This is a genomic window from Dyadobacter flavalbus, assembly GCF_006149045.1.
Lineage (GTDB): Bacteria > Bacteroidota > Bacteroidia > Cytophagales > Spirosomataceae > Dyadobacter > Dyadobacter flavalbus.
Window position 1 is genome coordinate 230,686 of record NZ_VBSN01000027.1, and the last position, 57,671, is coordinate 288,356.

55 protein-coding genes and 1 pseudogene (2 of these 56 only partly in view) are annotated in these 57,671 nt (G+C 43.9%); 29 read left to right on the forward strand and 27 right to left on the reverse strand.

The window, feature by feature from the left end; all coding sequences use genetic code 11:
• From FEM33_RS06260 to FEM33_RS06295, 8 genes are all read left to right on the forward strand, one after another.
• A protein-coding gene (locus tag FEM33_RS06260; RefSeq protein ID WP_139011228.1) for a bi-domain-containing oxidoreductase crosses the window boundary here: on the forward strand, window positions 1-1,713 show its 3' portion. Its footprint begins 393 nt before the window's first position; only the last 1,713 of its 2,106 coding nucleotides appear in the window; the start codon falls outside the window, past its left edge; its stop codon occupies window positions 1,711-1,713.
• Window positions 1,710-3,593 (forward strand): heparinase II/III family protein, encoded by a 1,884-nt coding sequence (locus FEM33_RS06265; RefSeq protein ID WP_139011229.1) that lies wholly within the window; start codon window positions 1,710-1,712, stop codon window positions 3,591-3,593. The genes FEM33_RS06260 and FEM33_RS06265 overlap by 4 nt, the downstream gene beginning before the upstream one ends.
• A gap of 9 nt (window positions 3,594-3,602) precedes the next feature.
• Complete coding sequence (locus FEM33_RS06270; protein ID WP_139011230.1) at window positions 3,603-4,841, forward strand: glycosyltransferase family 4 protein; 1,239 nt, start codon at window positions 3,603-3,605, stop codon at window positions 4,839-4,841.
• Window positions 4,842-4,943: 102 nt separating this feature from the next.
• A complete protein-coding gene (locus FEM33_RS06275; RefSeq protein ID WP_139011231.1) occupies window positions 4,944-5,570 on the forward strand; it encodes a thioredoxin family protein in 627 nt (208 codons plus the stop codon).
• A gap of 69 nt (window positions 5,571-5,639) precedes the next feature.
• Entirely contained in the window at window positions 5,640-7,181 is a 1,542-nt protein-coding gene (locus FEM33_RS06280) for a 4Fe-4S dicluster domain-containing protein (protein ID WP_229214114.1), read from the forward strand.
• Window positions 7,182-7,227: 46 nt separating this feature from the next.
• Window positions 7,228-7,749, forward strand: a complete 522-nt coding sequence (locus tag FEM33_RS06285; protein ID WP_139011232.1) for an NADH-quinone oxidoreductase subunit J family protein — start codon at window positions 7,228-7,230, stop codon at window positions 7,747-7,749.
• The gene (nuoK, locus tag FEM33_RS06290; RefSeq protein WP_139011233.1) at window positions 7,746-8,057 is read left to right on the forward strand and encodes an NADH-quinone oxidoreductase subunit NuoK; all 312 of its coding nucleotides are present in this window, start codon (window positions 7,746-7,748) and stop codon (window positions 8,055-8,057) included. The genes FEM33_RS06285 and nuoK overlap by 4 nt, the downstream gene beginning before the upstream one ends.
• Window positions 8,058-8,081: 24 nt before the next feature.
• A complete protein-coding gene (locus FEM33_RS06295) occupies window positions 8,082-8,528 on the forward strand; it encodes a DMT family transporter (protein WP_139011234.1) in 447 nt (148 codons plus the stop codon).
• Window positions 8,529-8,595: 67 nt separating this feature from the next.
• Here the strand turns inward: FEM33_RS06295 and FEM33_RS06300 are convergent, their stop codons facing one another.
• Entirely contained in the window at window positions 8,596-9,111 is a 516-nt protein-coding gene (locus FEM33_RS06300; protein WP_139011235.1) for a DUF6265 family protein, read from the reverse strand.
• A 195-nt stretch (window positions 9,112-9,306) separates the two neighbouring features.
• On the reverse strand, window positions 9,307-11,199 hold the full coding sequence (locus FEM33_RS06305) for an amidophosphoribosyltransferase (protein WP_139011236.1): 1,893 nt from the start codon (window positions 11,197-11,199) through the stop codon (window positions 9,307-9,309).
• 324 nt (window positions 11,200-11,523) lie between these two features.
• On the opposite strand from FEM33_RS06305, the gene recO reads away from it, so the two are divergent.
• Together recO and FEM33_RS06315 are read left to right on the forward strand one after the other, a co-directional pair.
• Entirely contained in the window at window positions 11,524-12,219 is a 696-nt protein-coding gene (recO, locus tag FEM33_RS06310; protein WP_139011237.1) for a DNA repair protein RecO, read from the forward strand.
• A 56-nt stretch (window positions 12,220-12,275) separates the two neighbouring features.
• Window positions 12,276-12,977, forward strand: a complete 702-nt coding sequence (locus tag FEM33_RS06315) for a DUF4488 domain-containing protein (protein WP_139011238.1) — start codon at window positions 12,276-12,278, stop codon at window positions 12,975-12,977.
• 334 nt (window positions 12,978-13,311) lie between these two features.
• Here FEM33_RS06315 and lptB read toward each other — a convergent pair whose 3' ends face one another.
• Both lptB and recJ read right to left on the reverse strand, forming a co-directional pair.
• The gene (lptB, locus tag FEM33_RS06320) at window positions 13,312-14,043 is read right to left on the reverse strand and encodes an LPS export ABC transporter ATP-binding protein (RefSeq protein WP_138283653.1); all 732 of its coding nucleotides are present in this window, start codon (window positions 14,041-14,043) and stop codon (window positions 13,312-13,314) included.
• 31 nt (window positions 14,044-14,074) lie between these two features.
• A complete protein-coding gene (recJ, locus tag FEM33_RS06325; protein ID WP_139011239.1) occupies window positions 14,075-15,787 on the reverse strand; it encodes a single-stranded-DNA-specific exonuclease RecJ in 1,713 nt (570 codons plus the stop codon).
• 118 nt (window positions 15,788-15,905) lie between these two features.
• On the opposite strand from recJ, the gene ruvX reads away from it, so the two are divergent.
• From ruvX to FEM33_RS06340, 3 genes are read left to right on the forward strand one after another with little or no spacing between them, the layout of a single operon-like run.
• Window positions 15,906-16,322, forward strand: a complete 417-nt coding sequence (ruvX, locus tag FEM33_RS06330; RefSeq protein WP_139011240.1) for a Holliday junction resolvase RuvX — start codon at window positions 15,906-15,908, stop codon at window positions 16,320-16,322.
• Between the two features lie 49 nt (window positions 16,323-16,371).
• Window positions 16,372-16,959 (forward strand): peptide deformylase, encoded by a 588-nt coding sequence (def, locus tag FEM33_RS06335; protein WP_139011241.1) that lies wholly within the window; start codon window positions 16,372-16,374, stop codon window positions 16,957-16,959.
• A gap of 42 nt (window positions 16,960-17,001) precedes the next feature.
• Window positions 17,002-17,802, forward strand: coding sequence for an amidohydrolase (locus tag FEM33_RS06340; protein ID WP_139011242.1), 801 nt, complete (start codon window positions 17,002-17,004; stop codon window positions 17,800-17,802).
• A 20-nt stretch (window positions 17,803-17,822) separates the two neighbouring features.
• Here the strand turns inward: FEM33_RS06340 and gatC are convergent, their stop codons facing one another.
• Window positions 17,823-18,110 (reverse strand): Asp-tRNA(Asn)/Glu-tRNA(Gln) amidotransferase subunit GatC, encoded by a 288-nt coding sequence (gene gatC / locus FEM33_RS06345; protein WP_139011243.1) that lies wholly within the window; start codon window positions 18,108-18,110, stop codon window positions 17,823-17,825.
• Window positions 18,111-18,730: 620 nt separating this feature from the next.
• Here gatC and FEM33_RS06350 point away from each other — a divergent pair.
• From FEM33_RS06350 to FEM33_RS06380, 6 genes are all read left to right on the forward strand, one after another.
• Window positions 18,731-19,570 carry a MotA/TolQ/ExbB proton channel family protein gene (locus FEM33_RS06350; protein ID WP_138283647.1) on the forward strand — a complete coding sequence of 280 codons (840 nt, stop codon included), beginning with the start codon at window positions 18,731-18,733 and terminating at the stop codon, window positions 19,568-19,570.
• A 62-nt stretch (window positions 19,571-19,632) separates the two neighbouring features.
• The gene (locus FEM33_RS06355) at window positions 19,633-20,247 is read left to right on the forward strand and encodes an ExbD/TolR family protein (protein ID WP_138283646.1); all 615 of its coding nucleotides are present in this window, start codon (window positions 19,633-19,635) and stop codon (window positions 20,245-20,247) included.
• 34 nt (window positions 20,248-20,281) lie between these two features.
• On the forward strand, window positions 20,282-20,857 hold the full coding sequence (locus FEM33_RS06360) for an ExbD/TolR family protein (protein ID WP_138283645.1): 576 nt from the start codon (window positions 20,282-20,284) through the stop codon (window positions 20,855-20,857).
• A gap of 27 nt (window positions 20,858-20,884) precedes the next feature.
• Entirely contained in the window at window positions 20,885-21,709 is an 825-nt protein-coding gene (locus FEM33_RS06365) for an energy transducer TonB (RefSeq protein ID WP_139011244.1), read from the forward strand.
• A gap of 221 nt (window positions 21,710-21,930) precedes the next feature.
• Entirely contained in the window at window positions 21,931-22,884 is a 954-nt protein-coding gene (locus FEM33_RS06375) for a substrate-binding domain-containing protein (protein ID WP_139011245.1), read from the forward strand.
• A 97-nt stretch (window positions 22,885-22,981) separates the two neighbouring features.
• The gene (locus tag FEM33_RS06380) at window positions 22,982-24,718 is read left to right on the forward strand and encodes a tetratricopeptide repeat protein (protein ID WP_229214115.1); all 1,737 of its coding nucleotides are present in this window, start codon (window positions 22,982-22,984) and stop codon (window positions 24,716-24,718) included.
• A gap of 68 nt (window positions 24,719-24,786) precedes the next feature.
• Here FEM33_RS06380 and FEM33_RS26665 read toward each other — a convergent pair whose 3' ends face one another.
• Window positions 24,787-24,993 carry a hypothetical protein gene (locus tag FEM33_RS26665; protein ID WP_138283640.1) on the reverse strand — a complete coding sequence of 69 codons (207 nt, stop codon included), beginning with the start codon at window positions 24,991-24,993 and terminating at the stop codon, window positions 24,787-24,789.
• A gap of 92 nt (window positions 24,994-25,085) precedes the next feature.
• Here FEM33_RS26665 and FEM33_RS06390 point away from each other — a divergent pair, with 92 nt between their 5' ends.
• Together FEM33_RS06390 and aroC are read left to right on the forward strand one after the other, a co-directional pair.
• A complete protein-coding gene (locus FEM33_RS06390; RefSeq protein ID WP_139011247.1) occupies window positions 25,086-26,489 on the forward strand; it encodes a BatD family protein in 1,404 nt (467 codons plus the stop codon).
• 6 nt (window positions 26,490-26,495) lie between these two features.
• Window positions 26,496-27,575 (forward strand): chorismate synthase, encoded by a 1,080-nt coding sequence (gene aroC, locus FEM33_RS06395; RefSeq protein ID WP_139011248.1) that lies wholly within the window; start codon window positions 26,496-26,498, stop codon window positions 27,573-27,575.
• A gap of 36 nt (window positions 27,576-27,611) precedes the next feature.
• On the opposite strand, the gene FEM33_RS26670 is transcribed toward aroC, so the two are convergent.
• From FEM33_RS26670 to FEM33_RS06410, 3 genes are all read right to left on the reverse strand, one after another.
• On the reverse strand, window positions 27,612-27,806 hold the full coding sequence (locus FEM33_RS26670; protein WP_139011249.1) for a hypothetical protein: 195 nt from the start codon (window positions 27,804-27,806) through the stop codon (window positions 27,612-27,614).
• Window positions 27,807-27,951: 145 nt separating this feature from the next.
• A complete protein-coding gene (locus tag FEM33_RS06405) occupies window positions 27,952-29,295 on the reverse strand; it encodes a Gfo/Idh/MocA family protein (RefSeq protein ID WP_139011250.1) in 1,344 nt (447 codons plus the stop codon).
• A gap of 27 nt (window positions 29,296-29,322) precedes the next feature.
• The gene (locus tag FEM33_RS06410; RefSeq protein WP_139011251.1) at window positions 29,323-30,309 is read right to left on the reverse strand and encodes a formylglycine-generating enzyme family protein; all 987 of its coding nucleotides are present in this window, start codon (window positions 30,307-30,309) and stop codon (window positions 29,323-29,325) included.
• A 139-nt stretch (window positions 30,310-30,448) separates the two neighbouring features.
• Here FEM33_RS06410 and FEM33_RS27125 point away from each other — a divergent pair.
• The 3 genes and pseudogenes from FEM33_RS27125 to FEM33_RS06420 all read left to right on the forward strand — a co-directional run.
• Window positions 30,449-31,315: pseudogene (locus FEM33_RS27125) on the forward strand (ABC-F family ATP-binding cassette domain-containing protein); the annotation flags it as partial.
• A 24-nt stretch (window positions 31,316-31,339) separates the two neighbouring features.
• A complete protein-coding gene (locus FEM33_RS27150) occupies window positions 31,340-32,332 on the forward strand; it encodes an ABC-F family ATP-binding cassette domain-containing protein (protein WP_510185953.1) in 993 nt (330 codons plus the stop codon).
• A gap of 177 nt (window positions 32,333-32,509) precedes the next feature.
• The gene (locus tag FEM33_RS06420) at window positions 32,510-33,139 is read left to right on the forward strand and encodes a DedA family protein (protein WP_139011253.1); all 630 of its coding nucleotides are present in this window, start codon (window positions 32,510-32,512) and stop codon (window positions 33,137-33,139) included.
• Between the two features lie 120 nt (window positions 33,140-33,259).
• Here the strand turns inward: FEM33_RS06420 and FEM33_RS06425 are convergent, their stop codons facing one another.
• The gene (locus FEM33_RS06425) at window positions 33,260-33,781 is read right to left on the reverse strand and encodes a gamma carbonic anhydrase family protein (protein WP_139011254.1); all 522 of its coding nucleotides are present in this window, start codon (window positions 33,779-33,781) and stop codon (window positions 33,260-33,262) included.
• Window positions 33,782-33,943: 162 nt separating this feature from the next.
• On the opposite strand from FEM33_RS06425, the gene FEM33_RS06430 reads away from it, so the two are divergent.
• Entirely contained in the window at window positions 33,944-34,492 is a 549-nt protein-coding gene (locus FEM33_RS06430) for a YqgE/AlgH family protein (protein ID WP_139011255.1), read from the forward strand.
• A 13-nt stretch (window positions 34,493-34,505) separates the two neighbouring features.
• Here the strand turns inward: FEM33_RS06430 and FEM33_RS06435 are convergent, their stop codons facing one another.
• Complete coding sequence (locus FEM33_RS06435; RefSeq protein WP_201747704.1) at window positions 34,506-34,727, reverse strand: hypothetical protein; 222 nt, start codon at window positions 34,725-34,727, stop codon at window positions 34,506-34,508.
• Between the two features lie 167 nt (window positions 34,728-34,894).
• Between FEM33_RS06435 and FEM33_RS06440 the strand changes: the two genes are divergently transcribed.
• The 3 genes from FEM33_RS06440 (at window position 34,895) to gcvP (ending at window position 39,465) form a co-directional block, all read left to right on the forward strand.
• Window positions 34,895-36,151, forward strand: coding sequence for a metallophosphoesterase (locus tag FEM33_RS06440; RefSeq protein ID WP_139011256.1), 1,257 nt, complete (start codon window positions 34,895-34,897; stop codon window positions 36,149-36,151).
• A gap of 84 nt (window positions 36,152-36,235) precedes the next feature.
• Window positions 36,236-36,439 carry a hypothetical protein gene (locus tag FEM33_RS06445; protein WP_229214116.1) on the forward strand — a complete coding sequence of 68 codons (204 nt, stop codon included), beginning with the start codon at window positions 36,236-36,238 and terminating at the stop codon, window positions 36,437-36,439.
• A gap of 131 nt (window positions 36,440-36,570) precedes the next feature.
• The gene (gcvP, locus tag FEM33_RS06450) at window positions 36,571-39,465 is read left to right on the forward strand and encodes an aminomethyl-transferring glycine dehydrogenase (RefSeq protein WP_139011258.1); all 2,895 of its coding nucleotides are present in this window, start codon (window positions 36,571-36,573) and stop codon (window positions 39,463-39,465) included.
• An 86-nt stretch (window positions 39,466-39,551) separates the two neighbouring features.
• Here the strand turns inward: gcvP and FEM33_RS06455 are convergent, their stop codons facing one another.
• The 16 genes from FEM33_RS06455 to FEM33_RS06530 form a co-directional block, all read right to left on the reverse strand.
• A complete protein-coding gene (locus tag FEM33_RS06455) occupies window positions 39,552-40,070 on the reverse strand; it encodes an NADH-quinone oxidoreductase subunit J family protein (protein WP_139011259.1) in 519 nt (172 codons plus the stop codon).
• 33 nt (window positions 40,071-40,103) lie between these two features.
• The gene (locus tag FEM33_RS06460; RefSeq protein ID WP_139011260.1) at window positions 40,104-40,697 is read right to left on the reverse strand and encodes a NuoI/complex I 23 kDa subunit family protein; all 594 of its coding nucleotides are present in this window, start codon (window positions 40,695-40,697) and stop codon (window positions 40,104-40,106) included.
• An 18-nt stretch (window positions 40,698-40,715) separates the two neighbouring features.
• Entirely contained in the window at window positions 40,716-41,795 is a 1,080-nt protein-coding gene (gene nuoH / locus FEM33_RS06465) for an NADH-quinone oxidoreductase subunit NuoH (RefSeq protein ID WP_139011261.1), read from the reverse strand.
• Window positions 41,796-41,834: 39 nt separating this feature from the next.
• On the reverse strand, window positions 41,835-42,947 hold the full coding sequence (locus FEM33_RS06470) for an NADH-quinone oxidoreductase subunit G (protein WP_139011262.1): 1,113 nt from the start codon (window positions 42,945-42,947) through the stop codon (window positions 41,835-41,837).
• A gap of 21 nt (window positions 42,948-42,968) precedes the next feature.
• The gene (locus FEM33_RS06475) at window positions 42,969-44,498 is read right to left on the reverse strand and encodes an ArnT family glycosyltransferase (protein WP_139011263.1); all 1,530 of its coding nucleotides are present in this window, start codon (window positions 44,496-44,498) and stop codon (window positions 42,969-42,971) included.
• Complete coding sequence (gene nuoF / locus FEM33_RS06480; RefSeq protein WP_139011264.1) at window positions 44,498-45,838, reverse strand: NADH-quinone oxidoreductase subunit NuoF; 1,341 nt, start codon at window positions 45,836-45,838, stop codon at window positions 44,498-44,500. The genes FEM33_RS06475 and nuoF overlap by 1 nt, the downstream gene beginning before the upstream one ends.
• Window positions 45,839-45,862: 24 nt before the next feature.
• The gene (locus FEM33_RS06485) at window positions 45,863-46,360 is read right to left on the reverse strand and encodes an NADH-quinone oxidoreductase subunit NuoE family protein (RefSeq protein WP_139011265.1); all 498 of its coding nucleotides are present in this window, start codon (window positions 46,358-46,360) and stop codon (window positions 45,863-45,865) included.
• A gap of 72 nt (window positions 46,361-46,432) precedes the next feature.
• Window positions 46,433-47,662 (reverse strand): NADH dehydrogenase (quinone) subunit D, encoded by a 1,230-nt coding sequence (gene nuoD / locus FEM33_RS06490; RefSeq protein WP_139011266.1) that lies wholly within the window; start codon window positions 47,660-47,662, stop codon window positions 46,433-46,435.
• A 17-nt stretch (window positions 47,663-47,679) separates the two neighbouring features.
• On the reverse strand, window positions 47,680-48,180 hold the full coding sequence (locus tag FEM33_RS06495; RefSeq protein ID WP_138283620.1) for an NADH-quinone oxidoreductase subunit C: 501 nt from the start codon (window positions 48,178-48,180) through the stop codon (window positions 47,680-47,682).
• A gap of 6 nt (window positions 48,181-48,186) precedes the next feature.
• Window positions 48,187-48,729 (reverse strand): NADH-quinone oxidoreductase subunit B, encoded by a 543-nt coding sequence (locus FEM33_RS06500; RefSeq protein WP_138283619.1) that lies wholly within the window; start codon window positions 48,727-48,729, stop codon window positions 48,187-48,189.
• 27 nt (window positions 48,730-48,756) lie between these two features.
• Window positions 48,757-49,131, reverse strand: a complete 375-nt coding sequence (locus FEM33_RS06505; RefSeq protein WP_139011267.1) for an NADH-quinone oxidoreductase subunit A — start codon at window positions 49,129-49,131, stop codon at window positions 48,757-48,759.
• A gap of 207 nt (window positions 49,132-49,338) precedes the next feature.
• Window positions 49,339-51,408 carry a T9SS type A sorting domain-containing protein gene (locus tag FEM33_RS06510; protein ID WP_229214117.1) on the reverse strand — a complete coding sequence of 690 codons (2,070 nt, stop codon included), beginning with the start codon at window positions 51,406-51,408 and terminating at the stop codon, window positions 49,339-49,341.
• A gap of 213 nt (window positions 51,409-51,621) precedes the next feature.
• Window positions 51,622-54,792 (reverse strand): T9SS type A sorting domain-containing protein, encoded by a 3,171-nt coding sequence (locus tag FEM33_RS06515; RefSeq protein WP_139011269.1) that lies wholly within the window; start codon window positions 54,790-54,792, stop codon window positions 51,622-51,624.
• A gap of 83 nt (window positions 54,793-54,875) precedes the next feature.
• Window positions 54,876-55,883: a GTPase ObgE gene (obgE, locus tag FEM33_RS06520; protein WP_139011270.1), complete on the reverse strand. Its 1,008-nt coding sequence runs from the start codon at window positions 55,881-55,883 to the stop codon at window positions 54,876-54,878.
• Between the two features lie 21 nt (window positions 55,884-55,904).
• Window positions 55,905-56,486 (reverse strand): adenylate kinase, encoded by a 582-nt coding sequence (locus FEM33_RS06525; protein ID WP_139011271.1) that lies wholly within the window; start codon window positions 56,484-56,486, stop codon window positions 55,905-55,907.
• Window positions 56,487-56,641: 155 nt separating this feature from the next.
• Window positions 56,642-57,439, reverse strand: a complete 798-nt coding sequence (locus FEM33_RS06530; protein ID WP_139011272.1) for a T9SS type A sorting domain-containing protein — start codon at window positions 57,437-57,439, stop codon at window positions 56,642-56,644.
• A gap of 168 nt (window positions 57,440-57,607) precedes the next feature.
• On the opposite strand from FEM33_RS06530, the gene FEM33_RS06535 reads away from it, so the two are divergent.
• On the forward strand, window positions 57,608-57,671 hold the 5' end (the start) of the coding sequence (locus tag FEM33_RS06535) for a sensor histidine kinase (protein WP_139011273.1). Its footprint extends 1,754 nt past the window's final position; only the first 64 of its 1,818 coding nucleotides appear in the window; it begins with the start codon at window positions 57,608-57,610; its stop codon lies beyond the right edge, outside the window.

Consider the following 57,671-nt stretch of genomic DNA (forward strand, 5'->3'; position numbering starts at 1 on the left):
AACCTTGTTGCCAAAGTCCCGGATCATGTTCCCGACGAAGATGCTGTGTTTACCGTCATTGCTTCCGTTGCTCTGCAGGGAATCAGGCTGCTTTCACCTGCAATAGGCGAAACGGTCGTTGTCACCGGTTTGGGGCTGACCGGCTTGCTGACGGCTGAAATTCTGCGGCTCAATGGCTGCCGCGTCATCGGGATTGACCCGGACGAACAAAAACGGGCAATTGCCTCCAAAGATATAATTACTCTTAATCCGGACATGACGGATGCTGAAAAGTTTGTCGCTGAACTGACAAACGGCATGGGCGCTGACGGCGTCATTATTACAGCGTCTTCCCGTTCAGACAGCATTATTTCACAAGCTGCGCATATTTCAAGAAAAAGAGGCAAAATCGTATTGATCGGCGTGACAGGACTTCACCTTAACCGGGCAGATTTTTATGAAAAAGAGCTGACTTTTCAGGTTTCCTGCTCTTACGGACCGGGACGTAATGACCATAATTATGAACAGAAAGGAATTGATTATCCGCTGCCGTTTGCAAGGTGGACAGAAAACCGGAATTTTCAGGCCATTCTGGAACTGCTTTCATCCGGCTCTCTGAATGTCAGACCGCTGATTTCCGAGATCATTCCGTTGGCAGATTTCAAAAGGGCTTATAAAAATATCAGCTCCTCAAAGTCTGTTGCCATCATTCTGGATTACCCGAAAGTTGTGAGTAATCGCTCGGTAACCCGGTTTTCGGATAAAATATTGGCCGGCAGAAAAGGCGTAACCGGAATAATAGGAGCCGGGAATTTTACCCGGACGACAATGCTTCCTTTGCTGAAAGGAACCGAGCTAAAATACATCGCCAGCACAGACGGTTTTTCAGCAGCAGAACTCGCCCGGAGATACAACATTCCTTTTGCGACCAGTGATTTTCAGGAAATATTGAATGACAAGGAAATTGATCTGGTGATGATTACAACGCAGCATCAGCAGCATGCAGCTATGGTTCTGGAATCGTTGCTGGCCGGAAAACATGTATTTGTTGAAAAACCGCTTGCTATTTTTCAGGCTGAACTGGATGAAATTACCAATGTCTGGCAAAAACTGGAACCCGGCCCGGTTTCCTTAACGGTTGGATACAACCGGCGTTTTTCTCCGCATGCTCGGAAAATGAAACTGCTCTTGAAAGACAGTCTTATGAACGTGGTTATTACGGTAAATGCAGGTTTTATTCCGGCAGAATCGTGGGTTCATGACCGTGCGAGAGGCGGCGGGCGCATCATCGGCGAAGCTTGTCATTTTGTTGATTTTTTCATTTTCATTACCGGCAGCAGAATAGAAGCCGTTTGTATGAATTCGGCCGGTAATGCCTGCGAAACTGCCGATAATGCAAGTATGCTGCTGAAATGTGAAAATGGCTCAACGGGTGTTATCAACTATTTTTCAAATGGAAACAATGCCTATGCAAAGGAACGGATTGAAGTTTATTCGCTGGGCCGCACGCTGATCCTGGATAATTTCAGGACTTTGACAGGCTACGGGTTCAGTCCTTTTACAAAACTGAAAACGCAGCAGGATAAAGGCCACAAACAGCAGTTCGGCCGGTTGCTGGAAATGGTCAAAAATGGCGGAGCGCCGCTGATCCCTTTTGAAGAAATTATCCATACTTCACGGGTAACTTTTGCGGCACTGGAAAGTCTGAAAACGTTCAGCTGGGTAAAAATATGATCCGGTTCATTCAAAATATGGGTTTCCGGTATGTATGCTTTCGTATAGGATATGAAATCCGGTTAAAATCGGGATTGCTGAAACTTCGTTTTCCGGTTCATGCCAAGGAAAAATCTTTTTCGCTGGAAAACTGGCGGTTGCAACCTGTTCAGTTTTTCTTTGATTCCGCAAAAATCAATCTGGAAAGAAATACTTCCTTGCATCAGTTAAAGGAACATGCAGAGAAAATTTCTCAGAACCGGTTTTTATATTTTTCCTCCGAATGGCATCATGCGAATGACTGGCATACCCATCCGAAAACGGGATTTACATTCGACTCCAAAAAGCACTGGACGGAAATTCCGGATTTTTCCAGGCAGGCCGGCGATATCAAGTACGTCTGGGAAAAGTCGAGGTTTACATTTTTATATGATCTGATCCGTTATGACTTTCATTTTCAGCGAGATCAGTCCAAGCTTGTTTTCGCATTCATTACCGACTGGATTGATCAAAATCCAGTCAATTGCGGACCGAACTGGCGGTGTGGTCAGGAAATAACGCTGCGGGTTATCAACTGGACATTTGCGGTTCATTATTACAAGTTTTCCGAAACACTTACGCCTCCGATTTTTGAGAAGGTTGTGAACAGCATTCGTCATCAAATGCGCCGTGTGGAAGGAAACAGCAGCTTTACGCGCATTGCCGTCCGGAATAATCATGCATTAACGGAAACTTTCGGGCTCTATTTCATTGGTTTGCTCTACCCTCTTTTTCCGGAAAGCGGTAAATGGAAACAGAAAGGAAAGCGCTGGTTTGAACAGGAAATTGCTTTTCAGATTGATGATGACGGCACATTTTTGCAGTACTCCATGAATTATCACCGCATTGCAGTTCAGCTACTGACAATGGCTATTTGCATAGCGGAAAAAAATCAGGAAAAATGGCCGGCACATGTATATACGCTTGCAGAAAAATCACTGCATTTTTTACAGGCATGTCAGGATGGAATGACAGGCTGGCTTCCGAATTACGGCAACAATGACGGCGCTTTGTTCTTTCCGTTAACCGATTGTCACTTTCGTGATTTTCGCCCTCAGCTTGCAGCGCTGGCAAATGCTTTAAAACGGGATCATGCGTATGGAATTGGAAAGTGGAATGAGGAAACAAGCTGGTTCTCAGGAGAAAATCAGAAATTCGCAAGTCCGAAGCAAACATCGAAATACGGAAATTTTGAATTTAAAAGCGGCGGCTATTATATTCTGAAAGACCGGTTTTCACTTACTTTTCTGCGCTGCGGAAGCTATGAAAAAAGGCCGTTTCAGGCGGATAATCTGCATGTTGACATTTGGGCAAATGGCATAAATATACTGCGCGACGGAGGAACATTTCAGTATAATACCGATGAAAACCTGATCCGGTATTTTGCCGGTACGGCGTCGCACAATACGGTTATGATCGGCGATTTTGATCAAATGCTGAAAGGCCCGCGCTTCATCTGGTTTGGCTGGATCAGAAAAGCTTGGGGGAAAATCCGGTTCTTAAATTCTGATCTGATTGTAATAGAAGCTGAATTTGAAGGTTTTTACCGCGTTGCGAAAGGAATCAGACATAAAAGGAAAGTTTTTAAAGAAGCCGGCAAACTGCACTGGATTATTGAAGACAGTCTTGAAAATGTTCCGGCAAATCTGCCCATGAAGCAAATCTGGCATCCGTGTGAAAGTTTTTTTGATCATTATGAAATACATGCGCAGGATGAAAAGGGAAACCGCATGGAATATGTAAAAAGAAAAGGATGGAATTCTGAAAGTTACGGGCAGAAAACGGATTGTCCTGCGCTTGTCTTTTCAACTTTTGGAAGATTTATACAAACGACAATCAAAGCCCGCAACAAGGACGGCTAAACACACACGATGCATATACTTTTAATTCACCAGTTTTTTCTGGAAGATTCGGACGGAGGCGGCTCGCGCTGGAATGAAATGAGCAGAATCTGGGTTCAGGAAGGCCATAAAGTAACGGTTATTGCAGGCACGGCGCATTATATGGATTCAGGCCATGGCGGCAATGGAAAGAAATATATTACGCAAAAATTCAATTGCAATCAGGTTGAAGTGATTCGCTGCCGCGTTTCCGGGAACTATAATTCGGGTTTTGCGGGCAGGCTTCTGGGCTATTTTTCCTTTACTTTTTCCGGTGTCTGGGCCGGGATTTTTCAGGCGAGAGATAAGTATGATCTCATTCTTGTTACTTCTCCGCCGTTGTTTGTCGGGATTACGGCCGTTGTGCTTTCGCGGCTGAAACGGATTCCTTTTGTATTTGAAATCAGAGATTTATGGCCTGAGTCCGCTGTTGATACCGGCGTTTTAACCAATAAGTTCCTGATTTGGCTCGCTTTCCGGTTTGAAAAATATTTATTAAAAAAAGCAACGGCAATAAGCGTCCTGACGCCCGCTTTCCGCAATGCTTTGATTCATTTAAAAAATGTAGATCCTGAAAAGATCATTTGTATCCCAAATGCTGCCGATTTCAGCATTTCTGCCGAGGTTGCAGGCGATTTTGATCGTGACGCTTTCCGGCGGGAGCAAGGTTTTGAAAACAAGTTTGTGATTGTCTACGTCGGGGCGCATGGCGTTGCAAATCATCTTGAACAAATTATTGAAACAGCTGAAATCCTGAAAGATACAAATGCATATTTCCTGCTGATCGGTGACGGAATGCAAAAGAAAGCGTTGATGCATGAAGCGCAGAAACGTTGTCTGGAAAATGTCCGATTTATGGATACGGTTCCCAAAATAGAAGTGTTCCGGTATATTCTTGCATCCGAAATAGGCATGTCTGTTCTGAAAAAGGCGGATACTTTCAAAACCGTTTACAGCAATAAAACTTTTGATTACTTCTCATGCCGGAAACCGGTCTTGATGGCCATTGACGGAATTTCACGTGAACTTGTTGAAAAGGCAAATGCAGGCGTATTCGTGGAGCCGGAGAATGCAGAGGATTTTGCAGAAAAGATAAGAAAATATATGAACAACCCGGAACTGATCCGTGAACAGGGCAATTACGGATACAATTTTGCCAAAAAGCATTTTGACAGGCATGTTCTGGCGCTGAAATATTTGAAATACCTTGAAGATACAGTTTGTAGATAACTTCATTTTCAATCTGCCTTTCAGGAAATCGGAGCGTGTTTTACATTGAAAAACATGAACTGAAACAGTATACAATGGGTTTCTTATTTAAAAGAACACCGAATGAAAAACGCAGCACATTTGTTTCCGTATGCCGTTACCGAAAAAGCTTATTCCTATTCGGATTACATGGAGTTGATGGAAAAAGTGGTTTTGGAAAACACAACAACAGGCTTAAAACAATCTGAGGATTTAAAACATTATACAAGGCTTAATTTGTCCAGAATGCAGCGCCTGAATAAAAAGGTTACGGTTAATGAAGATTTGAAAAAGACCATCAGCCAGTTTCAGTTTCCTCAAACCTGGTTTATTCTGACAGAAGCGTGGTGCGGTGATGCAGCACAGAATATTCCTTCCATTGTGGCATTGGCTTTATTCAATTCTCAGATTACGGTGAAATTGCTGCTGCGGGACGAAAATCCGGAAATAATGGATGCCTACCTTACAAATGGCGGCCGTTCCATTCCGAAACTGATTGCCCTGGATGAAAACTTCAATGAGCTTTTTACCTGGGGGCCGCGTCCGGCCGGTGCGCAGGAAATGCTGAAAGCATATCAGGCAAATCCGGTAAAACCTTACATGGAATTTGCAGAGGACATTCAGCGCTGGTATATTTCTGATAAAACGGAATCTATTCAGAAAGAGCTGAAAGAACTTCTGGAAGGTGTTCTGATCGAAAATAAGTTTTAATATAGTTTGCTCTATATTTGTCAGAGACATTGTCCTGCAAAATGGAGCAGCAAACATTTAAATATAATCTTGTCGACCTACTTTAAAAATATATCAGAAGGGATCAGCACAACACTGACGGGCATGCGACTGACATTGCGCCATTTGTGGAGTGCACGCAACCGCCGGAAACCCGGCGATATCCGTTCAGACAATTTCTACGATCTGCAGGAGGGAATGGTGACGATTCAGTATCCGCTGGAAACGATCCCGATTCCGGATAACGGCCGTTACCGCCTGCATAACGAGATTGATGATTGCATTGTCTGTGATAAATGTGTGAAAGTGTGCCCGGTGGATTGCATTGACATTGAGCCGATCCGGGCCATTGAAGAAGTCGGACGTGCATCGGACGGTTCGCCGATCCGCTTGTACGCTGCGAAATTCGATATTGATATGGCCAAATGCTGCTATTGCGGCCTTTGTACAACGGTTTGCCCGACGGAATGCCTCACAATGACCAAAACTTTTGATTACAGCGAGTTTGATGTACGGGATATGGTTTATAATTATGCCAATCTTACTGCGGAAGAAGCGGATGAAAAACGTATGCTGCTCGATCAGTTTCAAAAGGAAAAAGAGGCGTTGAAGGCGGTGAAGAAGGCGGGTGTGAGTTTGGAGGAAAGGGAAGAAGGGAAGAAGGAGGAAGGACAGGCAGTTGCTGCCAGGCCGGCTTTTCAGCCTAGGAAACCTTTGATTGCGAAAATGGAGGAAAAGGAGGAAGGGAAGAAGGAGGAAAAGGTAGCTGCTCCATTCAGGCCATCGATGAAGCCGAAAGTGGTTTCGGATGAAAATGCGGAAAAATCCGTTTCGGAAACTTCTGCGGAAGCTGCGCCTGCGAAGCCTGCGTTTCGTCCTACGATGAAGCCGAAAGGGATTTCGGATGAAAATGCGGAAAAGCCTGTTTCGGAAACTCCTTCGGAAGCTGCGCCTGCAAAGCCTGTGTTTCGTCCTACGATGAAGCCGAAAGGGATTTCGGATGAAAATGCGGAAAAGCCTGTTTCGGAAGTTCCTTCGGAATCTGCGCCTGCGAAGCCTGCATTTCGTCCTACGATGAAGCCGAAAGTGGTTTCAGATGAAAATGCGGAAAAGCCTGTTTCGGAAACTCCTTCGGAAGCTGCGCCTGCGAAGCCTGCGTTTCGTCCTACGATGAAGCCGAAGACGGTTTCGGATGAAAATGCGGAAAAGCCTGTTTCAGAAGTTCCTTCGGAAGCTGCGCCTGCGAAGTCTGCGTTTCGTCCTACGATGAAGCCGAAAGGGATTTCGGATGAAAATGCGGAAAAGCCTGTTTCGGAAGTTCCTTCGGAATCTGCGCCTGCGAAGCCTGCATTTCGTCCTACGATGAAGCCGAAAGGGATTTCGGATGAAAATGCGGAAAAGCCTGTTTCGGAAGTTCCTTCAGAAGCTGCGCCTGCGAAGCCTGCGTTTCGTCCTACGATGAAGCCGAAAGTGGAGGTCAAAGCAGAGGCGGAAGCGGATAAAGAAATTAAGACAGAAGTAAAAGAAGGTGAGAAAGTCAAGCCAAAAGTGGTTTTCCGTCCGACAATGAAGCCCAAGCCTTCAAAAGAATAACGTTATATTTACAGCCGGAATTTTCTTCATTGATTAATTGATAAAAATGGAAGCAGCAGCATTTTATGGATTTTCAGTATTGTCAATTGCTGCTGCTTTTTTCATTTTGTTTTCCAGAAACCTGATTTATGCTGCTTTTGCATTGTTTCTGACTTTTCTGGGAGTTGCTGCATTGTACGTTCTTGCCGGCGCCGATTTTCTCGGCGTAGCACAAATCATGATTTACGTCGGAGGAATTCTGGTTCTGCTCATTTTTGGTATTATGCTTACGCATAAACCGGACAAGCGGGACAATGCTACCGCGCATAACAAGATTGAAATACCAACCAAAAGAGAAATATGGGGCTTTTTGCTTGGTGCCGGATTCTTTGTTTTTCTGGGCCGGATTATTTTTTTATCCGATTTCAAAATGGCCGGAAATTCCATCAACAGCAAATCAACCATAAAAACAATCGGCGTCGAATTGATGACAAGTCATTTGCTCCCTTTTGAAATAGCCGGCATATTGTTGCTGGTTGCGCTTGTTGGCGCAGCATATCTTGCACTAAACCGCAATCCTGCGTCATGAATATGATTCCGATACAACATTACCTTCTGGTCGGCGCAGCGCTGTTCAGCATTGGACTGGCTATTGCAGTAACCAAGCGGCATTTTATAGGAATTCTGCTGGGAATAGAGCTGATGCTGAATGCAGTGAATATCAATCTTGTCGCTTTCAGCCGGCATGATCCTGAAAAACTGAGCGGACAACTTTTTTCTCTTTTTGTGATTGTGGTTGCAGCAGCCGAAGTTACCGTTGCACTCGGCATTATTTTAAGGGTTTACGGCCGTTTCAGAACAGTGGATCCGGATGAAGTAAGTGAGTTGAAAAAGTAAATGGCAGCTCACGTCTGAAATTTTATGAACTGGTTTTTTTTACTTCTGGCTTTTCTGATCGGTATCAGCAATGCGGTTCAATCCGGTGTAAATGCGCAACTGCGTGAATCGCTCAACAATCCGATCCTTGCGGCAGTTACTTCTTTTCTGGTCGGGCTTGCTGTTCTGCTGATTGCTTTTGCATGTTTTAATCAAAGTCCGGTTCCGGGATTCAGCCAGATCCGGCAAATTCCCTGGATTCGATTTACAGGCGGTATTTTCGGTGCATTTTACATCATTACAGTAATATTCATTATCCGGGAAATAGGGCCTGCCAATATGATTTGTCTGGTTATAGCCGGACAAATGGTTGCAGCAATCACCATTGATCATTACGGTCTGCAGGGATTTGCCGTACATCAAATTACATTGCCAAGAATACTCGGAGTAATACTGCTGGTTATCGGCGTTTATCTGATCCTTAAAAACTAGCTTTAAAGCAAAAAAGCAGCCATTTATAAAAATGCTGCTTTTTTGTTACTCAACAAACTGATATGAATTAAGGAATACGGTTAAATACGAACAAATCGACGAAAACCCATTTATTGTTTTCCATCTTGCCTCTTTGAATTACCAGCTGGTTCTGCGAACGTCTTTCATAAATGATCCTTACAGAAACATCGTCTTTTTCAAATAAAGCCTGGTTTTTCTTGGCTTCAATAAAATTGTAACGGTCCGAAACTTCTTTTTCTTCAAGTGCTATCAAGCCCGGCTTGAAATGTTTTACCATGGCAACTGGCCCTTTTTCAGTTTGTTCAAAGGCAAAAACCTCGTAAAGCGCAGGTTTGTCATCTTTGATCATGCGAATGTAACCCATGATATTATTTCCTGCCGGAGCTGTCCATGATGCTTCAATCGGACCGCCGTTGTAATTTCCCAGCCAGTGACCTTCAAGAAAGCTGATGTCATTGAGCGTTCCGGTTTTTGTTTGAGCCTGTGCAAAAGCGGCAAATAAAAAGAAAGTAAAGATTAAGCTGTAAGTTTTAATGGACTGTGGTTTCCTGAACTGGATCATCTGGATTTAGGTTTTTATTTAAAGAAGCAAGATACAGGAAATACAACTTTCCGTACAAGCATTTTTTTAAATAGACTTACTTGCGGGATCAAATTTTGGTAAAACGGTATGCTGCAAAATCAGGATTCCGGGTTTACAGATACAAAAAAAGCCGTTCTGAATATCAGAACGGCTTTTAACAAACCTTAATTTATATTAATAAGCTCTTTCCAGTTTGCCTTCGTAAGAATTGGAAAATGCTTTGTTGACTACTTTATTTCCTCCCAAAGTCGGGTAATTACCTGTAAAATACCAGTCGCCAAGATGATCCGGGCAGGCTTTATGAAGGTTTTCAACCGTTTGGAAAACTACTGAAATCTCTGCGTTCAAGTCTTTCGGACGAATGATTTCGGCGATTTTATCCGAAATTTCCTTGTCAGTAAAAGGCTCGTAAAGTGCTTTTACGTAATTGGTATGATACGGATTTTTGGTAGCAAGGGAAGTAACGCTTTGTGTATACACATCTTCCAGCAAGTATTCCAGATCACGTTCTTCCAATAGTTTCAGAACCGCGCGGTAAGCAACAAAATCTTTCATTTTCGACATGTCAATACCGTAGCAGTCTGGGAAACGGATTTGCGGGGCAGAAGAAGCGACTACAATTTTCTTCGGGCTCAGACGATCAAGCATCGTCAGAATGCTTTTTTCAAGCGTCGTTCCGCGTACGATGGAATCATCAATAATAACGACCGTATCCACATTTTTACGCACAACCTCGAAAGTTGTATCGTAAACGCTTGAAACCATATCGTCGCGCAAGGCATCGGCCGTGATAAAAGTCCTGGATTTTACATCTTTCGTTACCAGTTTTTCAATTCTCGGCCTGAAAGAAAGCACTTTATCCAGATCGGCTTCAAAAAGAATTCCTTCCATAATCGCCTGTTTGCGCTTTTTGGCGAGATATTCTTCCAACCCTTCGATCATTCCCAGAAACGCCGTTTCGGCCGTGTTCGGAATGTATGAGAAAATGGTGTTTTCAAGATCGTAATTGATCTCCTTCAGAATCTGCGGAATCAGCAGTTTTCCAAGCTGCTTGCGTTCGTAATAAATATCCGGATCGGTTCCTCTTGAAAAATAAATCCTTTCAAAGCTGCACGAGCGTTTTTCAAGTTTCGGCAGAATCGGGAATTCATTGTACTCCCCGTTTTTGTCAATAATCAGGGCTGAACCCGGCGTAATTTCCTGGATCTGGCCGTAGTCCACGTTAAAAGCAGCTTTTATAGCCTGTTTTTCAGAAGCGACAACCACAACTTCATCGTCAGCATAATAAAATGCCGGACGGATTCCCGCCGGGTCACGGATGACGAAAGAAGCGCCGTAGCCGGTAAGACCGCACATGGCATAACCGCCGTCAAAGTCGCGGCACGATCTGTAAAGCAGTCGCTGAAGATCAATATTTTCTTCTATAACATCGGAAAGTGTCGGATTTTCATAAATTCCCTTGAATCGTTCGAAAACCCTCTGATTTTCTTCATCCAGGAAATGTCCAATTTTTTCCATTACCGTTACGGTATCCACTTTTTCTTTCGGGTGTTGTCCCAGAGAAACCAGTTTACCGAAAAGTTCATCCACGTTGGTCATGTTGAAATTTCCCGCCATGACCAGGTTCCGGCTTCTCCAGTTGCTCTGGCGGAGCATCGGGTGGCAGTTTTCAACTTCATTGGAGCCATGCGTTCCATAACGCAAATGTCCGAGCCAGACCTCGCCGGTAAAAGCAAGGTTTTCCTGCAGCCACTTTGCGTCATTGGCGCGGTCCTTGTTGTTTTTTAAACCTTTTCTGAATTTCTTGTGGATTTTGGAAAAGATGTCCGTAAGAGGCTGAGGTTCAACGGACCTGTATCTGCTAATGTATCGTTTCCCTGGCGGGACATCTATTTTGATATTGGCAACTCCGGCTCCATCCTGTCCCCGGTTTACCTGTTTTTCCATCATTACCGACAGTTTGTGCACGGCATATAGCGGCGTTTCATACTTATCGATGTAATATTGATATGGTTTCCTAAGACGGATCAGTGCTATACCGCACTCGTGCTTAATGGCGTCGCTCATAAGAAGAGATATGCGTTAGAAACATTTTTGTTTGCTGGTCTGCAAAGCGTATTCGCTGAATAATAACGGAACGAATTTGCATTCCTGTTTAGTTCGCTAATAGTACAAAGGTACAAATCCTTTAGCTTAAAAAACTCCAAAACCATTCTGATTTTTAAATCTTTAATCGTAAAAAAACAATACCGGATAATAAAAACATTGCTGGGATTCTGCACGCGTCTAATCTGGAAATTGTCAGGCACTTTAAAATGCTGTTAATTACAGGATCAGGTTTCAAGTATTGGAAAGATAACTAAATTTGATCAAATGGCTTAATTTAAAATTATGTTATACAAAACCAAAGGCGTGGCATTAAGTTACATCCGTTACCGGGAATCTTCCATTATTGCAAAAATCTATACCGAAACCTTTGGAATACAGAGTTATATCGTAAATGGAATAAGAAGCAGCAAGTCCAAATCGAACCGGATTGCGCTTTTTCAGCCGCTTACTTTGCTGGATTTGGTCGTTTATCACAGGGAAAAAGAAGATACCGTTCACAGGATTTCGGAAATCAAATGCTATGCGCCTTTTCTGACGGTCCCTTATGACGTGATTAAGTCCAGTCTTGCGCTTTTTATGACCGAAATCCTTGCCAAGACGTTAAAGGAAGAAGAAAGCAATCCGTATCTTTTTCAGTTTATTGAAAACTCGGTTTTGTACCTCGACGCAGCCGAAAACAAGTTTGAAAACTTTCATATTCAGTTCCTTATACAGCTTGCATCATTTCTGGGCTTCGGGATAGAAACGATTCAGGATCTGGAAAATGAACTGAAAAGCAATCATTATCCGGACGCGCTGGATGCTTCGGAATTCGATGCGACCGAGCAGCTGATCCGGCACGGATACGGGCTGAGCGTTCCGATGAACAGAAGCCAGCGGATCAGGATTCTGGAAAAGCTGCTTTTCTTTTACAAAATTCACATGGACGCGCTTGGCGAGATCAAATCCATGGAAGTGTTGCGTGAAGTGTTGAAATAAAAGGAAATTTGTGGCATAATTTTGATGACGTATACCGCATAATTAAACATGAAGCCATGAAACATTTTCTTTTAGCCATCCATTTACTTGTTTCCGCTTATGCTTTCGGGCAAGTTCCCAAAGGAGCGTGGAAATCGCAGGAGCCGACCGGCAGCACTTCCACACTGATTGTAGCGGACAATTATCTTTCCATTGCATCATATAGTGTAGGAAATAAATATTTCGAGCGTGCAGAAGGCGGGCCTTTTACAATGAATGGCAACAAAATGACTTATACGCCTGAATTCAATTCGGCGGATACTGCAAAAGTCGGCATTCCGGTGGAATTTACAGTAACCATAAAAAGTGGAATTTTAACACTCCGGTATGAGGAAGCCATGGTCTGGATGCGGGTTGACGATGCTGCATCTGCTCCGATGGCCGGCGCGTGGCACATCACAGAACGTGCCGCAGAAGGCGGCGAGTTGGTCAAAATTCATCAGGAAGGAACCAGGAAAACACTGAAACTGCTTTCCGCAACCCGGTTTCAATGGTTTGCGATTGATCCGGCAGTGAAAGGATTTTATGCAACCGGCGGCGGAACTTATAAGGTTCAGGACGGAAAATACACAGAGAACATTCAGTTTTTCTCAAAGGATAACAACCGCGTGGGCTCTTCCCTGAAATTTGATCACAAACTGGAAAACGGACGGTGGGATCACAGCGGTAAAAGCAGTGACGGCAAACCGGTGCATGAAATCTGGGAAAAGATCCAATAAGCGTGCATTATTTAGATTTATTCAAAAGTAATTTGCTTATTTTTTTGAATGATTCTAAATAGCTTTTACATTTGTCTGGGTTTAACAGCAAATGGAATGAGCACTTTTAGTTTGAATGAAGCGGTTGTAATTTCTGATGAAAATGATTTCTGTATTAAATCATTGAATGACAGTTTGGAATGTGTCTTTAAAAAGTGCTGTGAAAAGTATAAGAAAAAAGGAAAGCATTGTAAAAAGTGCCCTAAAAAATAAGTTCTAAGGCATCAGGCTGCTATACATATCCGAATTTACTGAATGGAATGCAGGGCTGTATTCCATTTTTTATGTTCGGAATCTATACTTTTCTTTTCAGTTCGAAATGCTGGCCTAAATAAACCCTGCGCACTACTTCGTCTTCGGCCAGTTCTTCGGCTGTTCCCTGTTTCAGTATTTTTCCTTCAAACAGAAGATAAGCCCGGTCTGTAATGGACAAGGTTTCATTTACATTGTGATCGGTGATCAGGATGCCGATATTTTTATGTTTCAGCCTGGCAACGATGCTTTGAATGTCCTCCACGGCAATCGGGTCCACGCCGGCAAAAGGTTCGTCAAGCAAAATGAACTTCGGATCAACAGCCAGTGACCTTGCAATTTCCGTACGGCGGCGTTCGCCTCCCGAAAGCACCATTCCTTTGCTTTTACGGACATGCCCGAGGTGAAATTCCTCGAGCAGTTCTTCCATTTTCAGTTTCTGGTCATTTCTGGAAAGGTCTGTCATTTCCAGCACCGCCAGAATATTTTCCTCAACGGTAAGCGTACGGAAAACGGACGCTTCCTGCGCAAGATAACCAAGCCCAAGCCTTGCGCGCTTGTACATCGGCAGGCTTGTAATATCCTTGTCGTCAAGATATACTTTTCCGCTGTTCGGCTTGACCAATCCGACGGCCATGTAAAAAGAAGTGGTTTTTCCAGCGCCGTTGGGCCCGAGCAAGCCTACAATTTCACCTTGTTCAACCTGATAACTTACATTATTATTTACAAGACGAACCCCGTATTTCTTTACAAGGTTTTCGGTTCTTAGAATCATTGTGCGTTTGTTGTGAGTTTCTGAAATTGCTTCAATGAATTTTGATGTCTTTCAGAGACAATTGTAACGTTTTTTTATCCCGGAAGTTATTTTCTTCCAGGCAATAGCAAATTGAAAAAGGCTTTCCGCTTATCAAATCAGGATAAAAGCGTGACATACCAAAGCCGACTGCGGTGAACACATCCGAATCATTCTGCTTTACTTCAAATTTGATGTGTTTCTCTTTCATCAGCGTCGGCCTTCCGGCCAGTGTAACATTGCGCGATTCAAATACGGGCGTCATATTGCCCGGCCCGAACGGGCCCATCTGCCGGAGAATATTATAGAATTTGGGATTAATGGCTTCCAGTTCCAGCGGCATGTCAATATTGATCATCGGCACAAGCTGATCCGGAAGAATGCGGCTGCTGACAATATCATTGAAACGCGTCCTGAAAGCTTCAACATTTTGCAAAGGCAATGTAAGTCCGGCTGCGAACGTATGCCCGCCGTATTGTTCCAGCAGATCGGCGCATTCTTCAATGGCTTCATACACGTCAAAACCCGGGACCGAACGCGCAGAACCGGCAGCTTTGCCGTGCGATTGTGTAAGTATAATCGTAGGACGGTGATATTTTTCAATGCAGCGGCTTGCCACAATTCCGATAACCCCTTTATGCCAGTCTTCTTTATACAGAACGGTACTTTTTGCATCTGAGAAGAAATCATCGTTTTCAATCATCAGCAGAGCCTGTTCGGTAATGCTCGTGTCAAAATTACGGCGTTCGCTGTTATGCCGGTTTATTTCCTGGGCAAATTCCTGCGCTTCTTCATCCAGTTCCGAAAGCAACAATCTTACCGCTTCCTTTGCATGCTTGATTCTTCCCGCAGCATTGATTCTAGGCCCCAATCCAAAAACGACATTGGTTATATCCAGCGTACCGTTCAGTCCTGCAATCTGGATCAATGCCTTGATTCCCGTTCTGGGCGCTGCATTGAGCCTTTGCAAACCGTAATATGCCAGAACCCTGTTTTCACCCGTAATCGGGACAATGTCAGAAGCAATGCTTACAACCAGCAAGTCGAGGTAATCGTAAAGCAACTTCGGATCCATGTCATGCTGCAAGCAAAATGCCTGCAGTAACTTGAAACCGACGCCGCATCCTGTTAATTCCTTGTAAGGATATTCACAATCCGTGCGTTTTGGATCGAGTACGGCTACGGCGGGCGGAAGTTCAGTGCCCGGGCGGTGATGATCGCAAATGATAAAGTCAATTCCTCTTTCAGCGGCAACAGTAACTTTGTCAATGGACTTTATGCCGCAATCCAGCGTAACGATTAATGTAAAACCGTTTTCCTTGGCCCATTCAATACTTTGCCATGAAACGCCGTAACCTTCTTCGTAGCGGTCGGGAATGTAATAATCGAGATGGGCGTAAATTCTTTTCAGGAATCCGTAGAACAATGCGACCGAAGTTGTGCCGTCCACATCGTAATCGCCATAAATCAGTATTTTTTCTCCGTTTGCAATGGCCGAAGTAATTCTTTCAACGGCAAGGCTCATATCCTTCATCAGAAAAGGATCGTGAAGGTGAGCAAGATCCGGCCTGAAAAAAAGCCGTGACTGTTCGAAATCGTGAATGCCGCGTTGTACCAGCAGGCGGGCCAAGGGCAAACTTACTTTTAAAGATTCTGCCAGTTCCTGAGCAACCTGTTGTTGTTCAGTAGTGAATTCAGTGTTGTGTATCCAGCGTTTTTCAATCATAACACAAAGATAATCGGATTCTCGCAAGCGTGTATCAAAATCTAATATCACTCCAAACAACAGGAAAAGCTGGTTGAAAGCGCTTATCTTTGTGAATTATTAACATACTTTAAGATAAATGCCCCGTCTTCTGGCAATTGATTATGGTTCCAAACGCTGCGGAATAGCTGTAACAGATCCTCTGCAGATTATTGCAACGGCTCTTGAAACGGTTCGGACACATGATCTTCCGGATTTTTTAAAGAAATATACGGTGCAGGAAAATGTCGAGGCGTTTATTATCGGGATGCCGAAAAAGCTTGATAATACAGACAGCGAAAATGCAGCAAGGGTTAGCGCATTTATAAAAACCCTTAAAAAATCTTTTCCGGATATTCCCGTTCATACACAGGACGAAAGGTTTACTTCTTCCATGGCGCTTCATTCCATGATAGCTGCCGGTTCCAAAAAGAGCGACCGACGGGAAAAAGGGAACATAGACAAGATTAGCGCAACGATTATTCTTCAGTCTTATATGGAAAGCAGAAGACAATGAAGCAAGGTTCAAGAAAGTAACTAAAACGAGTACATAATAACCATTACAAATGATTTATCCTATTGTAGCATACGGCGACCCGATACTCAGAAAGCCTACGCAGTTCATAGAAAAAGATGCACTGGATCTCAAAAAGCTGTCGGAAGATATGTTTGAGACTATGCACGCGGCAAATGGTGTCGGGCTGGCCGCACCGCAGATCGGAATGAACATACGGGTTTTTGTTGTGGACGGAACGCCGTTCAGTGAAAAAGATGATGAGGACGAAGACGATGAGCCGGACCTTTCACTGACTGATTTCAAAAAGACCTTCATTAATCCCGAAGTGCTGGAAGAATATGGCGAGGAATGGGCGTTTGAAGAAGGCTGCCTCAGCATTCCCGGCATCCGAGGAGATGTGTACAGACCGGAAAGTCTGAAAATCCGTTACCGCGATACGGACTGGAATGAACATACCGAAGAATATTCAGGAATGGCCGCCAGAATCATTCAGCACGAATATGACCATTTGCTTGGAAAGCTGTTTGTGGATTATCTGCCGACTTTGAAAAAACAGTTCATCAAGAGAAAGCTGACAGATATTTCGAAAGGCAATGTAGATGCAGATTACAGAATGCGGTTTTCCAGCCGTAAATAAAGTTTTAATGGTTAGTAGAAATATAAACATATCTTCTTGCCAATGACTTCAGAACAGGAGCATAAAACTTTGTCTGCTGCTTTGGTCCAGACGGACATTTTCTGGGAGGATGTAACTGCCAACCTTGCTGCGCTTGAAGAAAAGATTGCGGCACTTGCTGAACCTGTTGACATCATTGTCCTTCCTGAAATGTTCAATTCCGGTTTTACCATGAATACGGCAGTAGCCGAGCCGATGGGGCTGACTACGACGCGCTGGATGAAGCAGATTGCCATGAAAACAAATTCGCTAATTATCGGCAGTTTTGCCGTAAAGGAAAACGGAAAATTTTACAACAGACTGCTTTGCGTTTATCCGGACGGCACGTATCTGTACAATGACAAAAGGCACCTTTTCAGCATTGGCAAAGAGCATGAAACTTATACATCGGGAAATTTGAAACTGATTCTGGAATGGAAAGGCTGGAAAATTTGCCCGCTTGTTTGTTATGACCTCCGGTTTCCGGTATGGAGCAGAAACAGAATGTCGGATTATTACGATCTGCTTATCTATGTAGCCAACTGGCCTGCAAAGCGCAGTCATGCCTGGAACACTTTGTTACAGGCCCGGGCAATCGAAAACCAGAGCTATGTAATTGGTGTAAACCGAACAGGAACGGATGGAAACGGACTGGAATACAAAGGTGACTCTGCTGCACTTGATTACCTGGGCGAGCCGGTCTGCATGTTGTCTTCGGCCGAAACGGAAAAAGTAGCTTATTTTTCCAAAGCAGATCTGCAAAACTACCGGAAAGCTTTTCCTGCGCTGGAAGATGCAGACGATTTCAGCCTTAGTGTTGAATGATTGGACAAAGTGCCGTATTCTTACTCAATCACTTTGGGAACCATAATGTACGTGCTGTTTTTTGACGGTGCGTTGGATAAAGCTTCTTCACGAGACAAAATATTTACACTTTCATCTTCCCGCCAGTTGTTCACCTCGTCCATAATGTGCGTTAACGGTTCCACGCCCTCAGTATTCACCTGGTTCAGCTGTTCCATCCAGGTCAGTACCGAATCCATACTGCCAAGTATGGCGCTCTCTTCTTCAGGTTTGATCTCAAGCCGGGCCAGATTAGCAATTTTCTTCAGAGATTCCTGATCAATTTTCATTTTTCTGTTGGATAGTTGTTATGAAGAAGTCAGATCTTCAGTTCAAAATTAGAGGATTTCTGCAATAACGTTTTCAGTGAATGGCGCAAATTTTTTCTGAACGTGTTCGTTTCAGATGAATGACACGGCCTGATTCGGGGATTATGGCAGATATTTCAGGTGAGCTGAAAAATTTGATTTAACAGAAATTTAAAAAATCTTGTTCAGGTACATAGTAGGAGAAAATAATATTTGCTTTTCTAAGTTAATGTTGAAATATTATTAAAATACATTGGATGGTTTGAAAAACATGTTGGCAGCTATTATCCTGAAGAGTACAATTATGTATAATTTCGAATAAAACTTATACCACGTTCTTAATCAGCATCAAAACCATATGAAGGGGTTTAAGTTTAATGCCTTCAAATCTTTAGATAGTGCAATTTGAAAGAGAGCGTGTGAAAATTATGCGAAAAAAACTGAGGAAATGCTTGCTTTTTTTTAAAAGGAAAACTCATACTTTTGTAAGAGTCGATTATTGAAAACACATTCAAAATTTTATTTTACCAAATCCAGTTTTAACCAAAAGTTTTATTTAATTCACAACCAAAATCTCAATTTAACCTTTAAAAGTAAGTCTGATGGAAAAGAAAGCTACAAGTCCGGCACCAGCTCCAAAACCTGCTGCGGCAGCAACAAAAGGAAAAGGCGGTTTGAACCCGGCATTGGTAATCCCTCTACTATTTGCAATTGCATTGTGCGTTTATCTTTTTGTGTTGGGTGCGCCTGAGCACTTTAAAGATGGCGATCACGCAAAAGGCCCAATCGATGGCGATTATTACGGAATTGTTTACAAAGGAGGCCCTATCGTACCAATTTTGATGACTTGTTTCCTGATCGTATTGACATTCACAATCGAGCGTCTGATCACTTTGAGCAAAGCAAGCGGAACAGGAAGCATTGATTCATTTGTTCGTAAAGTAAGAAGCCTGCTTGACAAAAACCAAATTGAAGAAGCAATCAAAGAATGTGACAAGCAAAAAGGATCTGTTGGTAACGTTATCAAAGCAGGGCTTTTGAAATACAAGCAGTTAACAACTGAAACTGCGCTTGATAAAGAACAGAAACTGGCTGCTCTTCAGAAAGAAATCGAAGAAGCAACTACGCTGGAACTTCCAATGCTTCAGAAAAACCTTACAATTATCGCGACACTTGCGGGAGCTTCAACACTTTTGGCTCTTCTTGGAACGGTAATCGGTATGATCAAAGCGTTTGCAGCTCTTGGTACATCAGGTTCTCCTGACTCCGCTGCACTTGCAACAGGTATTTCTGAGGCCCTTATCAATACGGCACTTGGTATCGGTACATCTGCAATCGCTACGATTTCATATGCTTACCTGAACAGCCGTGTTGACGATTTGACTTACAGCATTGATGAAATAGGCATGAGCCTTCAATCAAACTTTGCTGCACATTATTAATAGTTCAATGAACTAAAGAATAGTGTAGTTACGTTAATATAAAAAAAACTTATATATTTGTTATGGCAAAAGTAAGACCTAAGAAGCATGCTCCGCATACGGATATGACGGCGATGACAGACGTGGCGTTCTTACTACTGACATTCTTTATTATGACGGCAACTTTTAAATCGAACGATGCGGAGATAACCACTCCCTCTTCGATTTCTCAGATCAAAGTTCCGGATGATGACATTATGATCATTAGTATTGACAAACAGGGCAAGGTGTTCTTTGGAGTTGATGCAAAGCCGGTTCGCGCGGCAATGCTTGAAAACATTGGTCAGTCAAAAGGCATTACATTTACTGAAACAGAAAAAGCGAAATTTGCTCTTCAGACAAGTTTCGGATTTCCGCTGAATCAGTTGAAGCCTTGGCTGAATATGCCGAAAGAACAAATGCCTAACGTAAAACAGCCTGGTATTCCTGTGGATTCAACGGGTGCCAGCGAATTGGCAGACTGGGTGTATGCTGCACGTAAAGCAAACAGTCAGCTGAGAATAGCTCTAAAAGGAGACAATGTTGCAAAGTTCCCTGTGTTTAAGGACGTACTTTCTAATCTGCAATCGCAGAATATAAACAAGTTCAACCTTATAACAGGTAGCGAACAAGCTCCTGCCGGCTTCACAAACGATTAATAAACAAAAAGTAGAATTTTAATCAGAAGAAAAAATGGCAGCAATTGAAGAATCTGGTGGTGGTGGTAAAGGCGACGGTAAGGTTCGGGGTAAGAAAATGTCAACCCGTGTGGATATGACACCTATGGTTGACTTGGGATTTTTGCTCATTACCTTCTTTATGCTTGCAACCACCATGTCAAAGCCAACATCCATGTCTTTGGCTGTACCTGATAAAACCGAAGATCAGGAAAAAGATACCGAGCCTTTAAAGGCATCCAAGGTATTGACACTGTTCATGGGTGAAAATGATGATGTTTATTATCTTGACGGCGTTGCGGCGGATGATGACAAAGCAGAAGCATCTCTGAAAACAACCCGCTACGGATATGACCTGAGAAGTGTAATTTTTGCATCTCAGAAGCGTATCAATGCTGCAAACCCGAAGGATGACAAAGGTAATGAGGCATTTGTAGTTGTAATCAAGCCTACTCCTGTATCTACATACAAAAATATGGTGGATGTTCTGGATGAAATGGCCATTACAAAATCAAAACGTTATGCGCTCGTAGACAATCTGACTGATTCAGAGAAAAAATTGTTGGGAGACAGAATTAAGCCTAAAAACTAGTTTTAAATTAAAAATCAATAAAGCGCCATGGCAGAAATTAGCCCGAATGCAACACTGGATGATATAGTGTTTGCTGATCGTAATAAGGCGTACGGTGCATTTGAACTTCGTAAAGGCTATCGTGCTGATGTTACGAAGGCTACTTTAATCGGAGCTGCACTTTTTGTTCTTGCAATGTTTACGCCGTCAATTATCAACAAATTGACAGCCGGCAAAGAAGAAGAGGAAGTTATGGTTGAAGTGGATTTAATGAATATACCGCCGCCGCCTATTGATCCTGCAGAACCACCTCCGCCACCTCCGCCGCCGGTAGAACAGCCTAAGGTGAATACTGTAAAGTTCTTGCCTCCTGAGGTTAAGAAAGATGAAGAGGTTCCTGAAGAGGTTCCGCCTCCAACAGTAGAGGAAATCAAGGAAGCTGTTGTAGCAGACAAAACGATCGAAGGTGATCCGAATGCCAACGAAATCATTGTAGCACCGGAAGCTGTTGCTGCTCCAAGTAAAGGTACAGTGGTTGAAGCTGCCCCGGAACCAGAAAAGGTGTTTACAGTCGTGGAACAACAGCCGGAATTCCCGGGAGGTACTTCTGAAATGTATAAGTATCTGGGTAAGAACATCAAATACCCAAGTGCTGCATCTAGAGCAAACGTTTCAGGAAGGGTTTTCATGTCATTCGTTGTAAATACGGATGGAAGTATCCAGGACGTACAAGTACTGAAAGGTCTGGGCTTTGGTTGCGATGAGGAAGCCATCCGCGTTGTGAAAGCAATGCCGAAATGGAAACCGGGCAAGCAATCAGGACGTGCCGTTCGTGTGAAGTATAACCTGCCAATTAACTTCCAATTGGAGTAACTCATGAAGGAAAAACCATTGCATGAGAAGATCGGTGATCTAACCTCTGTGTTGATGGCTCTGACATACATAGGAGGAGGGATCTTTTTGATTCTCTCCTCCTTATCATTTAGGCTGTTACCAATTGGTAGTTTACCAAGATACGCATTTGCTGGCATACTTATTTTGTATGGTGGTTACCGCGGTTACAGGGTTTGGAGAAGACGAAATCAGGAGGAATTATGAAATTTTTGCTAGCAGGTTCTTTGTTTTACGTACTGGTTAGTTTGGGCTTGTCTGGTTGCAGTTCCAATTCTGAACAGCTGGATAATCCCAGACAAGGAACAATTACTATTGCTTCCGATGAATCCTTTAAACCGCTGGTACGGGCATTGACAAATGCTTATGAAGGTATTTATCCCAATGCGCATTTTGTAGTTGACTACAAGCCGGAACAACAGGCAATCCGTCAGCTTTTGCAAGACAGTGCAAGGATCGTATTTTCAACCAGGCAGCTGAATGAAAAGGAGCTGGATATCATCAAGAAGCAGAAAGGAACACAGAAATTTCAGCATATTGCTACGGATGGATTAGCTCTGGTTATCAGCAAGACAAACTCGGATAGCCTGATTACAATGAATGAAATACGTGCGATTTTTGAAGGTAAAATCAAAGACTGGTCGCAATTGAAAGGCGGAAATCAGAAAGGGTTAATTACACTTGTTTTTGACAATGCCAATGCCAGTAATCTGAATTTTATTCTTCATAAATTTGGAATAACAAACATCCAGCATTTACGTATTATTTCATCTGGATCGAACGAGAAAGTAATTGAAGATGTAAAAGCAAATCCGTTGCACCTGGGTTTTATCGGAGTGAACTGGATAAGCGACGGCCATTCGCTGGCATCCGAGGAGCTTTCAAAAGGAATTCATGTAATGGGTGTTTCCAAGAAAGCAAATCCTGATTCACTTACTGATTATATACAGCCGTTTCAGGGTGGACTGGAATTCAAACGTTATCCGCTTTTCAGGGATTTGTATATCATCAGCAGAGAAGGCTATTCCGGACTGGGTGGCGGATTGATGACTTATATCGCAAGAGATGTCGGAGGTCTGATCATTCAGAAAATGGGATTGCTGCCAACTGTGCCTTATCCGCGGGAGCTGGAAATTACAACTGGGAAAAATTTTTAGTACTGTAACACAATTTAATAGATTTGGAACTTGTTAATAAAAAACCAAATTTTTTATCATTAAATTAACCGGGTAAAAAATGAACAGAAACATGAGAATGAAATTAGTAGCATTGGTATTTGGATTATTGGCTTTTGTAAACCTGCAGGCACAATCAGTTCAGGATGGCTTGGCATTAATCCACGGAGAACGTTATAATGAAGCCGGAGATCTTTTTAAAAAATTAGCTGAGGGAAGCCCTTCCGCAGATAACCAGTATTATTTAGGTTATTATTATGTAAAAACAAATCAGCTTGACGAAGCTCAGAAAGCTTTTGAAAAAGGGATTCAACTGGATGAAAAGTCTTATCTGAATCATGTCGGACTTGGTACCGTTGCACTTGGTAAAGGGGATAAAGTAAAAGCAAAAGAACATTTTGACATGGCTGAAAAGAAAAAGGGCAAAGATGCTCAGGTTCTTTTCAGAATAGGAGAGGCTTATACGCTGTTTGAAAAACAGAATGATCCTGCCGAGGCAATCAGATTGTTGGATGAAGCCATCAAAAGAGACAAAAACCTTGCTGATGCCTACATCGCAAAAGGTGATGCATTGATGCTTCGCAACGAAGGTGGTGCCGCAGTAACTGCATATGAATATGCCTTAACAGCAAAACCAAATTATGCTGCTGCGCATAACAGCATCGGACAAGTTTATCTGAGAGGTAAAAACTACAATCTGGCGCTTGAAAATTACAAGAAAGCCATAGAAGCAGATCCGAACTTTGCTCCTGCATACAAGGATCTTGCAGAACTTTACTTTTTTGCTCAGAAATACAAGCAAGCAGCAGAAAACTTTGATCTCTATATCCAGAAAAGCGGAAGCACAGACCCTGAAATGAAGCTGCGTGCTGCTCAGTTTGCTTTCACAGCTGATGATTATGCAAAATCACTTCAGTTGCTTGAAGAAACAAAAGGAAAAATTAACAACCCGATTACGTTGAGAATGTACGGCTGGTCTTATTTCAAGACAAACGAGCCGGATAAAGCAATCCAGAATCTTTCTGAATTCATGAAAGTTGCTCCGGACAAGATTATTGGTGATGACTACAAATATCTTGGACGTGCTTACAATCAGAAAGTAACGGACGGAAAAGGATATGACTCGACAGGTGTATCTTACATCCTGAAAGGTGCTGACATGGATACCAGCAAAACAGAAGCTGCAAATACTTACAAAGAAGTTGCGGCACTGTATTATGCTGCCAAGGACTTTAAAAATGCAGCTGCAACGTACGAAAAAGGAATCTCTTTGGATACAGCAAAAGCAAGCGCAAACGACTACTATTATCTGGGCCTTTCGAATTTTCAGACTGCACAGACTTACATCGTTCCAACTGCTGCTGATTCCAACTATGCTGACAGTGCGCAAATTGCGATGGACAAGAAGAACCTTTATCTGAAAGCAGATTCGATTTTTGCAACAGTAACGCAAAAACTTCCGGATTGGCCTTACGGATATTACTGGCGTGCAAGTACACTCTACAATGCGTATGACAGACAGGAAAACATAGACAAAGGAATTTCTGCTCCGTACTACCAAAAGTTGACAGAGCTTGCTGAGGCTGATCCAGATCCAAGTAAATTTAAATCTTACCTGAGACTGGCCTACGGATATCTTGCATTCTATAACCAGACAACGCTGAAAGATCAGGCTAAGGCGAAGGAATACTGGGAAAAACTCTTGAAAGTTGATCCGGACAATGCGTCAGCCAAAGAAGCGCTTGGACTTGCAGTAGCTCCTGCTACACAACCGGCAGGTGGCAAAACAGCAACTGCTACTCCCAAGAAAAAGTAATCAGTAGATACAAAAAGAAAACCCGTCCGGATTTCCGGACGGGTTTTCTTTATTATAAGGTGCCTTGATTAACCCAAAGAGGACAAACGGGCAAAACAATTGTTTAAAATTGGTAGATGTAAACTACTGTAATTATCATAACACCACTGTTTCAAACGTTTTACTTCAGCCGGCATTAACATACGAATCGCTTTTCTCAGTTCTTTCTCAAACAATCTGCGGTCGAAGCTAACTTTTTGCAGAATAATTTTAATGTATTCAAGCATCGAGGCCATAGTATTATGTAGTTTTGCGGTTTAGGGATGAAATGAATAGTAGGAACGCAGGAAATTACAGCAATTCCTAATAAAGTTAACGAAAATATTTAATGAAATTATATTTATTATTAAATATTATTTTGTGTTTTTCTGTTACGGTTAGAGCGCAGGCGGTCAATGATGCAGCAACAATCGAATTTGGCTCTAAAAATCTTTCCATAGATCAGCCTTTTCTCATCTCCGTTGTCCTGCGGGACACCGAAGTTCGTCCTTCTGTAATCTTTCCTGAAATAAACGGTCTGGAAAAAAGAAGCAAATCAGCTACAAGTTCCATCAGTACCGTTGACGGAAGCAAAGTTGTTATACAGACCATAACGCAGGAATATTATGCAGCCAAGCCGGGCAATTACCTGATTCCTGATTTTGTGATTAATGCAGGCAACTTTAAACTGAGTTCAAAAGAAACAATGGTTGTATTCTCAAAAGGGAATGTAGCCGGTACCGATGATCCTTTGAGTAACCAGGTTTCTCTGGAACCCGATCTGGAAGACATAAAGGAGGAGATTATTCTTTCGGTTCAGACAGACCGGAAAAACGTCTATATTCGTCAGGGATTTTCTTTGGGTATTTCGCTTTATATTGCTGAAAATGCACCTGTTGAAATGGAGTTTTATAAGTTCAATGACCAGCTTCAATCCATACTCAAGAAACTTCGGCCAGCCAACTGCTGGGAAGAAAATATTGGAATTGAAGAAATCATTAAACGGAAAGTAACCATTAAAGGCCGGAAATATACAGAATACAACATGTATCAGGCCAGATTGTTTCCTATTACGCTGGAAGATATTACTTTGCCGTCGATAGCGTTGGATATGCTCGTTACGGACAATTCGGATGCGGTAAATGTAGAGCACAAAGTTGTAAAAGCTTTTTACTCCAAGCCGGTACGGGTTGCCGTGAAACAATTGCCTGAGCATCCGCTGCGCGATCAGTTGCCGGTAGGACAATACAGCCTGAAAGAAAAGCTTTCTGCTGAGCTGGTTTATCCCGGGGAAAGTATCCGTTACATGTTCAAGATTGAAGGGACGGGAAATATTACGGCGATTCCGGCTCCGTTATTACAGACAAATTCTTCATTTGATATTTACCCGCCGGAAGTAAGCCAGATTATTAAAAGAAGTTATCAGGGCGTAGTCGGTGAAAAAACGTTTGATTACTTTATTGTTCCGGGAAAAGACGGTACATTTCCGCTCGGACGGTATTTTCAATGGATCTATTTTGACCTGGAAAAAGAGAGATATGATACACTCCGCTCAGCGAAGACATTGCAGGTAAAAGGCGAGGATTTCAAGTTATCTACATTGTCATTGAACGGGTCATCCGGTTTGTACGACAATCTGGAAAATCTGGACAGCAGTAAAGAAAGTATTGATTATAAAAAAATATTAAAGGACATCACCAGCGCCATCGTTGTTATTCTTTTAATTGCAATGGTTTGGGTATTCAGAAAGTAATCATTAATGGGAAGTACATACGGTAAAATATTCAAGATCGCTACATTCGGGGAATCGCATGGAGCTGGTATCGGCGTTATTATTGAAGGATGCCCGGCAGGGATTACCTTTGACAGTGATTTTATTCAGAGTGAGCTGACAAGACGTAAGCCGGGACAATCCAGAATTACAACGCAGAGAAAAGAAGCGGACGAATTTGAAATGTTATCAGGCGTTTTTGAGGGCAAAACAACGGGTACACCAATCGCATTGATTATCCGTAACGAAGACCAGCGAAGCAAGGATTACTCGCATATAGCGGCACAATACAGGCCTTCTCACGCCGACTATACTTATCAGGTAAAATACGGCATACGGGATTATCGCGGAGGCGGCAGAAGTTCGGCGCGTGAAACGGCTGCCCGCGTTGCTGCGGGTGCGCTTGCCAAATTACTGTTGATGGAAACGGGCGTCAGCATTCAGGCATATGTGTCGCAGGTTGGAAAACTGAAACTTGCCAAAACATACGCTGAACTGGATCTGACAGAAACGGAAAACAATGCAGTTCGCTGTCCGGATCCTGTTATGGCAGAACAAATGTTTGAATACATCGACCAGGTCAGAAAACAGGGCGACTCTGTCGGTGGCGTAGTAAGCTGCGTGATCAAAGGTGCGCCGGCCGGGTGGGGAGAACCGGTTTTCGACAAACTGCATGCAGAGCTTGGAAAAGCCATGCTGAGCATCAATGCAGTAAAAGGCTTTGAATACGGAAGCGGCTTTGAAGGCGTTTCATTGCTCGGATCGCAGCATAATGATGCTTTTTACATAGATGAGGATCAGAAAATACATACCAGAACCAACAACTCCGGCGGAATTCAGGGAGGTATTTCCAATGGTGAAGATATTTATTTCAATGTAGCTTTCAAGCCAGTTGCTACGATTATGCAGGATCAGGAAAGCATTGATCAGCATGGAGATATTGCCGTTGTGCAGGGAAAAGGCCGCCATGATCCGTGCGTTGTACCGCGTGCAGTTCCCATTGTAGAAGCTATGGCCGCACTCGTACTGGCAGATTTTTACCTTCGCAATAAATCAAGCCGGATCTAAACGGAAAAGGGTTAAACTGGCAAATACAAGTAATTGTCACAGTTTATGTTTTTTGCGCCTCTGATTTAATGTAAGTACAAGCCAGAGTGTTCCGATAAAAACAATAACAAGGCCGGTTAAAATGACAAAATTGCTGAGTTGATTTCTTGCGGAATCCAGCGTGGAGCCTGCCGCCAGTAAAGCCATACCGGTCAGAAGGATGATTGAAGCATTTCGTAATCCAAGTTTCACTGACAATTAAGTTCGTTCCACAATAGATACAATTCAGAAAGTTCCGGTATGAAAACGGATTGTTTAACCGGCTCAATAATCTGGAACATTTCCGGTATAAATAAAAAAATGGCTCAGACCGAGCCATTTTTTTATTGTAAGTATATTAAATAACCTGTGTTTTTCCAGGAATTGCAACAGGGTATAAACCGTCCGGTCCCGGCAGGATTTTCGGCGAAGCATCCCAGGCAAGTTTGTCAGGAAACAGATTGATATCCGAATTGAGTGCTTCTTCCCATTTAATCATTTTACCGGAATAGGTTGCCATGCGGCCCATAATGGCAGTCATTGTACTTTTGGCACCGTTTTCCGCGTCTGCAAATTTATATTCACCTTTGGCAATTGCTGCAAAAAGTTCATCATGCTCAACCTGATAAGGGTTTTTATCGCCTTTATCGTCATGCTGATAAATAACGCCGCCCTTGTAATCTTTCAAGGCTGTTTTCTTGCCATCAAAGCTATCTATACGGCCTTTTGTTCCTACGAACGCTTCGTCTACTTTATTCCATGTACCTTCAAACTGGCGGCACTGGCTGGAAATAACCGTTCCGTCAGCATAAGTTAAGTCCAGTGTATGGTGATCAAAAATTTCACCATAAGCCTTTCCTGTGCGCACCTGACGTCCGCCGGTTCCCTGAATTTGTACAGGATAGCCTTTTTTAACCCAGTTTGCCACATCAATATTATGAACATGCTGCTCGGAGATATGATCGCCGCAAAGCCAGTTGAAGTAGTACCAGTTTCTCATCTGATATTCCATTTCCGATTGTCCGGCTACGCGTTCTTTCATCCACGGGCTGCTTCCAACCCAGTAAACCTGGCCGCCGACAATATCACCGATTGCACCATCATGAATCCTTTTGATGGCTTCACGGTAATTTGCCTGATAATGACGCTGTAAACCAACGACCACGTTTAGTTTCTTTTTCTTGGCTTCTTCTGCTACTTCCAGAACTTTACGGATTCCCGGTGCATCGGTTGCAACCGGTTTTTCCATAAAAATATGCTTGTTGTTCTTTACTGCTTCTTCAAAATGCGAAGGACGGAACCCGGGAGGCGTCGCAAGAATCACAACATCCACGTCTTTTAGTGCAATGGCCTTCTGGAATGCATCAAATCCTACGAACTTGCGGTCGTCAGGAACATTCACTTTCGTATTGGTATCTACAACAGTTCCGGCAGCATTTTTGTATTTCTTGGCTGTCAGGTTTTTATAGGATTCATCCAGGCGATCTTTAAAGGCATCGGCCATGGCTACGATCTGTACATTCTGGTTTGTACTCAGCGCCTGAGCCGCTGCACCTGTACCTCTTCCGCCGCAGCCGATCAATGCAACTCTAATTGTTTCATCTACCGAACTGTTAAAGCCGTGACCCGTCAGGGGGGTCAGCAGGGCGCCGCCGGCGATCAGGCCGGATGCTTTCAGGAAATTGCGTCTATTTTGTTCCATTATTTTACATTAAGAGTTTGAATATAATCAGTAATCTTCAATCAGTTTTGGACTGTAATACGCTTTGATTTCCTCGGCAGACGGCGTTTTGGCTGGTCTTACAAGACGGAAACCAACAAAAGAAGCACTTGTCATCCACCATTCGCTTTTAGGAAGCTGCGGGTCCAGTATTTTCCATTCCGGTTTTGATGGCGTACGTGCTGCACTGCGCAGGTCGGCAGGCTCATCGTCCCATGATCCTCCGCGGACAGCAGTCGGGTAAAGTTCAGTTACCGGTGCGTATGCTTCGCCGGCAGGCTTTTTGGAATAATAATCCGGGATATACTGATCCAGCGTCCATTCCATTACATTGCCATGCATGTCGTGCAAGCCCCATGCATTCGGTTTCTTCTGACCAATTTTCTTGTAAGCTGCATCGCTGTTTTTACGGTGCCATGCATATTCATCCAGTTTGGCAGCATCATCTCCGAAGGAATAAGCTGTTTTGGAACCGGCCCGGCATGCATATTCCCATTCTGCTTCGGTTGGCAGGCGGTAAAAGACACCCGTTTTTTCATAAAGCCATTTGCAGAAATGAATCGCTGCATACTGCGTCATGTTAATGGCAGGATAACCCGCTCTTCCCATACCAAAAGACATGTCTACATACGGCGGACTCGGACGTGTGCTTGCATCCGTTTTCTGAACGCTTTTTTCAGTATCAGGATGACGAGCTGCCATTTCCTTTTCCATGTTTTTAAAAGTATACAGGTCGTAAATATCCCAGACCACTTCGTATTTCCCCATCCAGAAAGGTTCGATTTTTACCTTGTGCTGGGGACCTTCATCTGCTTTGTGCCCTTTTTCCGAGGCAGGGCTGCCCATCATAAACTCGCCGCCGGGAATGGCAACCATATCATAAACTTGCGGGCTGCCTCCGATCTTTTGTGTATAATTCTTGAAATTAGCGTCTTGCGCTACAACATTGAAACTGAGGAAAACGGTTGAGATTAGGTAAAATAACTTGTTGGACATGATTGAATAACGTGTTCTATGGAACCATATAACTAAATATAAAGAGCAATATTATGGTATTTACCCTATGAAAACGAATTTTTTCTTTGTTGTTTAATATCTGTCCTAACTTTGCAGATATAGAATTTTTATTTTGACCATGAATTATCTTTCAGCAGAAAATATAGCAAAGTCATTTGGCGATCAGTGGCTTTTCAAAAATGTCAGTTTCGGAATAAGCAGAGGGGATAAAGTAGCCCTGATCGGAACGAACGGAACGGGGAAAACGACCTTTCTTAATATTCTTACAGGTAAAATACCGGCGGATGAAGGCGAAGTAAGTATCCGAAAAGACATCCGTGTAGGGTATCTGGACCAAAGCCCTGCATTTGATGAAACATTACCGGTTATGGAAGTGATTTTTTCGTCCAATAACCCGATTGCGCAGGTTGTAAAAAGGTATGAACATGCCATTGAAACAGATAATCACGATGCGCTTTCGGAAGTGATGGAGGAAATGGACAAGTTCAATGCGTGGGATTTCGAATACAGAACAAAGGAAATACTTGGCCGTCTGGGCATTCATAATACCGAAAACCTGTACGGGACACTATCCGGAGGCCAGCGCAAGCGGGTAGCAATGGCCAAAGTATTGCTCGAAGACCCGGACCTGCTTATTCTCGACGAACCGACTAACCATCTGGATCTCGATACAGTCGAATGGCTGGAAAATTATCTGAATACTTCCAATACAACGCTTCTGGTTGTAACCCACGACCGTTATTTCCTGGATACCGTTTGTAATCAGATGCTCGAACTGGATCATGGCTCTGCTTATACCTATAAAGGAAATTACACGTATTTTCTGGAAAAGAAGGCCGAGCGGGAGGAAATGGAAGCAGCCGGCATTGACAAAGCCCGCAACCTGATGCGCAAGGAGCTGGACTGGATCCGCCGACAACCCAAAGCAAGAGGAACCAAAGCCAAGTACCGCGTGGATGCCTTTGAAGAGCTGAAAGAAAAAGCCAGCCAGAAGAAATTTGATACCCAGATGGAGCTGAATGTAAGGACTTCGAGGCTGGGGAGTAAAATTATCGAGCTGGATCATGTCAGCAAAGGGTTTAACGGCCGTCAGCTGATCAAGGATTTTGAATATACTTTCCGGAAAGGCGACCGGATCGGGATTGTCGGGCAGAACGGAATGGGAAAATCGACGTTGCTCAATATGATTACCGGCGAACTGCAGCCCGACAAAGGTCAGATTACAAAAGGAGAAACGGTTCAGTTCGGTTATTACAAGCAGACGGATCTTGTCTTTAATGAAAATCAGCGTGTTATTGATATTGTAAAAGACGTAGCCGAAGTTGTTCAGCTCGGAACGGGAGAAACGGTTACGGTCGGGCATCTTTTGCAGGCATTCTTGTTTTCACCTTCCAAACAGTATGATTTTATTTCCAAACTGAGCGGAGGTGAAAAACGCAGATTGCAGCTTTTACTGATCCTGATGAAACAGCCCAATTTCCTGATTCTGGATGAGCCTACGAACGACCTGGATATTGCCAGTCTGAATGTGCTGGAAGAGTTTTTGCTGAACTTCCCGGGCTGTCTTGTAATCGTGTCCCACGACCGGTACTTTCTGGATCGTCTTGTGCAGCATATTTTTGTTTTTGAAGGTGAAGGAAAAATCAGCGATTTCCCGGGGAATTATACCGAATTGCGCGACTACCAGGATGAACAGGAAGCCGAGAAAAAGAGTACGGCATCAGCTCCCGCTAAAAGCAATGCTGCACCGGTTGCAGAGCCGGTAAAAGAAACTGCGCCTGCGGTATCCAAGCGGAAGCTGAGTTACAAGGAACAAAAGGAAATGGAGCAGCTGGAAACCGAGATTGCTCAAATGGAGAAACAAAAGGTACAACTGGTAGAAAAACTGAATGCAGGAGGTTCTCACGATGAGCTTGCAAAATGGTCGAGACAAATAGAAGAAATCACCGACAGCCAGGCGGAGAAGGAAATGCGCTGGCTTGAACTGTCAGAAAATGCCTAAATTGGCAGGAGGAAATGCATAACTATATTTTATCCTGAACAGGAAGCATGATTTTTAACAGGGGTAATTGCCTGAAACTGTCTGAGAACAACAGTTCCGGCAGTTTGCCATTTATTAATTATTCATCTTTCTGACAGCTTAAAGCTAATTGCCGGAACTACTTAGCGTTACTTACAAATGAATTCAGTTATTGATTTTTTTCAGTATATACTTAACTCCGAGGAGTTGATCCGTACCGGAGGATTGCTGGTTATTACTTTTATTGTTTTTGCTGAAAACGGCCTTTTCTTCGCCTTTTTTCTGCCGGGCGATTATCTGGTATTTCTGGCGGGCGTATTCTGCGGAACGGGCATTCTGGGCGTTCCTATTTTCATTTTGTTATTATGCATGTTTATAGCGGCTGTTCTGGGGTCACTGACGGGCTACATCTTCGGAAAATACTTTGGCGGTATGTTCGAGAACAGAAAGGATTCTTTCTTTTTCAAGAAAAAACATATTGAAACTACACGTAATTATTTTGATAAGTACGGAAGCAGAACACTGATCGTCAGCAGGTTTCTTCCGGTTGTACGTACTTTTGCGCCTATTCTTGCAGGATTGGTCAAAATGCCTTTTACGGCTTTCCTGATCAATAATGTAGCCGGAGGTGCCATATGGATCGGATTATTGACGGGCGGCGGCTACCTTTTCGGAGAACGTTTTCCATGGATTGTAGATTACGTCCATTACATCATCCTGTTCTTCCTTGCGATCACAACCTTTACTGTTATAAAAGGATACCTGAATGCAAGAAAAGAAATGAGTTAAGTAGCTGTTAGCAATCAGCTTCTAAAAAGTTATTATTTGTTAAACAATCAATGACAATTCATGACAACTAATGACAATTCATGACAATCCTGACCAATTTCAATTGCTACCCGGCATTTATCAATTTTCCTCTTCCCGGAACCATCCGGAATAAGTTATATAATTATTGGCGGTGCGGTCAATAGCAGCATCAAGTTCCGGCGAGACGTCTTTCAGGTATTTCGCCGGATTGCCTGCATAAATCGTCCCCGGCGGCACTTTGGTACCTTGCGTAACAATGGCACCGGCTGCTACAATGGAACCCTTTCCGATCACGGCTCCGTCCATTACAATGGCTCCCATTCCGATCAGCACATGATCTTCAACGGTGCAGCCATGCACAATGGCATTGTGGGCAACAGAAACATAACTTCCGATCGTGGTGGCAAACCGCTGATAAGTGCAATGGATTATTGCGCCGTCCTGCACATTGGAATAACTGCCGATGCGGATGCTGTTCACATCGCCACGGATCACCGCATTGAACCAGACCGTGCAATGATCGCCCATGATCACATCTCCGACTATGGTTGCATTTTCAGCAAACCAGCATGAATCTCCAAAAGACGGCTTGAATCCGCGAACTGATTTTACAAGTGCCATGGTAACTGACCCGGTATATATGAATGATTGGCATTCTTTTTATGATGACCGTAAAATAGTAAAAAGCTTTGCAGCCTTTTGCTAATCTTGACAAAATAGGTACAAAAAATTAGATATATTACGTTTTTGAATTAATCATATTGGCCAGTTATATCTTTAATCATGAGTGTTTCAAAAGGAAGCTTGTTAATTGCCAAACCATTTCTTGGTGACCCCAACTTCGAAAGAGGGGTAATTTTATTATGCGAACACAACGAACTGGGAAGCTTTGGTTTTGTACTGAACCAATTGACAGACCTGTTTCTTGGCGATGTACTGGAAGAGACGATTTACCAGGATATACCGCTGCATCTTGGCGGCCCGGTCGAAAAAAATACGCTGCATTTTATTCACAGAAGGCCGGACCTTATTGCCGGCGGTACTGAAATAATGAAAGATGTTTTCTGGGGCGGAGATTTCAACAATGTAAAAACACTCCTGAACCTGAATACGATCGAGCCGGACGATGTACGCTTTTTTATCGGGTACTCGGGTTGGAGCGGCGGACAGCTGGACGAAGAACTTCGTCAGGATTCCTGGATCATTACGAATACTTCTTCAGACTTTCTTTTTACAACGTCTCCCGGGAATTTCTGGCGTGAGATTCTGAAAAATATGGGCGGAGAGTACCGTTCAATCGCACATTACCCGATTGATCCGCGTCTTAATTAGCAGATTTCTGCTTTCAGTTTGCCTGATTAAGGCCCTGAACGGATTCGTAATCGGATTTGATGCGGCTTACTTCTTTGGTCAGAAATGTCTGAAGCTGTTCGTTGAAAATCTTTTTATCATCTTCCGAAAGAGAAGCATAAAGATCTTTAAGTTCCTGATTGATCGCAGCTCTTTCCTGATCCGAGCCTGCGTTCATGGAGCGGATATGGAATCTTTTAAAATCAAAATTCGGCATAATGGACAACAGATAAATATTTCAAAAATACATAACACGTTCCGGCTTCTAAAATTCACCGGGAATTAATTCTTTTTTGTGATATAAACTTCAAGAATCTGATTCGTGCTCCGAACGAGAAAATCCTGATGAATGTTGATGTAGCATATTGGTAATTAATGCTTCAAATGAACAGGACTTTCTTTTTTATATTTTTGACATTTATTCTTGTTGCCATTGACTGGTATTTGTGGCAAGGCCTGAGAGTAGTAATCCGTAATCTGAATCCGTTAACGCAGCGCTGGATAGGCGGCGCATACTGGGGCCTTACCGCAATTACATTATTTGCATATGTGGGCATGCAGCTGCTTCCGCCCGATTATTTCAAAAGTACGACTCGGACGTTTGTCGTCGCCTTTATCGCAATTCCGTATCTTTCCAAATTCCTCGGCGTTCTGATCCTGCTGATTGATGACGCAAGGCGGTTTTTACAATGGGTAACCAGTTTTTTTATCCCTTCTGCTGCTCCTGCTTCTCCCAAAGCCGGCGAACCCGCCATTCCGCGATCGCAGTTTCTGGCAACTACGGCTGTTGTTGCAAGTGCCGGCCTGATGGGAACTTTTGCATTCGGGATTTTATCCGGTGCGCACGATTACCGCATCAGAAGAGTACGCGTTCCGCTGAAAAATCTTCCGAGGGCTTTTCACGGAATCAAAATCGCGCAGTTATCGGACATCCATTCGGGCAGTTTTTTCAATAAAACAGCAGTTAAAGGCGGCATTGAAATGCTGATGAAAGAGAAGCCGGATATTGCTTTTTTTACCGGCGATCTGGTGAATGACCGGGCTGTTGAAGTACAGGATTATATTAATATCTTCGACAAGGTGAAAGCACCGCTTGGCGTGCATTCGGTTCTGGGAAATCATGATTACGGCGATTATGTGCAGTGGTCGGGTGTACAGGAAAAGGCTGCCAATCTCAGAAACCTGCAGAAAGCACATCAGGTAATGGGCTGGAACCTTATGCTGGATGAAAACCGTGCGATCCGAGTGGACGGAGAAGAAATCGGTCTTATCGGAATTCAGAACTGGGGCGCAGGGAATTTTGCGAAGTATGGCAATCTGGAAAAGGCTTATCAAAATACCGGCGACTTCCCGGTAAAGCTGTTGCTGTCGCATGATCCAAGTCACTGGCAAGCACAGGTTCTGCCAAAATACAAAGACATTGATATTGCATTTGCAGGACATACGCACGGCATGCAGTTTGGTGTGGAAATCGGAAAGCTGAAATGGAGCCCTGTACAGTACAGATACAAGCAATGGGCCGGATTGTACGAAGAAAATGGTCAGTATCTGTATGTTAACCGCGGTTTTGGTTACCTGGGCTATCCGGGAAGAGTAGGGATTTTGCCGGAAATAACGATCATGGAATTGGTAAAAGCGTAAACATTGAAACCGAAATTCCGCTTATACCGTTTTCAATTAGAATTGCGTTGGATATATACTTGTTAATGCTGAAATCTGATAAAAATGAAAAAACTTGCACCGCTATTTCTTGTATTCGCGCTTTTTTGCGGCGTTCCGGCAATAAATGCAGCTGCGACTTCCGTCAAAGCTTCCAAAATGGAAATGCTTGGAAAAAAGAAGAAATACAAAGGCTATAAAAAGCCAAAATCCAAAAAAATACTGGGAATTTTCAAGCGGAAATCCGATTGCGGATGTCCCAATCACTGATCATATTTCAAGTTCAGAATTTGTACATATTCAAGAGTAAGCAAAGCCAGTAATCTCTGAAAGATTTGTTTGGATTTGCTTACTTTTGTATTTTAAAAACCATCTTTAACGGCATTGTCAGCCCAAGTTGAATGAAAATTAATCTTCGAAATCAGGATAAATTCGAAAACCGTCATCACGGTAAAGATGAACAGGAATTGCATGAAATGCTGAATACGATCGGAGCGGCATCACTGGATGAACTGATCGGACAGACACTTCCATCAGCAATACGTTTGCAAAAACCTTTGAATTTGCCAAAGCCTAAGTCGGAACGCGAATTTTTACAGGGCATTAAAAAAATTGCATCGAAAAATGCCATTCTGAGGTCATACATCGGAACAGGTTACTACGATACCGTAACACCGAATGTAATCCTCAGAAATATACTTGAAAACCCTGCCTGGTATACTGCCTACACGCCTTATCAGGCAGAAATCGCGCAGGGAAGGCTGGAAATGCTGCTAAATTTCCAGACAGTCGTTACAGACCTTACCGGAATGGAAATCGCAAATGCATCTTTACTCGATGAAGCAACTGCGGCGGCAGAAGCGATGACTATGCTGTATGGCCTTCGTCCTTCTGCCAAAAAGAAAGCAAACACGTTCTTTGTTTCAGAACTTTGCCATCCGCAAACCATTGATCTGATCCATACCCGTGCCAAGCCGATCGGTATTGAAGTCATTGTAGGGAATCATGCAAGTGTTGATCTTACAAATGAAAACCTGTATGGTGTTCTGGTGCAGTATCCTGCCACAAACGGTGAAGTAATCGATTATACCGATTTCATTGCAGCAGCACATGATCTGCATATTTCAGTTTGCGTAGCAGCGGATTTGCTGGCTTTGGCCTTATTAAAATCTCCGGGCGAAATGGGTGCTGACGTTGTAGTCGGCTCTTCGCAGCGCTTTGGTGTTCCGATGGGTTATGGCGGTCCGCATGCGGCGTATTTTGCAACTAAGGAAGCTTTCAAGCGAAGTATTCCGGGACGTATCATCGGTGTTTCTGTGGACACAGAAGGAAACCGTGCGCTCAGAATGGCTTTGCAGACTCGTGAGCAGCATATCCGTCGTGAAAAAGCGACATCAAACATCTGTACGGCTCAGGTTCTTCTTGCCGTTATTGCAGGCGCCTACTCGGTTTATCATGGTCCGGAAGGAATCAAGGCAATTGCAGCGCGTACGCATGGCCTCACGCGTTTGTTTGCCGATACAATCCGGAAATTCAATTATGAAGTTGTTACGGAAAATTATTTTGATACCGTTACTGTAAAAACGCCTTTAACCAGAAAGTTAAGGGAACAGGCTTTGAAATGGGGTATTAATTTAAAATACAATAAAGAAGAAAGCGTTTCGGTGTCATTTGATGAAGCCAAGACCTTTGATGACACCATTGCGCTGCTGAACGTGTTTGCAGAAGTTTCCGGTTTTCAGGGCGAAATGGTTATAGACGAGGAACTGGAAATTGCGATTCCTGAGAATCTGGTCCGTACTTCCGAATACCTGACACATCCTGTATTCAATACGCATCATACCGAACACGAAATGCTGCGTTATCTGAAATCTTTGGAAAACAAGGATTTATCGCTTGTTCATTCCATGATTTCACTGGGCAGTTGCACCATGAAACTGAATGCAACGGCTGAAATGATTCCTTTGACTTGGCCGGAATTTGGTGCCATTCACCCTTTTGCTCCTACCAATCAGGTTGGTGGCTATGCGCAGCTTGTAAGCGAACTGAATACGTGGCTGTGTGAAATCACCGGTTTTGCAGCGATGTCGTTTCAGCCCAATTCCGGTGCACAAGGTGAATATGCCGGATTGATGGCCATTCGCGCCTATCATGAAAGCCGCGGAGATCATCACCGGAACGTAGCACTGATTCCTTCATCTGCTCACGGAACAAACCCTGCTTCTGCAGTAATGGCCGGAATGAAAGTAGTGGTTACCAAATGTGACGAAAGCGGTAATATTGATGTGGAAGATCTGAAATCAAAAGCAGCGCAGTACAGCAATGAACTGTCTTGTCTGATGGTTACTTATCCTTCAACACACGGCGTTTACGAAGAAAGCATTATTGAAATCTGTTCCATGATCCATTCTTACGGCGGACAGGTTTATATGGACGGCGCGAATATGAATGCACAGGTTGGACTGACAAGCCCGGCAACAATCGGAGCGGATGTATGTCACCTTAACCTGCATAAAACGTTCTGTATTCCGCACGGAGGCGGAGGCCCAGGCGTAGGTCCGATCGGCGTTGCCGAGCACCTGATGCCATTTTTACCGGGACATGTTAATTTCAGTACGCAGCCGGAGCATTTACCGGCAGGCGAGGCGGGCGCCGTTTCTGCAGCACCTTATGGCAGTGCCAGCATTCTTACCATTTCTTATGCTTACATTGCCATGATGGGAGGCGAAGGGTTGACGAATGCCACTAAATACGCCATTCTGAATGCCAACTATATCAAAGAGCGTTTAAGTGGACATTACGATGTGCTTTATACCGGCAGCAATGGCCGTTGTGCGCATGAAATGATTCTGGACTGCCGTTCATTCAAGGCGGTGGGCGTAGAGGCAGAAGATCTTGCCAAACGTTTGATGGATTACGGGTTTCATGCACCAACTTTGTCATTTCCGGTGGCAGGGACTTTAATGATTGAGCCGACAGAATCGGAATCAAAAGCAGAACTCGACCGTTTTTGTGACACCATGATTGCCATTCGCAATGAAATCCGTGAAATACAAGAAGGCACAGCCGACCGTGTGGATAATGTTCTGAAAAATGCGCCGCATACATCCAGAATATTGCTGAGCGAAAACTGGAACCGTTCTTACAGCCGCGAAAAAGCCGCATTTCCATTGCCGCATTTACGGTTTAACAAATTCTGGCCAAGTGTAAGCCGTGTAGACAGCGCTTACGGTGACCGTAATCTCATCTGCTCATGCATTCCGGTGGAAGCTTATTCCGAAGCCGAGGCAAACTGATTTCATTAAATCCGGACATAGAAAAAGGGGAGATGCTCGATTGAGTATGCTCCCCTTTTTTATGAAGATACTTTCAGGTAAAAAGCTTAAAAGTGTCTCTCTCCGATTTCTCTTTTACCCAGCATAACTGCTCCCACCATCGCTACCAGAAGCAGAATAGAAGCCAGCTCAAAAGGAAGCAGATAGTCACGGAAAAGCAAATTTCCCAGGCTCTCGATCATTCCGATCTGTGAATCAAACTGATCCGGATTAAATGCCGGGATCACACTTTTACGGTAAGCACCAAACAGGATTACAAAAACGGTTCCGCCTACAACGGCAGCAGCAATTTTCGTAAGATTGTTCTTTGTTTCTTCCTGATCCTGCTTCATATTAAGAAACATAATTACAAACAGGAAGAGCACCATAATGGCCCCTGCATAAACGATAATGTTCACCGCCGCCAGAAATTGAGCATTCAGCAGAATATAATGGCCTGACAGTGAAAAAAATGTAAGGATCAGATAAAGCACGCTATGGATCGGGTTACGTGATACAACCACCATAACAGCGCTCAGAATCGTAAGAAATGAAAGAAAATAGAAAAATGATACGGACGAATTCATAATAGTTGGCTTTAATGCCGTAATTGGATCAGTTCAGGGAATGGCTCTTGGAACTACATTGGATATTTCTCCGCTGGCTCTTTTCAGGTCCAGAACGCGTGCTTCTTCTTTGGTCCAGGCTTCGCGTGTGTAACGGTTATTCATGTCTTCCACCAACAAATCTTTTCCCCATATAACCTGATCACGATCAGCAAACACCGGAATGAATTCATCATGACGAAGATACACAGCCTGTTTCGGGCAAGCTTCTTCACACAAGCCGCAGAAAATGCATCTCAGCATGTTTACTTCGTACACGGCTGCATATTTTTCTTCCCGATATAGGTTTTCTTCGCCTTTTTCACGTTCGGCAGCAATCATGGAAATCGCTTCTGCCGGACAGGCAACGGCACATAATCCGCATGCCGTGCAGCGTTCCCTGCCTTCTTCGTCCCTTTTGAGAATGTGTCTCCCTCTGAAAACAGGGCCGAGATATCTTTTAACTTCCGGATATTGAATCGTAACTTTTTTAGCAAAAAAGTGCTTGATGGTGATCGCCAGACCAGTTGCAATGGCTGGCAGGTAGGCGCGTTCCATCAGCGTCATTTCTTTATTGCTTACTTGCTTTGAGCGGTTTGTCAATTGCATGGCAATACATTTATTAATTTAATTCAGCCAGGCGGTAATTACAGGCTTCAAGAACAGCACTGCAGCACCGGTAATGATGATATTGAAAATAGCCAATGGGATCAGTTTTTTCCAGCCCAGATTCATCAGCTGATCGTAGCGGAAACGTGGAATTGTCCAGCGTACCCACATATAAAAGAATATAAAGAACAACGTTTTTCCGAAAAATACCGCAGTTCCGATCAACGTGGCAACGTTATGACCCGTCTGTGTTCCCAGCGCATCCGTAAGCTGCGTATATACCCAGTCCATCCCAGGATAATTATAACCGCCGAAATACAGAACAGAAATAATCGCTGAGGAAACAAACATGTTGATGTACTCGGCAAACAGGTAAAATCCAAGTTTCATACTTCCGTATTCCGTATGATAGCCTCCTACAAGTTCGGTTTCACATTCCGGAAGATCAAAAGGAACGCGGTTGCATTCTGCGAAAGAACAGGTAATGAAAATAATAAAGCCCAGCGGCTGATAAAATATATTCCAGTTACCGCCGTGTTGCTGTGAAACAATTTCACCCAGTGAAAGCGAGCTGCTCATCATCAGGATCGCGATCAGCGATAAACCCATAGCCACTTCATAGCTGATGTTTTGTGAAGCCGCCCGGATGGCACCAAGAAGAGAAAATTTGTTGTTGGAAGCCCAGCCGCCAACCATAATCCCGTAAACCCCAAGCGCAACCACACCGAAAACGTAAAGTATCCCGATGTTTGATTCAACGCCCTGAAGATTTACTTCATGCCCGTCAAAACGGAACGTGCTTCCGAAAGGAATAACGGCACTTGCCAGAAGCGCAGTAAGCATGGCAAGGCATGGACCTGCAATGAAAAGCCATTTGTTGGCAAGTGCAGGAATAAAATCTTCTTTAAAGAACATTTTACCCGCATCCGCCAGCGGCTGCAGCAATCCGCCCGGTCCTGCCCGGTTAGGGCCCATGCGGTCCTGAATAAATCCTGCTACTTTACGCTCGGCCCATGTAGAGTACATCGCGATGAGCAAGGTAAGCACAAAAACAACAAAAATTGTCGCAGTTTTAATTGAAAATTCTATTAAATCCATTTTGTAAACGTAGTTGAATAATCTGTTGTCAGCACTGCATCAATTGTTTTCCAGCAAAGATCTGTGATTTGCCTTGTCATTATTTTCTATGCTCTGGTGGCGAATTGCTTCCTCGTCCGTAACATATGCACGCGAATCATCAATTTTCTTATAGTGACTTTCAGCGAGCTTCAATGCAAAATCAGGCTTTTTAACCAAGTCTTTACTGTATTTGTTTGCTGAAATAACAGAGCTTCTTTTGACTTTGGTTGGACCTTCCAGCACCCAGTCGCTTGTCTTTTTCTTCTCGAAACGGCATGTGTTGCAAATGAAATCATTGACTTCGCCCCACGTATTTTTCCGTGCCGTAATCCGGATCACTTCGTCACCGCGGTACCACAAAGTTACTTTTCCACAGCATTTATCACAATCCCGGTGTGCATCTTCAGGTTTTGTGAACCAGACCCTGTTTTTAAAACGATACGTTTTATCCGTAAGAGCGCCTACCGGACAAACATCAATAACATTTCCGGAGAAGTCGTTATCAATTGCTTTTTCAATGTAAGTACTGATTTCGGATGCATCTCCGCGGTTCATTACGCCATGTACACGCTTGTCCGTTATCTGATCCGCCGTATAAACGCAGCGGTAGCAAAGTATGCAGCGCGTCATATGCAGCTGAACGTAAGGACCAATATCAATTTTGTCAAAAGTCCTTCTTTCTTCTTCATAACGGGTTTTGGCAGAACCGTGTTCAAAGGCAAAATCCTGAAGATGGCATTCACCGGCCTGGTCACAAATGGGGCAGTCGAGCGGATGATTGATCAGCAGGAATTCAACAATGCTTTTACGGGTATCGAGTACAGCCTGATTGGTGGTATTTTCAACCACCATGCCTTCCTGCACCTGCGTAATGCAGGATGGAACCAGTTTCGGCATGGGACGCGGATCCTTGGCAGATCCCTGCGCAACTCTTACCAGACAGGCACGGCATTTACCGCCGGATGTCGGCAGAGGTTTGTAATAGCACATGGCCGGCGGCACCAGTGCGGATTGGGCAGCATCTGCTTCGGCGATTTTGCGTGCAGCCTGCATAATGGTTGTGCCCGGTTCTACTTCGACTTCAATGCCGTCAAAAGTAATTTTTATCAGTTGAGGTTTTATTTCTTCCATGCCAAATAACTATTCAGTATTCTATAGTTTGTTTGCTTCATATATATCGAACGAACCGATTGTGGAATTATACTTTAAGGTATTTCCAAAATCGTAATTTAGTATATTAACGGGTACACTTCCCTTCTTTGAAATTACATATTTGATTTCCTTTTTCCTAACCATACTTCTGAACTTGTCGTAATTGAAAGTACCGTTCCGGTCAGCAAGGTAAACGAGGTCTGCAAAAGGGATCAGGACATTTTTGACCAGAAAGTGATTCAGCAGAAAACCGCCGAAACTTCCTTCTCCTGCTCCCGGACACACATAAACCCATTCATTTTCCTTCAATTTTTTATCCTGATAAAGATACTCGGATACCTTGCGTTCTTCAATATAGTGGCTTACAAAATTTTCATTGCTTGAAGCATCATACTTCATGAAAATAAACAATGTACAATGAATAAAAGCCAAGACAAGATATAGTGATAACGCGGATTTTAGAAAACCGTTATTGAAAATGTGACGGTTTGGTGCATCACAGGTAAATAAAGTAATCTGTACAACCGCGGTAAGCAAGTAATCCTGATAATATCCGACTCCGGCACCGATTTTAAAAGCTGTTGTAGTTGAAAAAAGGAAAAACATAAAACAGCATAAAGTCAAAAACAGATAAAAGTCGGAAGGCCTGTAATAAAGTATGTAGGCGCTTACTACGACATTCACAACAATCAAAGGCGCAAACTGTAACAGCCAGTGCTGAAGTGTCCAGTCGTAAAACCAGCCCCAACTGGCAGAATTTGCAACGCCTCCGATGATATTGAGAAAAAACAGGTCAACTCGATTAATAGGCAAAAGCAGCATATAAATCCCGAAAACAGCTATTCCGAATGCAGTCAGCGTAAACAGTGTTTTCCATTGTTCTTTCATTATCCAGAATAAACCTAGCGAAATGGACAGAATAGCGCCGCTTTGCTTCACAAAAAAAGCCGACACAGCTATAAAAATGGCCACGTACCACCAGTATTTGTTTCCGGTATCGTTCAGTGCATAGTAAACCGTATAAATGAATATAGCAGTCAGTAGCACAAGTAAACTGTCCGGCCGCGATGTGGTCAGAAACCAGAAGCTTAGCACATGAAAAATATACAATGCTGCTAAAATCCCTGCTATTTTCTTTTTTGTAACCTTGTAAACCAGCAATCCCGCAACAGATACCGACAAAATGGTAAAGATGTTTGAGAAAAACCTGCTTGCAAGATATATCTTGTGTACCTCGGCAGCATGCCAGTTTGCCAGTTTGCAGAAAAACGCAACCATATAAAAGTAAAGCGGCGTATACTGCGTCAGACGAAAAGGTGCATTTTCCGGATCGCGGTAAATGGCATTTCCGTCCACAAGAAGCTGGATAGGAGCAATGCTGCTGCCCTCGCTTCCGGAAATATCAGGATGGTAACTGATTGAAGCCTTGATTTTGATAGCAACAAGAATTACAAAACTGATCAGTCCGAAAATGAGGGAAATTGATAATGAATTGTTTTTAATCCAAAGCAGGGTTTTGTTCAAATTCATTATACCAGTGCCATTTCTCCCTGATATACAGCGCCTGGCTGCGATGCTTCCAGCGGATTGGTTATATGCCACATGAATTCATCCCTGAAATGACGGATTGCGCTGGCAACAGGCCATGCAGCCGCATCTCCCAAAGGACAAATTGTATTGCCTTCGATTTTCTTGGAAATATCAACAAGCAGATCAATGTCATGCATGCTGCCATGCCCATGCTCGATTCGGTGCAGTACTTTTTCCATCCAGCCGGTTCCTTCGCGGCACGGGCTGCATTGTCCGCACGATTCGTGGTGATAAAAACGGGAGAAATTCCATGTATTTCTTACGATACAGGCTGTTTCATCAAAAACAATAAACCCGCCTGAACCCAGCATGGTGCCCGTTGCAAACCCGCCGTCAGATAAAGATTCATACGACATCAAACGATCTTCACCGTTGGCTGTTTTCGTGATAAGGTTTGCAGGAAGAATGGGCACCGAAGAACCTCCGGCAACCAGCGCTTTCAGGTGATGTCCTTTTCTTACACCGCCGCAATATTCGTCCGAGTTCAGGAATTCATCAACGCTCAGTCCGAGTTCAATTTCGTAAACACCCGGTTTCTGGATGTGGCCTGACGCCGAAATAAGTTTTGTGCCCGTACTCCGTCCGATTCCGATTGCTGCATACGCGTCGCCACCATTATTGATGATCCACGGCATATTGGAAATCGACTCCACGTTATTGACAACGGTAGGGCTCTGATATAATCCTTTAACCGCCGGGAACGGAGGTTTGTTTCTTGGATTGCCTCTTTTGCCTTCGAGCGATTCCAGCAATGCCGTTTCTTCTCCGCATATGTAAGCGCCACCGCCTGGCTGAACGATCAGTTCGAGATCGTAGCCGCTTCCCAATATATTTTTTCCAAGAAACCCCTTTGCCTTTGCTTCTTCTATGGCTTTTTCCAGAATCCGGATCACGTACATCAGCTCACCGCGGACATAAATGAAAGACTTGTTAGCGCCTAATGCAAAACTGGAAATGATCATTCCCTCAATCAGCAAATGAGGAATTGATTTCATTAAATGATGATCCTTGAAAGTGCCAGGCTCGGATTCATCAGCGTTGCATACAAGGTAACGGGGAATACCTTCGGGTTTTGCCAGAAAGCCCCATTTCATTCCCATGGGAAATCCTGCACCGCCTCGTCCGCGCACACCCGATTTTTTTGCTTCTTCCACAACTTCTTCCGGAGTCATGGTTTTTATAGCTTTTTCAACGGCAGTATAGCCTCCCTGCTGACGGTAAACGTCAAAGCTTTCAATACCTGGAATATTGATATGCTCCGTTAATATTTTTCTAGCCATTTGAGGATATTTTCAGCTTAAAGCTTATTTACTTAACTCTTCAATGATTTCGTCTACGCGGTCGTTCGTAAGGTTCATGTAATATTTCTCACGAATCTGGAAAACCGGTCCCCAGCCGCACGCCGCCAGACATTCCACTTCTTTCAGGGTAAAAAGGCCGTCAGATGTAGTCTCGCCGGCCCCAATACCCAGTTTTTGCTTCAGATGGCCATAAACATCTTCACCGCCCATCAGGCAGCAAGGACCTGTACGGCAATATTCGATTACATGTTTCCCGACCGGATCAAGATGGTACATGGTGTAGAAGGTCGCAACCTCGTAAACCTCCACGGGTTCAATACGCAGGATGCCAGCCACGTAATCCATTACTTCACTGCTCAGCCAGCCCCACTGCTCCTGTGCAACGTGCAGAACAGGCAAAAGAGCCGATTTTTGCCGGCCCTCGGGATAACGTGCAATAATTTCTTTTACTTTTTCCAGTCGTTCCGGTGTAAACGCAACCGGATTAGGGATTTCCGTCATTTCTAAATATGGTCTTTAAAACAAGTTTTCCAAGATGAAAACCTTACTGTTTATGGATGGAAGTCCATCTTTTCAGGCATCCAGTTCTCCGGCAATCACATTCAGGCTGCTCATTGTTAAAATCGCATCCGACAGCGTGCTGCCTTTACACATTTCAGGATATGCCTGATAATAAATAAAGCTTGGTCTGCGGAAATGAAGCCTGTATGGTGCTCTGCCGCCGTCACTGATCAGATAAAAGCCCAGTTCGCCGTTTCCTCCTTCCACGGCATGATAAACTTCACCGGCAGGCGCATCTATTTCGCCCATGACAATTTTGAAATGGTAAATAAGCGCCTCCATATTTCTGTAAACCTCTTTTTTGGGAGGAAGGTAATATTCCGGGGCATCAGCATAATACGGGCCTTCCGGAAGGTTGTTAATGGCTTGCTCCACAATTCTCAGACTCTGCCACATTTCCTCATTGCGAACCATATAACGGTCATAAGTATCTCCGTTCTGGCCAACAGGAATTGAAAAATCAAAGTCCTCATAAGAAGAATAAGGATTCATGACACGAACATCATAATCCAGTCCGGCAGCCCGAAGGTTTGGTCCTGTAAAACCGTAAGACAATGCTCTTTCCACTGAAATCGGACCCACGTTTATGGTACGGTCCATGAAAATACGGTTCCGGTTCAGCAACTTTTCAAGCTCTTTCAGAACCGGCGGAAACGACTTGATAAATTCATGAATCTTGCGGATTGCAGTGGTGGAAAGGTCACGTTCCATACCGCCCAGACGGCCCATATTGGTTGTCAGACGTGCTCCGCAGACTTCTTCATAAATTTCGTACACTTCTTCCCGTTTCTGCATGACATACAAAAATCCGGTAAAAGCGCCCGTATCAACCCCAAGAATACTGTTGCAGATCAAATGGTCCGTAATACGCGCAAGTTCCATCATAATCACGCGGATGTACTGCGCTCTTTTTGGAACTTCAACGCCCAGTAACTTTTCAACCGTCATATTCCATCCCAGATTATTGATCGGGGATGAACAGTAGTTCATACGGTCGGTTAAGGTTGTAATCTGATAAAATGCCCTTCTTTCGGCTATTTTTTCAAATGCACGATGTATATATCCGATGGTTTGCTCGCCCGAAACAATTTTTTCACCGTCCATTTTAAGGACATTCTGGAAAATCCCGTGTGTAGCCGGATGCGTGGGGCCCAGGTTAAGCGTAGTCAGTTCCTCAACCAGTTCAGGCAATTCTGTATTGGGTGAAGGAACGTTATGTGGTAACAATTCAATATCTGCCATATTTTACTCAATATAGGTCATCGGCCAAAAAGGGCGTCAATTTTGTCTTCTCGTGTAGCATCTTCCAATGGAAATTCTTTCCGCATCGGAAAGTAATCCATTTCTTCTATATTCAGAATGCGCCTAAGATTTGGATGTCCGTCAAACAGGATTCCGAAGTAATCGTATGTCTCGCGCTCCATCCAGTTGGCACCTGCAAACAAGCCGGTTGCAGTCGGTATATGGATATCCTGCTCAGCAAGCGCCACTTTGATCCGGATACGGAAATTGTGGACAAAGCTGTGCATGTGATAAACGACCACAAATTCCTTGTCCTGATTGTCAGGATAATGAATGCCCGTCAGATCCGTCAGAAATATGACCTGATAGGTTTTATGATCGCGCAAAAATTCAAGAATTGGGATGATTTGCTCCCGGGTAGTTGAAAGCGTCAGCAATCCGTACGGCTCTTCAAAGTCAAATACCTGATCGCCAAATTTTTCCAAAAGTGCTTCTGCTACCTCCTGATTACTTAGCATAAAGGGTTACTGAATATTATATGATGACAATAGTTGCTGATATTCATCCGTATTTCTGCGGCGGAGTTTCTCATTTTGTGCCAGATGCTGGATATGCATCAGTCCGTCAATGATCTGCTCCGGCCTTGGAGGACATCCGGGCACATATACGTCAACAGGAATAATACGGTCTATTCCTTGTAGAACACTGTAGGTGTCAAATATACCGCCGCTGGTTGCGCAGGCACCAACCGCCATTACCCAGCGAGGCTCTGCCATCTGCAAATAAACCTGCTTTACAACAGGTGCCATTTTCTTGGCAATGGTCCCCATCACCATCAGCAGATCGGCCTGACGGGGAGAAAAGCTGGGCCTTTCTGATCCGAAACGGGATATATCGTAATGCGCTCCCATGGTAGCCATAAATTCAATTCCGCAGCATGAAGTTGCGAAAGGAAGCGGCCAGAGAGAATAGCTGCGCGCCAAACCAATTGCTTCATCAAATGAAGTCGCAAAAAAACCGGATCCGCTATGTCCTTGCGGAGCATCCACTATCGTTACTTCTTTCATAATTTTTCTGTGTTCAAAGTTTGTTGATTACTCTTCCCAATTCAACACGCCTTTGCGGATCACATAATAGAACCCGGAAAGTAGCAGTGCCATGAACAACAACATTTCTACAAACCCAAACATTCCTAATCCCTTGAAATTTACTGCCCAGGGATACATAAATATTACTTCAACATCGAAGAGGACGAAAAGAATGGCTACAAGAAAGTACTTGACAGAAATAGGCGTTCTTGCATCGCCAACCGATTCAATTCCACATTCAAACGGATCGTCTTTGAGCTTGCTTTTCCGGCTTGGGCCAATCATATGTGTTACGATCATCGTTCCGCCGATGAATCCGGCGGCAAGGATAAACTGAACAAGGATCGGCAGATAATCGGAAGGGAAATAGGTATCTTTCATGATGTATTAATCGACTATATTTAACGTAATCTGTCTGAAAATATGATAATGATTGCATTATTTTCAGGTTTCTCAAAATTAGCCTTTGAAAATTTATCAATCAAATTCTTTAGTTTATCTTTTGTCTAATTAGTATCATACTAAATAAGCCCCGCATCGGCAGGGCTCATTTACGAAAAAGAAGGGTATAATATCGAAAAAACGCGTTTATCTCACGACAATCTGTTTGGTAAGGCTTTGTCCCTGTCCGGTTACCCGCAGAATATATTTGCCTGTAGAAAGATTGCTTACATCGATTTGCATCCGGCTGTTAAACAATTTTGGCGTTGTGTACCGGATTACCCTTCCGAAAAGGTCAAAAATGGTAACAGATGCATCGCTGATATTTTCTCTGGATTCGATGTAAATGAAGGTGCCCTGACTTGGGTTAGGGTAAATAACCACTTCATTCTGTTCATTCGTAATAAATTCCCTTGAAGCAGCGTCCGAATAACATGTTAGCGAATTGTCACCTATTCTGAAAGCTACTTCTGCCTTTGCCGAATAAGTTCCGGTTTTCAGAATTTTGATCAGACTGGCAGTTGTATCACTTTCAGTTCCGGGCCTGCGCCACAGGAATTTTTCATTCAGACCCGTTTCACTGATGCGTGCAGTTACGCTGAAAGGCCCGGAAGGCTCGATAACCGGCGTAGAGATTTTCGGACGGATAATCAGCGAAGACAAGTTGGAATTATCGGAAATACAGCCGAAGATATTCTGGCCTTTCACAAAGTAATTTCCTGCTTCTGCTATTTTTACCGATGCTCCTGTTGCCAGTGCGGTAGTCGATCCTTCTTTATACCAGCTGTAAATATCATTGCCTTCCGAAACCGAGAACTGAAAAGACGAATCGGCGCAAGCCTGCTGCTGGCCTTGCTGCAAAATGGTTGGTTTTACAGGCTTGGCGTCATCATCCAGCACAACAACCGAAGACAATGTGGAATTTCCGGCCGCGTCTTTAACCGTTGCGCGGTAAGTTCCTGCTTTTGTAACTTTGATCGTATTCGTTTTTTCACCCGTGTTCCATTCGTAAGATGCAAATCCGGTTGGAAGTGTAATGGAAACGGCATTGTTTTCGGTAACACAGGTTGCGTTTACGTTTGGAACTCTTGCGGGATTAACAGGCGTAACTGTTGAAAAGAACTTGGAATCCAGACTCTGGTTCCATGCATTGGCAAGAATTGTCAGCGATTCGGTACCTATAAAGTGTGTTCCGTCCGGGCGATCCGGTACAAGCGGGTCCGTTTCCGGCCCGGGATAAGTAGGATTAAACGGCGTATCCAGCACAGCATTCTGCGCTGCAACGATAACCGGATTTATACTCGACTCAATATTGGATCCCGCAGAAGTACGGGAAGTACGTGCAATTACCCATGTGATTCTTTTACCGGTTTCCTGACCAAGCGTGTTCATTATCAACTGCAGATTATCTCTGTAGTAAGATGCGGAAGTCTTATAAAGTGCGTCGGTTTCGCCCTGCATCCATAAAATAGCCCTGATTCCGTATTGATTGGCATAATTTCTTGCTGCTACCCTCAGGTTGGCATAAGGCATCTGCGGAGGGTAAATAAAACCGCCGTATTTGTTTACGGTCTGTAATCCTTTTGCGCTGCTCGCCCAGTTTTCTATTCCGGTTCCTTCCCATGCCACATTGATAAACAAGACCGGGACATTCAGCTTGGCAACCAGAAAATCGCCCAGAATCCCCCAGCACCAGGCTGTCTGGCCGCGCGGAGACATGATGTCGACGTTCTGGGTTATTTTGTCAAATGCTGCCGGAACCGGGTCTGTAAGCAAATCCCGCGTGTCGTTGTTGTAATTGGAAACATAAAGAACTCTGTCGTCCTTGGCAGAAGGACCTGGATAAGCTTTCAGACCTTGTGCATTGGACTGACCGGCTATTATAAAAATTTCGCCGATCCCCAATCTCGCAAGTACATCGCGCCCGACTACTTTACCGTCTGAAACGCCGCGCACCTCGATTGTATACCAGCCGCCGATGAGTGTAATCTGACCGGAAAAAACGCCTCCTTTCGGGGCTTCTTGCAAATCCTTCCACGGCGTTTCTTTGCCCTGGCCCGGAAGCACCGGAACTGCCCTGATTTCAATTTTATCCATCGGAACACTGAAAGTTCCGGATACATCAATTGTTCTTTGCCCTGTAATGTCGCGCTGATAAACAGCCTGAAAGGTGGGAGTAGTGATTTTGATCTGTGCAAATGCTGCGGATGATATCATACACAGCAGCATTAATGTTTTTGCCCCTATCGGGAGTAATGATATGCTACGCATTTGAAACTTCTGTACAGGTAAACTTCTTATATTCTGAATTATAAAGACAACGGAAAGTGTTCATATTTACTTTTACAAACAGCTACAAATGTAAACGATTATTTTGCCAAAATAGCACTATTCCATTTTTTTGATTTACATTGAGCTGATATCATTGCATTAATGAACAATTACAAGTTTCTGATTGCCGTTGTAAGTGGCTGAAATAATCCTGACAATATATATCCCGCTTGAAAGTTCGGATACGTTAAATGATTGCTGACGATCAAATTTGCTAACTCTGAAGCTTTTGTGAATGACTCCGTGACTGTCAGTTATCTGGACCTCTGCATTGGTTATGTCCTGTAATATTTCAACTTTAACTATTCCTTCAGATGTCGGATTGGGATATGCTACAAATCCGGGAGTGGCAGTATCCAGAATAAAGCTGAAAGGCAATGAATAAGCAGAATAGCAAGAGAGCGAAGGACTGTACACAATTGTATTATTTACAGTATAGCTGCCGGATTGCACCGCTTTGAGCGTGCTGCCGGTTTCACCCAGAGTCGCCCCGTTAAGTTTCCAGTTGTAATCACCTTTATTGACATTGTTTTCAGCTGCAAGCGTATAAACTCCCGTTTTCTGGATTACAGGTGTAGTTGGTGTCGGTTTTACATCTACATCAATTTCGGAAGAATAGGAAGAGTAACAGCCTTTTTCATCTTTTGTGCGCACCGAATAATTGCCTGTGGCCGTAGCCTGAATGACAGCCCCTTCCGCTCCGGTATTCCAGTAAAAAGCATTTCCGTTACTTGCCTGCAGGGAAACAAATCCTCCTTCACAGAAAACAGTTGATCCCAATGCCTTCACAACAGGCGTAGCCGGAAGCGGCAGCGTTTGTGTCGTAATTGTATTACTCCTGTCAGAAAAGCACTGGAACTCGTTAATCGTTTGTACATAATATATTCCGGCTCCTGTCACCTTTAAAACCTGGGATGTTGCGCCATTGCTCCATAAATATCCCGCAGAAGTAGTGGATTGCAGGTTAACGCTCAGGTTGGCACAGAATTCTGTGGGGCCGTCTGCGGTAATCGTCGGAGTTGATGGAAGCGGGTTTGCAACCACCTGAACAGGCGTGGAAGCAGGAGAAACACATCCGTTTGCATCTTTTGCCGCAATTGAAAAGCTTCCGGAATTCCGGATTTCTATTTGCCGGCTTGTTTCACCATTGCTCCATACATAGGAATACACTTCGCTGCTTTGCAGAATAGTGTAATCGCGCTGGCAGAATGTAGTCGGGCGCAGGGCTGTAATAACCGGCGTGGCAGGAAGCGGATTTACATTCACCGATACCGGGTCCGACGTAGATTCGCATTCATTGGCATCCCGTTGTTTCAACGTGTATGATCCGCTTGCTGTAACGGTAATTGATTTAGAAGTTGCCGAGTTGCTCCATATATTTCCAGAGTCGTAACTGGAAGTAAGCATAACATTTCCGCCCTGACAGAAAGTAAGCGGCCCGTTGACGGCAATTGTCGGCTTCTGAGGCAATGCATTCACTTTTACAGCAACGGGATCTGAACTTGGTGAGTAGCAGCCGAAAGAATTGACAGCCTTAACGGTGTATTCTCCCGAGTTCCTGACAACGATACTGGAAGTATTTGCACCATTGGACCAAATATTACTGACCTGCGAATTGGATTGCAGGGTCACTTCGCCGCCTTCGCAAAATACAAGCTTTCCGGCTGCTGTAATTGCAGGCTTGGCAGGCAGTGGTGAAGACTGCATTGAAATGACCAGCTTTTCAGAAATGGCCTCACAGCCGTAAGCATTGGTTGTTTTTACAAAGTACTCGCCAGCCGAACTTACAACCAGCCGGTCGCCTGTTGCGCCTGTACTCCATTGTACATTGTCGGATATGCTGGAAATCAGCGTTGCCGTGTTGCCTACGCAAATCGGGTTGCTTCCTTCCAGTGTAATCGACGGGCGATTGGGCAGAACGGATTCATTGATCCTGATTTCGGGAGAGAAAATATAGTTACCTTTGTCGTCTCTTGCGCTGACGCTGTAAGTGCCGTTTCTAACCTGAATGCTGCTGGAAGTTTCTCCCGTACTCCATCGGAAAGAATTATAACCACTTCCCTCGGCATTGAGGCTAAGATAGCCGTTGCCGGTACAAACCGCCGTAATTTTTACCGGACTGATGCTTTTGAAAGGTTCTGAGCGTGAGAAAAAATCATTGTTCAGCTGATTGTTCCATGCTTCGGCAAGTTGTATCAATCCGTCGCCATCGAAGTGAACGCCGTATTCGCCGCCGTTTCTCGGAACCTGAATAACGTCTGTACTAGGCCCCAAAAAAACATTCGGAACAGAGCTGATTACTTTTTTTTGTCCATCAATAACACGTTTGTTAACGCCGTTTCTGTTATCCCATGACGTTAAGCTGACCATCCATGAAATATTTTTTCCCGACTCGTTACGGCCGGTTTCTATAACCGTTTTCAAATCATTATAGTAGGCTTCGGCACTGGTTCCTGCCTGCACTTCAGATTCACCCTGAAGCCACAGTACGCCCCTTAACCCGGTAATGGGCGTATACCGCTGAACAACGGAGCGCAAGTTGCCATAAGGCATGCCGTCAGGCTCGTAAGGAAGCCCCGCAACGTACACGGAATATGCCGTGCCGTTAATGCTTTGTACCCAGTTTCTTACGGCGCTTCCGTACCATGCAACATTGTAAAACAATACCGGGACACCTAGTTTGCTGGTAAGCAAATCGCCCAGTTTTCCCCAGCACCAGGCAGATTTTCCTCTTGGAGAGATGTTTGAATTGCTGTTCAGATGGGTAAATTGCGGATAGGGGAAATCCTGTTTTGTATTCAGGTCCGTACTGTTGTAGTCTATGCAGCTTACGCGGTCGTCCTGCGCACCCGGCGCACCATAATCCTGATATCCCTGCCCGTTGGACTGTCCGGCAACCAGAAAAACTTCTCCAACGCCTACATGGGCAATCTGAGTTGAACCAATGATCTGATCCCCTTTCCATGCCCTTACTTCCAGATTGTACCAGCCTCCGCGTGCCTCAATGCTTCCGGAGTAAAAACCGCCCTGAGGTGCAATTTTGATAGTCGTCCAGTCAACGGGTTCACCGCCGTTTATCGGATTGAGTTTTGCTTCTATGCGATCGGTGGATCTTGTATACGAGCCGGAGATGTAAATAGTAGCGGTATTGTTTTTATCACGTTGAAAAACAGCACGGTCGGAGGGATAATCAATGCTTACTTGCCCAACTAGTTTTGTAGATATAAAGCTTAACCCTACCAAAAATATGTACGGTAGAAAGTGTTTCATAATGACAGAAAGTAATTGAAATTCTAGCAGATAAACTTTTAGACACACAATATGCATTAAAAGTTGCCTATTTCAAGAAATAATTATTTTACGTGTAACGTCGAATTAATTAGATCCCATATCCTGTCTTTTAATTGTTCTATTCCTTCTTGGGTAATTGCAGAAATCAAGATGGAAGGAATATTTGCGGGAAGCTGCTTTTTCAGTTCAGTGCGTTCATCGTCAGTCAGAATGTCAACTTTTGAAATGGCGAGAATGCGGTTTTTCTCAAGAAGGGAAGGATTGTAGATTTTAAGTTCCTGAAGAAGCGTTTCATACTCGGCATTGATATCTTCGCTGTCAGCAGGAACCATAAACAGCAAAATAGAATTCCGTTCGATATGTCTCAGAAAACGAAGCCCCAGTCCTTTGCCCTGAGAAGCACCTTCAATAATGCCGGGAATGTCCGCCATTACAAAGGATTTGTAATCACGGTACGAAACAACGCCCAGATTTGGAACCAGCGTAGTAAACGGGTAATCGGCAATTTCGGGCCGGGCGGCCGAAACTACGGAGAGTAAAGTGGATTTGCCGGCATTCGGGAAGCCGACAAGACCAACGTCAGCCAGTACTTTCAGTTCAAGTATGACCCATGCTTCCAGTCCGGGTTCGCCGGGCTGGGCATGCTGCGGGGTCTGGTTTGTAGCAGATTTAAAATGATCATTTCCCATTCCGCCCCGGCCGCCGCGCAGCAATATAATTTCCTGACCGTCTTCTGTTATTTCAAAAAGCTGTTCTCCGGTTTCGGCGTTTTTGGCAATGGTCCCAAGCGGCACTTCCAGAATAATATCCTTGCCGATAGCACCGGTCCGCCGTCCGCCTTCGCCGCCTTTGCCGTCAAAAGCTTTGATATGCTTGGTATATTTCAAATGCAGAAGTGTCCAGAGCTGTGCATTGCCTTTCAGGATCACGTGCCCGCCCCGGCCTCCGTCGCCGCCGTCAGGACCGCCTTTTTCCACGTGTTTTTCACGCCGAAAATGCAGAGATCCTGCGCCGCCTGCACCGGACCTGACATTTATTTTGACATAATCAATAAAGTTGGAAGAAGCCATGTGTATAGTGAAACTTTAAAATTATAAAAGGCCGGACTTCGAGATAGTCTGGGTTATCTGATCAAAAATATGTTCGATTTCACCAATTCCGTCAATTGCAGTGAATTTGCCTTGTTCCAGGTAGTAATCTGCAACCGGTTTTGTCTTGTTGTTATACTCCTGAATGCGTCTGCTGATCAGCTCTACATTCTGATCATCAGGGCGGCCGGAAGTTTTTCCTCTGTTAAGCAAACGTGCAAGCAGCTCATTATCGTCTACAACCAGTGCGATCATGACAGAAATACTTTCGTTGTACCGTGTCAGCAGTTCATCGAGCGCTTCGGCCTGTTTTACGGTTCTTGGAAAACCGTCAAATATAAAACCCGGCGCTTTGCTGTGCTCTTTCAGTTTGTTATCGATCATGCCGATCACCACCTCATCCGGCACCAGTATTCCGTTATCCATCAATGTTTTGGCTTTCAGGCCCAATTCGGTTCCTGCCTGAATTTCGGAACGCAGCAAATCCCCGGTTGAAAGATGTATCAGATTGTACCTGGCAATAATTTTTTCACTTTGAGTGCCTTTTCCGGCACCCGGAGGGCCAAACAGTATAAGATTCAGCATAGTTGCAAATGAAAATTGATGTCGCGTTGGGATGGTGATTTCGGCAAATTTACAATTCTTACTAAATGTCAGCCTAATAGTTACTCATATTTTATCAATAAAAATCCCCCGGATTATTTCTGATCCAGGGGATTTTCTGATTGATGAAGCGTAAATCAGGGAATTACAACCCTTTTTACCGCACCGTCTTCATTTTGTACGACAGACACAAACACGGTTCCTTTTGTATTTTTTCTTAAATCGATCTGGCCGACAAATTCACCTTCAAAGTCCTTTATTTCCTTTTTTCCTACTTCCTTTCCTTTGGTATCCGTTACCGAAATGGTAATGTCACCTTTCTGCGGAACGGAAAACCGCAGGTTCAAAACGCCGTTATCGGGATTGTTGGAATAAACGTTCAATGCACGCACGCTGGCGGGTTTGGTTGTTTCTTTGTCCCATACATCACCCATGCGGTCACCAAAACTTTCCACATCTCTCAGGAACATTCTGGCTTTCGGATTAAAATCCCTTTCAAAATTCCGCATGTGTGAGCGCAGTGTCTCTGTATTGAAGTTGAAATCAAAGTTATCACCTTCATTACCTTTCCATGAAAAAGCAAGCGGTTCGCGTTCGTCCCTGCGGTCAACAATTACATTCCGTTTTTTGGAAGCAAATTTGTTGCCTTCACCGTCATCAATCGTGATGGAAACAGTCTGATGCTTCTTTTTGTCAACCCCGAGCGAATCCAGCACTTTTTCTACAAATTCATCTTTTTCTTTGGGCGTCATTGGGCCCAGTTCATAGCTTTTTTCAACATTTCTGACTTTCCCGTCTGTATCTTCAGAAACTTTGATGCGGATGCTGGTTTTTTTGTCTTTGGCACCGGGCTGGGCTTCTGCCTGGGAAAACATCAGCATGGCCGCCAGCAATGCAAATGCGAATGGAATTCTTTGAAAAAATACAGATTTCATAATCAATTTGTTTTGTGAATGAACATATTATAAAGTGTTTTACGACTGTTTTTCAACGTTGTTAAATAATGTTAAAAACAAATGCGGACAGGACGTATGCGTTAAATTTGTTAACAGCAGAAAGTCGGGAAAACAGGTTGCGGCGTTGCACCGGAGAATTAAAAATTTATGACTAGAAGAAAAATTCAGATCATCGTCGGGCTGATGTGCCTGGCATTGATCGGGCTTATTG

Excerpts from the sequence above, each read along its gene's own strand:
- FEM33_RS06265 (WP_139011229.1), top strand. The coding sequence starts at position 1,710 with ATGATCCGGTTCATTCAAAATATGGGTTTCCGGTATGTATGCTTTCGT.
- FEM33_RS06270 (WP_139011230.1), top strand. The coding sequence starts at position 3,603 with ATGCATATACTTTTAATTCACCAGTTTTTTCTGGAAGATTCGGACGGA.
- FEM33_RS06275 (WP_139011231.1), top strand. The coding sequence starts at position 4,944 with ATGAAAAACGCAGCACATTTGTTTCCGTATGCCGTTACCGAAAAAGCT.
- FEM33_RS06285 (WP_139011232.1), top strand. The coding sequence starts at position 7,228 with ATGGAAGCAGCAGCATTTTATGGATTTTCAGTATTGTCAATTGCTGCT.
- nuoK (WP_139011233.1), top strand. The coding sequence starts at position 7,746 with ATGAATATGATTCCGATACAACATTACCTTCTGGTCGGCGCAGCGCTG.
- FEM33_RS06295 (WP_139011234.1), top strand. The coding sequence starts at position 8,082 with ATGAACTGGTTTTTTTTACTTCTGGCTTTTCTGATCGGTATCAGCAAT.
- FEM33_RS06300 (WP_139011235.1), bottom strand. The coding sequence starts at position 9,111 with ATGATCCAGTTCAGGAAACCACAGTCCATTAAAACTTACAGCTTAATC.
- FEM33_RS06305 (WP_139011236.1), bottom strand. The coding sequence starts at position 11,199 with ATGAGCGACGCCATTAAGCACGAGTGCGGTATAGCACTGATCCGTCTT.
- recO (WP_139011237.1), top strand. The coding sequence starts at position 11,524 with ATGTTATACAAAACCAAAGGCGTGGCATTAAGTTACATCCGTTACCGG.
- FEM33_RS06315 (WP_139011238.1), top strand. The coding sequence starts at position 12,276 with ATGAAACATTTTCTTTTAGCCATCCATTTACTTGTTTCCGCTTATGCT.
- lptB (WP_138283653.1), bottom strand. The coding sequence starts at position 14,043 with ATGATTCTAAGAACCGAAAACCTTGTAAAGAAATACGGGGTTCGTCTT.
- recJ (WP_139011239.1), bottom strand. The coding sequence starts at position 15,787 with ATGATTGAAAAACGCTGGATACACAACACTGAATTCACTACTGAACAA.
- ruvX (WP_139011240.1), top strand. The coding sequence starts at position 15,906 with ATGCCCCGTCTTCTGGCAATTGATTATGGTTCCAAACGCTGCGGAATA.
- def (WP_139011241.1), top strand. The coding sequence starts at position 16,372 with ATGATTTATCCTATTGTAGCATACGGCGACCCGATACTCAGAAAGCCT.
- FEM33_RS06340 (WP_139011242.1), top strand. The coding sequence starts at position 17,002 with ATGACTTCAGAACAGGAGCATAAAACTTTGTCTGCTGCTTTGGTCCAG.
- gatC (WP_139011243.1), bottom strand. The coding sequence starts at position 18,110 with ATGAAAATTGATCAGGAATCTCTGAAGAAAATTGCTAATCTGGCCCGG.
- FEM33_RS06350 (WP_138283647.1), top strand. The coding sequence starts at position 18,731 with ATGGAAAAGAAAGCTACAAGTCCGGCACCAGCTCCAAAACCTGCTGCG.
- FEM33_RS06355 (WP_138283646.1), top strand. The coding sequence starts at position 19,633 with ATGGCAAAAGTAAGACCTAAGAAGCATGCTCCGCATACGGATATGACG.
- FEM33_RS06360 (WP_138283645.1), top strand. The coding sequence starts at position 20,282 with ATGGCAGCAATTGAAGAATCTGGTGGTGGTGGTAAAGGCGACGGTAAG.
- FEM33_RS06365 (WP_139011244.1), top strand. The coding sequence starts at position 20,885 with ATGGCAGAAATTAGCCCGAATGCAACACTGGATGATATAGTGTTTGCT.
- FEM33_RS06375 (WP_139011245.1), top strand. The coding sequence starts at position 21,931 with ATGAAATTTTTGCTAGCAGGTTCTTTGTTTTACGTACTGGTTAGTTTG.
- FEM33_RS06380 (WP_229214115.1), top strand. The coding sequence starts at position 22,982 with ATGAAATTAGTAGCATTGGTATTTGGATTATTGGCTTTTGTAAACCTG.
- FEM33_RS26665 (WP_138283640.1), bottom strand. The coding sequence starts at position 24,993 with ATGGCCTCGATGCTTGAATACATTAAAATTATTCTGCAAAAAGTTAGC.
- FEM33_RS06390 (WP_139011247.1), top strand. The coding sequence starts at position 25,086 with ATGAAATTATATTTATTATTAAATATTATTTTGTGTTTTTCTGTTACG.
- aroC (WP_139011248.1), top strand. The coding sequence starts at position 26,496 with ATGGGAAGTACATACGGTAAAATATTCAAGATCGCTACATTCGGGGAA.
- FEM33_RS06405 (WP_139011250.1), bottom strand. The coding sequence starts at position 29,295 with ATGGAACAAAATAGACGCAATTTCCTGAAAGCATCCGGCCTGATCGCC.
- FEM33_RS06410 (WP_139011251.1), bottom strand. The coding sequence starts at position 30,309 with ATGTCCAACAAGTTATTTTACCTAATCTCAACCGTTTTCCTCAGTTTC.
- FEM33_RS27150 (WP_510185953.1), top strand. The coding sequence starts at position 31,340 with ATGGAGCTGAATGTAAGGACTTCGAGGCTGGGGAGTAAAATTATCGAG.
- FEM33_RS06420 (WP_139011253.1), top strand. The coding sequence starts at position 32,510 with ATGAATTCAGTTATTGATTTTTTTCAGTATATACTTAACTCCGAGGAG.
- FEM33_RS06425 (WP_139011254.1), bottom strand. The coding sequence starts at position 33,781 with ATGGCACTTGTAAAATCAGTTCGCGGATTCAAGCCGTCTTTTGGAGAT.
- FEM33_RS06430 (WP_139011255.1), top strand. The coding sequence starts at position 33,944 with ATGAGTGTTTCAAAAGGAAGCTTGTTAATTGCCAAACCATTTCTTGGT.
- FEM33_RS06435 (WP_201747704.1), bottom strand. The coding sequence starts at position 34,727 with ATGCCGAATTTTGATTTTAAAAGATTCCATATCCGCTCCATGAACGCA.
- FEM33_RS06440 (WP_139011256.1), top strand. The coding sequence starts at position 34,895 with ATGAACAGGACTTTCTTTTTTATATTTTTGACATTTATTCTTGTTGCC.
- FEM33_RS06445 (WP_229214116.1), top strand. The coding sequence starts at position 36,236 with ATGAAAAAACTTGCACCGCTATTTCTTGTATTCGCGCTTTTTTGCGGC.
- gcvP (WP_139011258.1), top strand. The coding sequence starts at position 36,571 with ATGAAAATTAATCTTCGAAATCAGGATAAATTCGAAAACCGTCATCAC.
- FEM33_RS06455 (WP_139011259.1), bottom strand. The coding sequence starts at position 40,070 with ATGAATTCGTCCGTATCATTTTTCTATTTTCTTTCATTTCTTACGATT.
- FEM33_RS06460 (WP_139011260.1), bottom strand. The coding sequence starts at position 40,697 with ATGCAATTGACAAACCGCTCAAAGCAAGTAAGCAATAAAGAAATGACG.
- nuoH (WP_139011261.1), bottom strand. The coding sequence starts at position 41,795 with ATGGATTTAATAGAATTTTCAATTAAAACTGCGACAATTTTTGTTGTT.
- FEM33_RS06470 (WP_139011262.1), bottom strand. The coding sequence starts at position 42,947 with ATGGAAGAAATAAAACCTCAACTGATAAAAATTACTTTTGACGGCATT.
- FEM33_RS06475 (WP_139011263.1), bottom strand. The coding sequence starts at position 44,498 with ATGAATTTGAACAAAACCCTGCTTTGGATTAAAAACAATTCATTATCA.
- nuoF (WP_139011264.1), bottom strand. The coding sequence starts at position 45,838 with ATGGCTAGAAAAATATTAACGGAGCATATCAATATTCCAGGTATTGAA.
- FEM33_RS06485 (WP_139011265.1), bottom strand. The coding sequence starts at position 46,360 with ATGACGGAAATCCCTAATCCGGTTGCGTTTACACCGGAACGACTGGAA.
- nuoD (WP_139011266.1), bottom strand. The coding sequence starts at position 47,662 with ATGGCAGATATTGAATTGTTACCACATAACGTTCCTTCACCCAATACA.
- FEM33_RS06495 (WP_138283620.1), bottom strand. The coding sequence starts at position 48,180 with ATGCTAAGTAATCAGGAGGTAGCAGAAGCACTTTTGGAAAAATTTGGC.
- FEM33_RS06500 (WP_138283619.1), bottom strand. The coding sequence starts at position 48,729 with ATGAAAGAAGTAACGATAGTGGATGCTCCGCAAGGACATAGCGGATCC.
- FEM33_RS06505 (WP_139011267.1), bottom strand. The coding sequence starts at position 49,131 with ATGAAAGATACCTATTTCCCTTCCGATTATCTGCCGATCCTTGTTCAG.
- FEM33_RS06510 (WP_229214117.1), bottom strand. The coding sequence starts at position 51,408 with ATGATATCATCCGCAGCATTTGCACAGATCAAAATCACTACTCCCACC.
- FEM33_RS06515 (WP_139011269.1), bottom strand. The coding sequence starts at position 54,792 with ATGAAACACTTTCTACCGTACATATTTTTGGTAGGGTTAAGCTTTATA.
- obgE (WP_139011270.1), bottom strand. The coding sequence starts at position 55,883 with ATGGCTTCTTCCAACTTTATTGATTATGTCAAAATAAATGTCAGGTCC.
- FEM33_RS06525 (WP_139011271.1), bottom strand. The coding sequence starts at position 56,486 with ATGCTGAATCTTATACTGTTTGGCCCTCCGGGTGCCGGAAAAGGCACT.
- FEM33_RS06530 (WP_139011272.1), bottom strand. The coding sequence starts at position 57,439 with ATGAAATCTGTATTTTTTCAAAGAATTCCATTCGCATTTGCATTGCTG.